Genomic DNA, 57671 nt, shown 5'->3' with positions numbered 1-57671 from the left:
TTGTCCGTGACATCACACGCTTGTTGAGCGAGCAGGGGGTAAACCTCGAGCAATTGGTCACCGACGTGCGCCCGGCGCCCATGAGCAGCGAGCCGCTGTTCCATGCCGAAGCAATTCTGGCGGTGCCGCTGACCTTGTCTCTGGACGTATTGCAGGCGCGTCTGGAAACCCTGGCGGACGATTTGATGGTCGAGTTGGTGTTGCGCAGCGAGGTGTAAACCTGAAGTAACAGTTATCCAAGTAAAACCTGCACCTGCCTGTGGATAACCTGTAGAGATGCACCGCCAGCCCAAGCTGGCCGGGGCTCCCCCAGAGTTGAGCAAAAAACGAACAGTTTCAAGGGGTTGTGCACAAACGGTGGGGATCACGTTGTGGATAACCTTGGGGCTGATGCTTGCAGGCCACGTGGATAATGGCCTGCAGAGCTTTGTGCGTTTTTTGATCAGGCGCGCCGGCGCATGCTGATCCAGGCATCCACGCTGTAAATCGCCAAACCTGCCCAGATAAACATGAATGCAACCAGGGTGCTTGAGGATAAGCGCTCGCCAAATAGCAGCACTGCCTGCAACAGCACCAGAGTCGGCGCCAGGTACTGGAGGAAACCCAGGGTGGTGTAGGGCAAGTGCCGCGCGGCGGCGTTGAAACACACCAGCGGTACCAGAGTGATCGGTCCTGCAGCTACCAGCCACCAGGCTTCGGAGGTGGTCCAGAACTCGGCCTGCGCACTGCTTGCGCTGGGGTTGAGCAACAGCCAGCCGAGGGCAATCGGCACCAGCATCCAGGTTTCCACCACCAGCCCGGGCAACGCTTTGACCGGTGCCTGCTTGCGGATCAAGCCGTAGAAACCAAAGGTCAGTGCCAGCACCAGCGAGACCCAGGGCAGACTGCCCACTTGCCAGACTTGCTGAGCCACGCCGACCGCGGCCAGCCCCACCGCCAGCCACTGCATGCGCCGCAGCCGCTCTCCGAGCAACAGCATGCCCAGCAGTACGTTCACCAAGGGGTTGATGTAATAGCCGAGGCTGGCTTCGAGCATCCGACCCGTGTTCACCGACCAGACATAGGTCAGCCAGTTGGCTGCGATCAGCGTGCCGCTCAAGGCCAGGATCGCCAGTCGCCGCGGGTTCTCCCGCAGCTCGCGCCACCAGCCCGGATGTTTCCAGACTAACAACAGCAAACCGCCGAACAGCGCGGACCAGAGCACCCGATGGATGATGATCTCTACCGCGGGCACGTTGGCGATGGCTTTGAAGTAGAGCGGGAACAGGCCCCAGATGATGTAGGCGGTCAGGCCCAGAATGTACCCGCGACGCGGGTTGGCGGCTTGCATGCAGAGTCCTTGCTTAGGCAGCTAACGATCAGGACAGCCATTGTAAGGAGGTTGTATAGATGTGTCGTGCCTGAAAGCAAAGATCGTCCGAACGCGGCCCGAACCTGTGGCAGCTCCTACGCCGACCGGGTACAACCGCGAAATAACGGATGTACGAAATTGTGTAGGAGCTGCCGCAGGCTGCGATCTTTTGATCTTGAATCAGAACAATTTCAAAGGTTCTTCGTTCAACGCGGAAAGCTGCTCACGCAACGCCAGCACCTGATCGCCCCAATACCGCTCGGTACCAAACCACGGGAAGCTGCGCGGGAACGCCGGATCATCCCAGCGGCGGGCCAGCCAGGCGCTGTAGTGCATCAGGCGCAGAGCGCGCAACGGTTCGATAAGTGCCAGTTCACGCGGGTCGAAGTCATGGAACTCGCGGTAGCCATCCATCAGTTCCGACAACTGGCCCAGGCATTCGTGACGGTCACCGGCGAGCATCATCCACAGATCCTGCACCGCCGGGCCCATGCGGCAGTCATCGAGGTCGACGATGTGGAACATCTCGTCGCGGCACATCATGTTGCCGGGGTGGCAGTCACCGTGCATCCGAATGTTCTGATGGGGCGTGGCCTGGTAGACCTCTTCCACTCGCTTGAGCAGATCCCGGGCGACTGATTCGTAGGCCGGGAGCAAGCTGCGAGGCACGAAATTGCCTTCGAGCAAGGTGTTCAGGGAATCATGGCCGAAGTTCTTCACACCGAGGGCTTCGCGGTGTTCGAACGGGCGGGTGGCGCCGACCGCGTGCAGGCGGCCGAGCAATTGCCCGAGGCGATACAACTGATCCAGATTGCCGGGCTCTGGCGCGCGACCGCCACGGCGAGGGAACAGGGTGAAACGAAAACCGGCGTGTTCGAACAGGCTTTCGCCGTTGTGGATCATCGGCGCGACGACCGGAACATCGCACTCGGCGAGTTCGAAGGTGAAGCGGTGTTCTTCGAGGATCGCCTCGTTGGTCCAGCGTTGTGGACGGTAGAACTTGGCGATCAGCGGCTCGGAGTCTTCGATGCCGACCTGGTAGACGCGGTTCTCGTAGCTATTGAGCGCCAGGATGCGGGCGTCGCTGAGGAACCCAATGCTTTCAACAGCATCGAGCACCAGATCGGGGGTAAGGGTTTCAAACGGATGGGCCATGCTGACTCCTGCGCGCAGCAGGCTGCCGCGTCCGGCCAGACATGGTAGCGCAGACGGACGCAGATAGGTGGTGACTGTTCTGACGCCATCGCGAGCTTGCTCGCGATGAGGGCCTGTCAGGCGCCGACGATCCCGCCATCTTCACGGGTGATCACCATCACCGACGACCTCGGCTTGCCGTTCGGCAAATGCTCGGGGAAGGTCGAGCCGCCGTTTTCGCCCGGGTGCTGAATGCCGACGAACAAGGTTTTCTGATCCGGCGAGAAACTGATGCCGGTCACCTCGCACCCCACCGGGCCGACCATGAACCGACGAATTTCACCGCTGAGCGGATCGGCGCAGAGCATCTGGTTGTTGCCCATCTCGGCGAAATCGCCGCTGTTGCTGGCGTCGCCATCGGTGAGGATCCACAGCCGACCAGCGTCGTCGAAACTCAGGCCGTCGGGGCTGTTGAACATGTTCTGCGCGGTGATGTTCGACGAGCCGCCTTTCGGTGTGCCGGCATGCACCGCCGGATTACCCGCGACCATGAACAGATCCCAGGAAAAGTTCATGGCTGCGTGGTCGTCACGGTTTTCCTGCCAGCGCAGAATCTGCCCGTAGACATTCTTCCCCCGTGGGTTGGGGCCGCCGACCGGTTGACCCTCTTCGCCGCGCTTGGCGTTGTTGGTCAGGGTGCAGTAGACCTGACCGTCTTTCGGGTTGACGACTATCCATTCCGGGCGGTCCATGCGCGTGGCGTTAACCACGCTGGCAGCGAGCCGGGCGTGGATCAATACCTCGGCCTGATCGGCAAAGCCACTGCTGGCATCGATGCCGTTTTTACCATGGGTCAATTCGATCCACTGGCCCTGGCCTTTTGGATGGTCGGGGTGACTGTCACCGGCGTCGAAACGTGCGACGTAGAGGGTGCCGTGATCCAGCAGCTCGCGGTTGGCTTGCGGATCCTGATGATTGATCTTGTCGCGGCTGATGAATTTGTAAATGAACTCACCGCGTTCATCGTCGCCCATGTAGACCACCGCGCGTCCGTCACCGGTCTCGGCCAGTGCGGCGTTTTCATGTTTGAAGCGGCCCAGGGCGGTGCGCTTGACCGGGGTCGATTGCGGGTCGAACGGATCGATCTCGACGATCCAGCCGTGACGGTTGAGTTCGTTGGGGTTCTTCGCCAGGTCGAAGCGCGGGTCGTGTTGGTGCCAGTTGATCTCCTTGCTGGTTGCCACCACACCGTAGCGTTTTTGCGCAGCGCCGAATTTCTGCTCGGGATTGTTGCTGCCGAAGCAGTCGGTAAAGTTCTCTTCACAGGTCAGGTAAGTGCCCCACGGGGTCTTGCCGTTGGCACAGTTCTGGAAAGTGCCGAGCACTGTATTGCCCTGCGGGTCGGCGCTGGTTTTCAGCAAATCATGCCCGGCGGCCGGACCGCTCACGCGCAGCGGCGAGTTGCCGTGGATCCGACGGTTGTAGTTCGAACCCTGAACAAATTGCCATTGGCCGTTCTTGCGTTGCACCTCGATGACCGACACGCCTTCACAAGCCAGCGCCTTGTGCACATCCGCCGCCGACTGCGGCATGCCGCCGTGGGGGTAGAGGTAGCGGTAGTTGGTGTATTCGTTATTGATCGCCATCAGCGCACGGTCGTGTTCGCCGGGGAAAGCGAACAGGCTCATGCCGTCGTTGTTGTCGCCGAACTGGACTTCCTGGGCCTGGGCTGTGCCATTGCCGCTGGGATCGAAGGCCGGACCGTCCTCTTGCAGAGGTTGCCCCCAACTGATCAGCACCGACGATTTATAGCCGGGTGGCAAGCTGATGGTGTCGCTGGTGGCGGCGGCAATGCTATTGAAACCCAGCATTTTGCTGGAACCGGCACTGACGCTCGCGGCCAGTACGCTGCGGCTCAGCAGGTTCCCACCGAGAAACATCGCCGCGCCACACAAGGCGCCGGCACTGATGAAGCCGCGGCGGCTGAGGCCGGTGATTTTTTCGAGGTCGGTGGGCTGGTTTTCTTCTAGTAATGTCACATCAGGCTCCCTGCAGGTTTTTGCAGACACCTTAAAGCGCATCGATGAAGGTAATGTTTCAGGGAGTTTTCAAGCTGCGCCGCAAACCCCGTAGCAGCTGCCGAAGGCTGCGTTCGGCTGCGCAGCAGTCGCAAAACCTGCCACCGCAATTCTCGCTTTTTATTGAGTTAACCGGATTGCGAGTGCTTCGCCCTCGAACGCAGGCTTCGCCAGCTGCTACGAAAAGAGTGTCTGCGCTCGAGCTAAAGCGGTGTGCCGAGCAATACGTTAGATGGCGCGAACTGCACCAGGACCGGGCTTGCAGTTGCCAGGTTCTGGGTTTTCAGATGCAACGGCTCGGCCAATGCACACAAGGTTTGCCCATTGGGCAATCCGATGCGTACCTCGCTGGGCCCATCTTCGGCGTCGAGAATCTCTTCGATGCTCCCGCTCAGGCAGTTGTGTCCGGCGGTGGCGGCTTGATCGATGGCCAGCACCTCCAGCCAACCGGCCTTGATCAACGCGACCACCTCAATGCCGGGTTCCAGTTCCAGCCGCAGCGTACTGTCATGGGTGATCTGCGCCTGGATCCTCAGCCCTTCGGCCAGTTCCAGGCTGATCAGGTCATTGCGCCCCTGGCTGTCGATGGCCACGACCTTGCCGTGCAACTGGTTGCGGGCACTGGTTCTGAGCATCAAGCGGCCAAGCAGGTCCAGGTCGCTGGCGTCTTCGGCGGCTTCCAGCACTTGTGCCTGCAATGCTTGCAAGCGTTGATAGAGCCGCAATACCCGTTCACCTTCGCTGGACAACTTCGCGCCACCGCCGCCCTTGCCGCCGACGCTGCGCTCGACCAAGGGTTTCTGCGCCAGGTTGTTCAACTCATCGATGGCGTCCCAGGCGGCTTTGTAGCTCAAGCCCGCGCTTTTCGCGGCACGGGTGATCGAGCCCTGCTCGGCGATGTGTTGCAGCAGGGCAATGCGCTGCGGGCGACGAACGATGTGTTGGGTCAAAAGCGTGGGCAAGGACATAGTGGCGCGCTGTGAGCTGTGATGATGAGACTGGACGTTGGCGGCTTGACGCTTGAGAGTCAAGTCAGGCCTGATCGCCAGGTTTTGGGGTTCTGGCCAGGCAATAGACGTCAACCTGTCGGGCTCCGCCGTTCATCAACAAGCGGGCCAGGTAGTGGGCAGTAGTACCGGTGGTCAGCACGTCGTCGACCAGCGCCAGATGCCGGCCTTCAATCCGCGCATCTGGCACCAGGGCAAAGGCCGTTCGCAGGTTGCGTCGGCGCGCCTCGGCATTCAGTTCCTGTTGTGCGGTGGTGTCTTGAGTGCGCAGCAATAGATGTTCCTCGCAGGGGATCGTCAAACTGTCGCTGAGCCACTGGGCGAGCATCGCCGCCTGGTTGTAACCGCGCTCGCGCAGGCGCTGGTTCGATAGGGGAACAGGTACCAGCGCATCGGGTCGTGTGAGGCCTTCATCGAAGCGATGGTGCAGCGATTGACCGAGAAGTTCGGCCAGCAAACGACCAAACGGCCACTGTGCGCGGTGCTTGAAGCGGGTGATCAAACTGTCGATCGGAAAGCCGTAAGCCCAGGGTGCTACGACCTGGGCAAAGGCAGGCGATTTTTTCAGGCATTGGCCGCAGGTCAATCCCGGCATGGGCAGGGGCAGGGCGCACACCTGGCACTGATCACCGAGCCAGGGCAGCTCGCTTTCACAAGGGGTGCAGATCGGATGAGAGGTATCGGTGGATTCGTCGCAGAGCAAACAGTGCTGGTTGTTTTTTAACCAGATGTAAACCGGTCCGATGTATCGTGGTTGACAGCGCATGACTCTTCCTTAAATATGCCGAACATCCGTGTCGCGCCTGTGGGTATTACTGACCACAGCCGCAAGCCAAGCATAAAACAAGGAAATCAGCCGATGAGCGCCAGTACCACCGCCAAATTGCGTCACGATTGGTCGTTAGCCGAAGTCAAGGCGCTGTTCGTTCAGCCCTTCAATGACCTGTTGTTCCAGGCGCAGACGGTGCACCGCGCGCATTTTGACGCCAACCGGGTTCAAGTCTCGACACTGCTGTCGATCAAGACCGGTGCCTGCCCGGAAGATTGTAAATATTGTCCGCAGTCCGGTCACTACAACACCGGGCTGGAAAAAGAAAAACTGATGGAAGTGCAGAAGGTCCTCGAAGAGGCTGCTCGGGCCAAGGCCATCGGTACGACCCGTTTCTGCATGGGCGCGGCCTGGAAGCATCCATCGGCCAAAGACATGCCCTACGTGCTGGAAATGGTCAAAGGCGTGAAAGCCATGGGCCTGGAAACCTGCATGACCCTGGGCCGCCTCGATCAGGATCAGACCGAAGCCCTGGCCCAAGCCGGCCTTGACTATTACAACCACAACCTCGACACCTCGCCTGAGTTCTACGGCAGCATCATCACCACCCGTACTTACTCCGAGCGCCTGCAAACCCTGTCTTATGTGCGTGATGCCGGGATGAAGATCTGCTCCGGTGGCATTCTCGGGATGGGCGAGTCTCTCGATGACCGCGCCAATCTGCTGATCCAGCTGGCCAACCTGCCGGAGCATCCGGAGTCGGTGCCGATCAATCTGCTGGTCAAGGTCGTCGGCACGCCGCTGGAAAATGCCGAAGACATCGACCCGTTCGACTTCATTCGCATGCTCGCGGTCGCTCGGATCCTGATGCCGCAATCCCACGTGCGTCTGTCTGCAGGTCGCGAAGCGATGAACGATCAGATGCAGGCTCTGGCTTTCTTTGCCGGTGCCAACTCGATTTTCTACGGCGACAAACTGCTGACCACCGCCAACCCGCAGGCTGACAAGGACATGCAACTGTTCTCGCGCCTGGGCATCCTGCCGGAAGCTCGTGAAGAGCACGCAGATGAAGTGCATCAGGCGGCCATCGAGCAAGCGCTGGTTGAACAGAAGAGCAGCGAGCAATTCTATAACGCAGCTGTTTGAAGCCTCCCCGATCCTTCTGGAGGAATGCAAAACACTGTGGGAGCGAGCCTGCTCGCGATGAGGCAATAACATTCAACAGCTATGTTGAATACCCAATCGCTATCGCGAGCAGGCTTGCTCCCACAAGGTACTGCGGCATCACTTCTGAATTCTGACCCCCGAGGCCTGCATGTCTTTCGATCTCGCCGCACGCCTTGCTGCCCGTCGTGCCGAAAACCTTTATCGCCATCGCCCTCTGCTCGAAAGCCCCCAGGGGCCGGAAGTGGTGGTCGACGGCCAGCCGTTGCTGGCGTTCTGCAACAACGATTACCTCGGCCTGGCTAATCACCCGCAAGTGATCGAAGCCTGGCGTGCCGGGGCGACTCGTTGGGGCGTGGGCGGTGGCGCTTCGCATCTGGTGATCGGCCATAGCGGTTCGCACCATGCGCTGGAAGAAGCCTTGGCCGATCTGACCGGCCGCCCGCGAGCGCTGTTGTTCACCACCGGTTACATGGCCAACCTCGGCGCGGTCACCGCGCTGGTCGGGCAGGGCGATACGGTGCTGGAAGACCGCCTCAATCATGCCTCGTTGCTGGATGCCGGGCTGTTGTCCGGTGCGCGATTCAATCGCTATCTGCATAACGATGCGGTCAGCCTGGCCAAGCGTCTGGAAAAAGCCACGGGCAATACCCTGGTGGTTACCGATGGCGTATTCAGCATGGACGGAGATCTTGCCGACCTGCCCGCGCTGGCTCGCGAGACCAAGGCCAAAGGTGCCTGGTTGATGGTCGATGACGCCCATGGCTTTGGTCCGTTGGGCGCCAACGGTGGCGGCATCGTCGAACACTTTGGTTTGAGCCAGGAGGAGGTGCCGGTACTGGTCGGCACGCTGGGTAAAGCCTTCGGCACCGCCGGGGCGTTTGTCGCCGGCAGTGAAGAGCTGATCGAGAGCCTGATCCAGTTTGCCCGTCCGTATATCTACACCACCAGCCAACCGCCAGCCCTGGCCTGTGCCACGCTCAAGAGCCTGGAGTTACTGCGCAGCGAGCATTGGCGACGCGATCATCTGAATCTGTTGATCCGCCAGTTCCGCCAGGGCGCCGAGCAAATTGGCCTGCAATTGATGGACAGCTTCACACCGATCCAGCCGATCATGATCGGCGATGCCGGCCGTGCCGTTCGCCTGTCGCAGATGCTGCGCGAGCGCGGTTTGATGGTGACTGCGATCCGCCCGCCGACCGTGCCGGCCGGCAGCGCGCGGTTGCGCGTGACCTTGTCCGCGGCCCACAGCGAGGCGCAGGTCCAACTATTGTTAAATGCACTGGCCGACTGTTTTAGCCAATTGGGACCGGAGGCAAGCCATGCGTGATCGACTGATTCTGCTGCCCGGTTGGGGGCTCGGCATTTCGCCGCTGGAGCCTTTGGCGGCGGCCTTGCAGGGCCTGGACGAACATCTGCGGGTCGAGATCGAACCGTTGCCGGAACTGCAGTCGAGTGACCTCGATGAGTGGCTCGACGAACTCGATGCGAGCGTGCCGGACAACGCCTGGCTGGGTGGCTGGTCGCTGGGCGGCATGCTTGCCGCCGAGCTCGCCGCCCGCCGTGGCGACCGTTGCTGCGGTTTGCTGACCCTGGCCAGTAACCCGTGTTTTGTCGCCCATGCCGAGTGGCCGAGCGCGATGCCGGCGGAGACCTTCGATGCGTTCCTTGCCGGCTGCAACGCTGACCCGCGAGGGACCCTCAAGCGCTTTGCACTGCTCTGCGCCCAAGGTGCGGCGGACTCGCGTGGCATGACCCGATTGTTATTGGGCGGTGCACCGCATACCGCGCCTGCCGTCTTGATGAGCGGATTGGAGTTACTGGCGCAGTTGGATACCCGCCAAGCCTTGCAGTCCTTCCGCGGCCCGCAATTGCATCTGTTTGCCGGGCTCGATGGCCTGGTCCCGGCAGAGGCTGCAGGCGACTTGCTGGTGTTGTTGCCGGATGTCGAAATTGGTCTGATTGAACAGGCCAGCCACGCGTTTCTTCTGGAAGACCCCCACGGAGTGGCGGGCGCGATCCAGGCCTTCTTGCATGAGTCCGGTGATGACTGATTTATCCTTCCCCAAACTGCCGGGTGGCTTGCCGGACAAGCGTCAGGTCGCGGCGTCCTTTTCCCGCGCGGCGGCCAGTTACGACAGCGTGGCTGAGTTGCAGCGGGCAGTCGGTAGCGAATTACTGAGTCGTTTACCCGGCGAATTTTCCCCTGGCCGTTGGCTGGACCTGGGCTGCGGCACGGGTTACTTCAGTCGCGTGCTGGGTCGGACCTTCCCTGAGAGTGAAGGGCTGGCACTGGATATCGCCGAAGGGATGCTCAACCACGCCCGGCCATTGGGCGGTGCAACCCACTTCATCGCCGGCGATGCCGAGCGTTTGCCGCTGCAGGCCAACAGCTGCGAGCTGATCTTCTCCAGCCTGGCGGTGCAGTGGTGCGCGGACTTCGCCTCGGTGTTGAGCGAGGCGCATCGCGTGCTCAAGCCTGGCGGCGCGATGGCGTTTGCCAGCCTGTGCGTGGGTACTTTGTATGAATTGCGCGACAGCTGGAGTCAGGTCGACGGTATGGTTCACGTCAATCGCTTTCGCCCGTTCAGCACTTATCAACAGCTGTGCGCCGCCAGTGGCTTGCAGGTGGTCAGCCTGGAAACCCGTCCACATGTTCTACATTATCCGGATGTGCGTAGCCTGACCCATGAGCTCAAAGCCTTGGGCGCGCACAATCTGAACCCCGGTCGGCCCGGAGGTTTGACGGGCCGTGCGCGGATACTGGGGTTGATCCAGGCCTATGAACAGTTTCGTCAGGGACAAGGGTTGCCTGCGACTTATCAGGTGGTCTACGGCGTATTGGAGAAACCGCTATGAGCTCAGCCTATTTCATCACGGGCACCGATACCGATGTCGGCAAGACCACCATTGCCGCGGGTTTGCTGCATGCCGCGCGGACAGCGGGGATGAGCACGGCGGCGGGCAAGCCGGTGGCCTCCGGCTGCGAAGTGACGCCCAAGGGCTTGCGCAACGCCGATGCACTGGCGTTGCTGGCTGAATGTTCTCTTGCGCTAAGCTATGCCGAAGTCAATCCGGTGGCGTTCGAACCGGCCATCGCCCCACATCTGGCCGCTCGTGAGGCCGGGGTGGTGCTGAGTGTTCAGTCGTTGTTATTGCCGATGGAGCAGCTTCTGAACAAGCAAGCGGACTTCACCCTGATCGAAGGCGCGGGCGGTTGGCGAGTGCCATTGGCCGATCAGAACAATCTGTCGGACCTGGCGATGGCGTTGCAGTTGCCGGTGATACTGGTGGTGGGCGTGCGGCTGGGTTGCATCAATCATGCGTTGTTGACGGCCGAGGCGATTGCCCAGGACGGTCTGCAATTGGCGGGGTGGGTAGCCAATATCATCGATCCGAAGACCTCACGTCTGGAAGAGAACCTCGCGACCCTGGCCGAGCGATTGCCCGCACCCTGTCTCGGTCGAGTACCGAAGCTCAAGGCCCCCACGGCAGAAGCAGTGGCTGAACATCTGCAACTTGACCTGTTGGACTAGGGTTTGCCTATGACAAAGCACTTTGCCATTAGTGTTTTTGTCGGGCCTTTTACGGGCAGGTCTGCTTCAATGGAGACCGTTTATCCTATTCAGGATCGAGTTCTCCCATGGAAATCTCAGGGAATACCGCTTTCTATGCCGGTTTGAGCACTATTCAGACAGGGCAGAACCGTGTCGATCAAGCGGCCAGCCAGATCGCCAACACAACCATCGAGCGATCCGTTACCAGTCAGTCATCCGAGGCTCAGGTCGACCGTCTGCGCGCGGTAGATCGTAGCCAGCAATCGGATCTGGCCAGCAGCATGGTCGAGATGTCTCAGGGCAAGATCCAGGCGGAACTGGGCGTCAGAATCGCCAAGGCTTCCGATGAAATGCTCGGTACGTTGATCGATACCTACGCTTGAAGTCCTGCCATTTCTGCTGATTTTTGTGCTGGACGCCACGCCCTCTTGTGGCGAGGGGGCTTGTCGGAACGCCGCACCGCCCCGTTCGGCTGCGAAGCAGTCGTCATGTCGGTGAACGCGGTGAGCCTGACACAACGCGTTGGCAGGTTCTAGGACCGCTTCGCGCTCCAGCGGGGGCAAGCCCCCTCGCCACAGGTTTGCGTTCGGCGCTTTTTTTCTTAACTGACTGGCATTTGGGCTTGCCCGCGAAAACGTCCCCCCTGTCAAAATAGATTTCGCTTCATCCCTCAGAACCTCTACCTCAACTACTCTCTTCATCATCAGCCACTGTTGCCGTGATCGCAGCAGGCCCGCGCCTGCGCGGATTCAGCCCGCCGATGACGAACGGCAGTTTATCGATGCTTGACAAGGTTTGATGGTAAACGTATGTTTCAAACAACTGTTTGACCGCCATAACAAATCAACGCGGTTGTTCATTCCAGGATTCATCAGCAGAGGTTTATCGCTATGCCTGACTACAAGGCCCCCTTGCGTGATATTCGCTTCGTTCGTGACGAACTGCTCGGCTACGAAGCGCACTATCAGAGCCTTCCGGCTTGCCAGGACGCTACCCCGGACATGGTTGACGCCATCCTTGAGGAAGGCGCCAAGTTTTGTGAGCAGGTGCTGGCTCCGCTGAATCGCGTAGGTGACACCGAAGGCTGCACCTGGAGCGAATCCGGTGTTAAGACGCCAACCGGCTTCAAGGAAGCCTACAAGCAATTCGTCGAAGGCGGCTGGCCAAGCCTGGCCCACGACGTCGAGCACGGCGGCCAGGGCCTGCCGGAGTCGCTGGGTCTGGCAGTCAGCGAAATGGTCGGTGAAGCCAACTGGTCGTGGGGCATGTACCCAGGCCTGTCCCATGGCGCGATGAACACTATTTCCGAGCACGGTACGCCTGAGCAACAAGACGCCTACCTGACCAAACTGGTTTCCGGCGAATGGACCGGCACCATGTGCCTGACCGAACCGCACTGCGGCACCGACCTGGGCATGCTGCGCACCAAGGCCGAACCTCAGGCTGACGGTTCCTACAAAGTCACTGGCACCAAGATCTTCATCTCGGCCGGTGAGCACGACATGGCCGACAACATCGTCCACATCGTACTGGCGCGCCTGCCGGATGCACCGGCTGGCACCAAAGGCATTTCGCTGTTCATCGTTCCAAAGTTCATGCCGAACGCCGATGGTTCGATCGGTTCGCGCAACGCTGTGACCTGCGGTTCCCTGGAACACAAGATGGGCATCCACGGTAACGCGACCTGCGTGATGAACTTCGACGCGGCCACCGGTTTCCTGATCGGCCCGGCGAACAAAGGCCTGAACTGCATGTTCACCTTCATGAACACCGCACGTCTGGGTACTGCGCTGCAAGGTCTGGCACACGCCGAGATCGGTTTCCAGGGCGGCCTGAAATACGCTCGCGATCGTTTGCAAATGCGCTCCCTGACTGGCCCGAAAGCGCCGGACAAGGCCGCTGACCCGATCATCGTGCACCCTGACGTACGCCGCATGCTGTTGACCATGAAAGCGTTCGCCGAAGGCAACCGTGCAATGGTTTACTTCACCGCCAAACAGGTCGACGTCGTCAAATACGGCGTGGACGAAGAAGAGAAGAAAAAAGCCGACGCACTGCTGGCCTTCATGACGCCGATCGCCAAGGCGTTCATGACTGAAGTGGGCTTTGAATCCGCCAACCACGGCGTGCAGATCTACGGCGGCCACGGCTTCATCGCTGAGTGGGGCATGGAGCAGAACGTTCGCGACAGCCGCATTTCCATGCTGTACGAAGGCACCACCGGGATCCAGGCACTCGATCTGCTGGGCCGCAAAGTGCTGATGACTCAAGGCGAGGCGCTGAAAAGCTTCACCAGGATCGTTCACAAGTTCTGCCAGACCAACGAAGGCAACGAAGCCGTCAAAGAGTTCGTCGAGCCTCTCGCTGCGCTGAACAAAGAATGGGGCGAGCTGACCATGAAGGTCGGTATGGCGGCCATGAAAGACCGTGAAGAAGTCGGTGCCGCTTCGGTGGACTACCTGATGTACTCCGGTTATGCCTGCCTGGCTTACTTCTGGGCCGACATGGCGCGTCTGGCTGCCGAAAAACTGGCTGCCGGCACCAGCGAAGAGGCGTTCTACACCGCCAAGCTGCAGACGGCGCGCTTCTACTTCCAACGCATCCTGCCGCGTACCCGCACTCACGTTGTCACCATGCTGTCGGGTGCCAGCAACCTGATGGACATGAAAGAAGAAGACTTCGCCCTGGGTTACTAAGCCCTGACGCAGTCCTTCAAAAGCCGCTGCCCCTTTGGGAGCAGCGGCTTTTTTGTGTGCGGTGAATGCCTCTGGAAACGCAGCGCCCCCCAAAAGATCGCAGCCTACGGCAGCTCCTACGCTGACCGGGTACATCCGCGAATGTGGATGTACCCGAAATGTGTAGGAGCTGCCGCAGGCTGCGATCTTTTGGAGGTCACCCAACGTTTAAGCCAGTTACGACAAGAACCGCCAAAATTAGCTCTTCTACCGTTGAAGAGAGAGCTACATGACCTGCATCACAATGTGCGTGCCTAATTGCGAGCAATACAGGCACAATGCCATCCTTCGATATTTCGGGTCGGAGCTTTACCCTTGCCGCGTTCCTCCACTGCACGTTTCAGTCATTTTTTTCCGTCATTGCTGTTGTTGCTTGCGGGGCTTGCGGCTGCCTACGTCAAGGATCTCAACGTTTTTTTCACCTCACTGTTCAACGTGCTGCCGACCCTGGTACTGGTGCTCGGTGGTGCCTACTGCGCGGTTTATCGCCGTCAGCGTGAACTGTTCCTGATGGTCACGGTGTATCTCGCCTACTTCATGCTCGATACCCAGACCGACTACTACCGCGACAATGGCAAAGTCCGTGAAGACGCTGCGCTGGTGTTCCATCTCTGCTGTCTGTTGCTGCCCTTGCTCTATGGATTGTTCGCCGCCTGGCAGGAGCGCACTCATCTGTTCCAGGACATGCTGGCGCGCTTTGCCGTGTTACTGGCGTTTGGCAGCGTCGCGCTGGGTCTTGAGCAAAGTTATCCGCATGTGCTGCTGAGCTGGCTGGCCCAGATCCGTTGGCCTGCCTGGCACGGCTCGTGGATGAGTTTGATCCAGTTGGCCTACCCGGTTTTTTTCGCCGCGTTCGGGCTGCTGGTCGTGCAGTACTGGCGCCACCCACGACCGTTGCACGCCGCGCAACTGGTGGGGTTGCTCGGGCTGTTCTGGATGTTGCCCAAGACCTTCATCCTGCCATTCACCCTGAACATCATGGCCAGCCAGGTGATGCTGATGATCGCCGCGGCGGTGGCCCACGAGGCCTATCAAATGGCCTTTCGCGACGAACTGACCGGCCTGCCCGGACGCCGCGCATTAAACGAGCGCCTGCAACGCCTGGGGCGCAATTACGTGCTGGCCATGGGCGATGTCGATCACTTCAAGAAATTCAATGACACCCATGGCCACGACGTCGGCGACCAGGTGCTGCGCCTGGTGGCCAGCAAACTGTCGAAAATCAGCGGCGGAGGTCGGGCCTATCGCTACGGGGGGGAGGAGTTCGCCCTGGTGTTCGCCGGCAAGACCCTGGAGGAGTGCATGCCGCACCTTGAAGTCATCCGCGAATCCATTGCGACCTACAACATCCATTTGCGCAATCAGGACAACCGCCCGCAGGATGATCAGCAGGGCCGGCAACGACGAGCCGGTGCCGTCGCCTCCAGCGTTTCGGTGACAGTCAGCATCGGGGTGGCCGAACGCCTGGAGCAGCGAACCCCGGAAGACGTGCTCAAATCGGCGGACCAGGCGCTTTATAGCGCCAAGGGCGCGGGGCGAAACTGTGTCGTAGCCTTCGGTCAAAACGCCCGCGGCGCGGGGCGCATGGAAACCGCTGCGGGTTGAGTGATGATGGCGCATTCAGCGTCTGGACTGTGATTGTTCAGGGTAGGCTGGCGCAGTAGTTTGGGTTATCTGCTGCTGGAGAAAATCACCATGCCCGAGTACAAAGCACCCCTGCGCGACATGCGCTTTCTGATCGACCATGTCTTTGACTTTCACAGCCACTACGCCGCGCTGGGGGTCACCGATGCCAGCCCGGACATGGTCAATGCGATTCTCGAAGAAGGCTCGAAATTCTGCGAAAACGTGTTGGCGCCGCTGAACCGCTCCGGTGATGAAGAAGGCTGCCATTTCGACAATGGCGTGGTCACTACACCGAAAGGTTTCAAACAGGCCTTCGCTCAGTACGTCGAAGGTGGCTGGCACGGCCTGGCGGCGGATCCGACCTATGGTGGACAAGGTTTGCCGCACTCGCTGGGATTGGTAATCAGTGAGATGGTCGGCTCCAGCAACACCTCCTGGGGCATGTACCCAGGCTTGACCCACGGCGCCATGTCGGCGATCCACGCCCACGGCACCGAAGAGCAGAAGCACACCTACCTGAGCAAGCTGACTGCTGGCCAGTGGACCGGCACCATGTGCCTGACCGAAGCCCATTGCGGTACCGATCTTGGCATTATCAAGACCCGCGCGGTGCCGCAGGCCGACGGTAGTTATGCGATTTGCGGCAGCAAGATATTCATCTCGGCCGGCGAGCACGACATGAGTGACAACATCATTCACCTAGTGCTGGCCAAACTGCCAGACGCGCCAGCCGGGACCAAGGGCATTTCGCTGTTTATCGTGCCCAAATTCCTGCCCGATGCCGAAGGCGAAGCCGGCGCGCGCAATGGCGTGAGCTGCGGCTCCATCGAACACAAGATGGGCATTAAGGCATCGGCCACCTGTGTACTGAACTTCGATGAGGCCAAAGGCTTTCTGATCGGTGAGGCCAACAAGGGCCTGAACTGCATGTTCACCATGATGAACCATGCGCGGCTTGGTACTGGGATGCAGGGCTTGTGTCTGGGCGAGGCGAGCTTCCAGGGCGCGATCAAATACGCCAACGAGCGTTTGCAAATGCGCTCTTTGACCGGCCCGAAAGCCCCCGGGAAAGTGGCTGACCCGATCATCGTCCACCCCGATGTGCGGCGTATGTTGCTGACCATGAAAGCATTGAACGAAGGCAACCGGGCGCTGACCTACTTCACCGCGCAATTGCTCGATGCCGCCCATTTGGGCGCTGACCCGATTCAACGTCAGGACGCCGAAGACCTGCTGGCCTTCCTGACGCCGATCTGCAAAGCCTTCATGACTGAAACCGGCCTGGAAGTGACCAACCACGGCATGCAGGTGTTCGGCGGCCACGGCTTCATCCGCGAGTGGGGCATGGAGCAGTTGGTCCGGGATTGTCGGATTGCGCCAATCTACGAAGGCACCAACGGTATTCAGGCACTGGACCTGCTCGGGCGTAAAGTCCTTGGCAGTCAGGGCAAGCTGCTGCGCGGCTTCACTAAAATCGTCCACACATTCTGCGCGGCGAATGCCGAGCATCCACAGCTCAACAGCTATGTAACGCAGCTCAACGACCTGAACCAGCAGTGGGGCGAGTTGACCACCAAGGTCGGCATGGCGGCGATGAAGAACCCCGATGAAGTCGGCGCCGCGGCCCTGGATTACCTGATGTACAGCGGCTACATCATCCTCGCCTACCTGTGGCTGCGCATGGCGCTGGTCGCTCAGGCGCAACTGGAAACAGGCAGCGGTAATGCAGATTATTGCCAGGGCAAACTGGCGACCTGCGAGTTCTACTTCAAGCGACTGTTGCCACGCACGACCGCTCATCGGGCGGCGGTGGAGGCGGGGAGCGATTGCCTGATGCGACTGCCTGCAGATCTGTTCGCGCTGTAGGTATTAGGTTCACACAGAGTTGATGGTGAACGCGGTCCGAGTAGGAGCTGCCGCAGGCTGCGATCTTGGCGATATCGCACGCGCCGTGACTTTCTGGTCCGCATAATCACCGGAAACTCATGCAAAGCACTTATGACTAAAAATTACATTTCAGTCACTAGCTGACCCTATGTGTCTTAAAAGTTGTTCGGGTACACTCAGGGTCTAGCATTAAACCGATCCTACGAATCACTTGTTAAGTTCTTGCGAGGTTTGCCATGGCTGACTACAAAGCGCCCCTGCGCGATATGCGCTTCGTCCTCAATGAAGTTTTTGAAGTCGCCAAACTTTGGGCCGAGATGCCTGCCCTGGCTGACACAGTCGATGCTGAAACCGTCGAGGCGATTCTCGAGGAAGCCGGCAAAGTCACCAGCAAAAGTATTGCGCCGCTGAGCCGTAGCGCTGACGAAGAAGGCTGCCAGTGGCGCGATGGCGCCGTCACCACACCGCAAGGTTTCCCCCAGGCTTACCAGACCTACGCCGAAGGCGGCTGGGTGGGTGTCGGCGGTGATCCGGCGTATGGCGGCATGGGCATGCCCAAGGCTGTTTCGGCTCAGGTCGAAGAGATGGTCAACTCCTCCAGCCTGTCGTTCGGCCTGTACCCGATGCTGACCGCCGGGGCGTGCCTGTCGATCAACGCTCACGCCAGTGAAGAGCTCAAGGCGGCTTACCTGCCAAACATGTACGCCGGCATCTGGGCCGGCTCCATGTGCCTGACCGAACCGCATGCCGGGACCGACCTGGGGATTATCCGCACCAAGGCCGAGCCGCAAGCCGACGGATCCTACAAGGTCAGCGGGACCAAGATCTTCATCACCGGCGGTGAGCACGACCTGACCGAAAACATCATTCACCTGGTGCTGGCCAAACTGCCGGACGCACCGGCCGGACCCAAAGGCATCTCGCTGTTCCTGGTGCCGAAGTTCATGGTCAATGCCGATGGCAGCCTAGGCGCGCGCAACCCGGTGAACTGTGGTTCGATCGAACACAAGATGGGGATCCAGGCGTCCTCTACGTGCGTGATGAACTTCGACGAAGCCGTGGGTTACCTCGTCGGTGAGCCGAACAAAGGCCTGGCGGCCATGTTTACCATGATGAACTACGAGCGTCTGGGCGTCGGTATTCAAGGCCTGGCGTCTGGTGAGCGGTCTTATCAGAACGCCGTGGAATACGCCCGCGACCGCCTGCAAAGCCGTTCGCCCACCGGCCCGCAAGCCAAGGACAAAGTCGCCGATCCGATCATCGTCCACCCTGACGTGCGCCGCATGTTGCTGACCATGAAAGCCTCGAACGAAGGCGGCCGGGCATTTTCCACCTACGTGGCCATGCAGCTGGACGCCGCCAAGTTCAGTGAAGATCCGCTCACCCGCAAACGCGGCGAAGACCTGGTGGCACTGCTGACGCCGGTGGCCAAGGCCTTTCTCACCGATCTGGGCCTGGAAACCACCATTCACGGCCAGCAGGTGTTTGGCGGCCACGGCTATATCCGCGAGTGGGGCCAGGAGCAATTGGTCCGTGACGTGCGGATTACCCAGATTTACGAAGGCACCAACGGCATTCAGGCGCTGGACCTGGTGGGTCGCAAGATTGTCGGCAACGGCGGGGCTTATTACTCACTGTTCGCCGATGAGATTCGCCATTTTACGGCGACCGCCAGCGCTGATCTGGCCGAGTTCACCAAGCCGCTGAATGATGCCGTCGATACCCTCGACGAGCTGACTTCCTGGTTGCTGGACCGCGCGAAAAACAATCCCAACGAAATCGGTGCGGCGTCGGTCGAGTACCTGCAGGCGTTCGGCTACGTGGCTTATGCCTACATGTGGGCATTGATGGCCAAAGCGGCCTTCGGCAAAGAGGCGCAGGACGATTTCTACGCGAGCAAGTTGGGTACGGCGCGGTTCTATTTCGCCCGTCTGCTGCCGCGGATTCACTCATTGAGCGCGTCGGTCAAGGCCGGCAGTGAATCGCTGTTTCTATTGAACGCGGAGCAGTTCTGAGCCAAGTAACATCATGTAAGCATTCTCTTACATGACGTACTGCTGTTCTCCCATAGCCCAGGATTGGATCCAGAGCTAATCTACTTCACATGGACGTCGCGCAGGAAGCGCAAAGCAACAACACGGACACGTAGGATTCTGCCAGGACGGCGGAGTGAAATGGATGTCAGGGAAACAGTCTGCAAAGCCCCGCTTCGGCGGGGTTTTCTTTTGCCTGCGAAAAAGTTTTTGCAGGTGAATGAGCTTTTTGTGGCGAGGGGGCTTGCCCCCGCTGGACGGCGAAGCCGTCCCAAACCAGTCACGGCGACTTTTCAGAAGAAACGCGTCATCTGGTTTACGGCTGCTTCGCAGCCGAGCGGGGGCAAGCCCCCTCGCCACAGGGATTCTCGTCTTAGTGAGAGTTTCTGTTCAGCCCAGCACGTCCAGTGTTGCCGGGCCCGTCACACGCCCCACCGGGCCATTCATCACGTCTTCCAGCAGATTGCGCAGTAACTCCAGCGTGGCTTGTTGACGCTGCACATCGCGACACACCAGACCGACTTTCAGTGGCACCCGCGGTTCACTCAAGGGTTTCCATAGCAGTGCCTTATTGCCGTGTTCCTGCTGCGAGCGGCCGGGCAATACGGTCGCCAGCTTAGTGTGAGGCAGACTGTCGAGAATCCCGGCCATATTGTTCAACTCCGCCTGTACCTGAGGGCGTCGTCCGAGATTGGCCAGTTGCGCCTGCCAGATCTGTCGCACCTGGAATTCCTCGCCAAGCAACAACATCGGCAACTGCGCGGCCTGGCTCATGGAGACTTTTTTGAATTCGCGCAGCGGATGTTCGGCCGGGATCACCAGGGTCAGTTCATCCTCATACAGCAGCAGCCCATGCAGCCCCGGCTGGCGCGCAGGCAAATAGCTGATGCCAATGTCCAGCGAGCCATTGAGCAGGCGTTTTTCGATTTCCAGCCCAGTCAGCTCATAGATCTGCACCACCAGGTGTGGCTGGGCTTTACGTACCCGTTCCAGCATCTGTGGCACCAGGCTGGTGTGGACGGTCTGCAGCACGCCGATGGCCAAGGTGCGCAGCGCCTGCCCCTTGAAGTTACCCAGCGCCTCGCGAGCCCGCTGCAAACCGTCGAGCAAGGGTAGTGCGTGGTTGTAAAGCGTGTGGGCGGCCAGGGTCGGCAACAGGCGTTTGCTGCTGCGCTCGAACAGGCTGACGTCGAGGTTCTGTTCCAGGTGGCGAATCTGCTGCGAGAGCGCCGGCTGGGAGATCGACAGGCGCTCTGCGGCTCGTCCCACATGGCCTTCTTCATACACCGCGACGAAATAACGCAGTTGTTTGAAATCCATAAGTAATTCTTATCGAAAAAGCTGGAAAATCGAAATGGCCCGTGGCCCCTCAGAAGCCTAGTCTAACCGCATTCACAAGGCTTACAGGGCCAGAGAGTGCGATGAACATTGTTTGCGTGGATGGCGTTTACATAGGCAAGGCAAAACACCTCGGGCAGGGTTTGACCCGCGATATCGATAAGCGCCCGGTTGCAAATCGACTCTGGTTGTGGCTGCCACTTGAGGGGCTGGGAGCATGAGTCTGTTCAAATTGCGTCGAAATCCCCTGAGCCTTGATGACCTGACCGTGGACCTTTGTCCGCCCTCCAGGCGCGATGACCTCTCCAGCGAGTGCCTGATGCCCAGTGTCGAACGGCCCCAACACATTTTTGTTCGCGGCCAGGGTTCCTGGCTGTGGGACAGCGAAGACCGCGCGTATCTGGACTTCAATCAAGGCGGTGCGGCCAATAGCCTCGGCCACAGCCCATCAGTACTGGTCAAAGCCATCGCCGCTCAGGCCCAGGCGCTGATCAATCCAGGCAACCGGCTGCATCATCGCGGTCAGCTCAATTTGGCCGAGCGTTTGTGCCAGAGCACCGGCAGCGATCAGGCGTACTTGCTCAACAGCGGCAGCGAAGCCTGCGAAGCGGCAATCAAGCTGGCCCGCAAGTGGGGCCAGCTGCACCGCGGCGGAGCCTACCGGATCATCACCGCCAGCCACGCTCGCCATGGCCGCAGCTTTGCGGCGATGTCAGCCTCCGACGGGGTGAATCTCGAGAATCGCTTCGATCCACTACTGCCCGGCTTCAGTCACGTTCCGTTCAATGACTTGCCTGCGCTGCATGCCGCCGTGGATGCCCGGACCGTAGCGATCATGCTGGAGCCGATCCAGGGTGAAGCGGGGGTGATTCCCGCCACCGAGCACTATCTCAAGGGTGTCGAGCGTCTGTGCCGTGAACTGGGGATTTTGCTGATTCTCGATGAAGTGCAAACCGGTATCGGCCGCTGCGCCACCCTGCTCGCCGAACAGTTTTACGGCGTGCGCGCCGATATCATCACCCTCGGCAAGGGCCTTGGCGGTGGTGTCCCCTTGGCGGCGCTATTGGCGCGCGGCAAGGCTTGTTGTTTCGAACTCGGCGAGCTGGGCGGTACTCATCACGGTAACGCTTTGATGACGGCAGCCGGAATCGCGGTGCTTGATACCGTGCTGGAAAACGGCTTTCTCGAGCATGTCCGGGACTCTGGCCATTACCTGCGCGAGGGCCTGGCTCGTCTGGCTCACCGCTACGGGCAAGGTGAGTTGCGCGGCCAGGGTCTGCTCTGGGGCTTGACCCTGGCTGATGATTCGGCCGACGCAGTGGTCAAGTCAGCCCTTTACGAAGGCTTGCTGTTGAATGCGCCACAAGCTGATTGCCTGCGCTTTACCCCGGCACTGACCGTCAGCAAAGCCAATATCGACGAAATGCTCCTGCGCCTGGCTCGAGCTTTTTCCCGGGTGCGTACCGCGCAACTGCACTGCCGCAACGGTGTGGCGGTGTAAACGAGCCGCTGCCTCAATTCCCGAACCGTCTCGCGGTATAACGCGTCGCCCCATGCCTGATTCTTTTGGCATGGGGCGTTTTTTTGTTTGCGGGTTTTGCGACACGCCAGCTCGTGCTTGAGCGATTGTCAGAACAATGGCTTTTTAACGGGGGACGGCATGGATTGCCGGTGATGTTGGATATATATATACCACTAGGTGGTATGTTAATGGGAAGGGATGTCCATGACGCTCAGATTGTTCAAGACCAAGCGCTGCAAGCCACCAAAGCGTTGATTTGCGATGCCGCCTTGGTTGCTGCATTCAGTGAAATGCTCGCGGGGCAGATCTCGGCGGTGGAGTGTGGAAGAAACGCTTGAACGCAAATCGCCATCGTTCGATTGTCTTGGCCAGGGGTGGCCGTTACTGGATTTATCAGTTTTTGTTTGCCAAACAGGATCAAAGCAATATCAGTCAGGCAGAGCTGGCTGCTTTTCGGGAGTTGGCCAAGGCCTACGAGGGCCTGAATGACAGGCAAGTCCAACAGTTGTTGGATATGAAGGAGTTTGTGGAGATAAAACCATGAGTAAGAAATTCAAGAGTGAGGCGCTGGAGTCGATCCATGATTCGGCCAGTGCTCTGCTTTCGGTGGGAGCCATCAGCAAGACCACCCTGCGCAAGTTTGATGAGTCGTGTCTGGCGCCGGTGCCCGTCGATATTCCGGCAGAGCAAATCAAGCAATTGCGCGAGCGCAGTAATGTCAGCCAACCAGTATTCGCGCGTTATCTGAATACCAGCGCCTCGACCGTCAAGCAGTGGGAGTCGGGTGACAAACATCCCAGCGGCATGGCGCTCAAGTTGTTGAGCATCGTGCAGAAGCACGGTATCGAAATACTGGCTTGAAACTGCAGCAACTCGCCGGGTTCTGACCGGGGCGGTTTTTCTACGGGGCAAACCCGCTAGCCGCCGAATGAACCCTGCTGTTGGTTGCGGGTCGATTAGCTGTGTGGCTCATATGAGCCGATTTTCATCAGGAGCTGACCCATGGACTTTATCCGCATCATCATCGCCATCCTGTTGCCGCCGCTGGGGGTGTTCCTGCAGGTGGGGTTCGCCGGCGCGTTCTGGCTGAATATCCTGCTGACCTTATGCGGCTACATTCCGGGAATCGTGCATGCGGTGTACATCATCGCCAAGCGTTGAGGTACGTCGCTTACTCGGTGCTGCCCAGCCCTTGCCAGTGTTTGAGCCCGATAAAGATAAACCGCAGTTGCTGGGTGATTTTTGCCTGGGGCGTGAGGTGTTCGGGTAGCGCCGCGGCGGGTGGGTCAATGATGTCCGGCAGAGTGGCGAACACGCTTTTGACGATCAAGTCGGCCATGACGGTCAAGCCGGCGACATCCAGGTGTTGCAGCTTCGGCATCAAGGCCAGGTCCGCTGCCAGGTCCGAGCTGATGTCTTCCCGCAGGGCGCCGATCGCCTGACGCACCGGCAGCGAGCCGCCATATTGTTCTCGGGCGAGGAACAGAAACTGCGAACGATTGGCCGCCACCACGTCGAGAAAAATCCGCACCGAGGCATCGATGATCCCGCCCATGACGAACTCGTTGTGCCGCACCAGGCGGATGGTGGCGCGGAAGGTCTGACCCACTTCGCTCACCAGCACCAGGCCAAGCTGGTCCATATCGGCAAAGTGTCGATAAAAGCCGGTGGGAACGATGCCGGCGGTTTTCGCCACTTCACGCAGGCTCAGGCTGCCGAATCCACGGCCACTTTCCATCAAATGGCGGGCAGCATCCATCAAGGCGTTGCGGGTCTGTTGTTTCTGTTCGGCGCGGGGCAGCATCGGGGGCTGAATTCTGGTCAAGGACAGCGACGCACTCTAGCAAATCAACTTTGCCGGCGTCGAACTTGAGTAGAGGAGATAACAGGCGGGTGGAGCAATTGCGGGGTTACTTACACAAAAGCAAAGCCCGATCCAGGGATCGGGCTTTTTTCCAAGGCCACCATGGGCTCAGCTCACAGTCTGATGACGTTCGGCCAGGCGATCAGCACCGCCTTCGGCAACAGTCTGACCTTGAGGAGTGCTGTCGTAGCCATCTTCGGCAACGGTCTGACCTTGAGGAGTACTGTCATAGCCATCTTCGGCGACAGTCTGACCTTGAGGAGTACTGTCATAGCCATCTTCGGCGACAGTCTGACCTTGAGGAGTGCTGTCGTAGCCATCTTCAGCAACGGTTTGACCTTGAGGAGTACTGTCATAGCCATCTTCAGCAACGGTTTGACCTTGTGGAGTACGCTCATAGCCATCGGCTGCGATCGTTTGGCTGAATACCGAGTGATTTTCTTTTACTTGAGGAGTGGCTTGCTCGGCAGCAGGCAAGGCGAAAGCATTGGCGGCCAGTATCGAGAGTGTCAGGCTAAGCAGTAATTGGCGTTTCATGATTGGGTGCTCCGTGGTGGAAGGGTGACAAAGTGAGTACGGAGCCAATGTTACTCGCGCTAAGTCGATAGAGAAGTTCATAAGGGCAATGGTAATAATCAACGGAATTGATTGTTCGGCGAGAAGGCTCTGAACCGGGCCTTTGCGGGGAGTACTGTTGAATTTAGATGGGTATTTTTGACCCACTGTCGCCTCGCAATAGTGGCTGGCGCGGTAACACCGTCTGATGGGGTCGGTCAGAAAATCGTCGAAGGTTGCGTTTAAATCAACCTTGGTATTAAACCTGCGGGCCATTTGCCAGTCGTAATTTCCATAGCGGGTCGCTTCCAGGCCTGGCGCTTCACACGTGCGTCGCAGTTCGCACGCTCAGTCGTAATCAGGAGTTCCGTGCAATGACGCGCGCTCGTAAATTTTTTGCCTGGACAGTCGCCACGTTGGTTGTACTGTTTGCCGTGCTGGTTCTGGTCATCGCGTTCTTCGATTGGAACCGGATCAAGCCGGCACTTAACGCCAAAGTCTCTGGAGAACTGCACCGGCCGTTTGCTATTAATGGCGACCTGGCGGTGCTCTGGCAGCGCGAACCCGACGAGGGCGGGTGGTGGGCCTGGGTTCCGTGGCCGCATGTGGTGGCGCAAGACCTGACCCTGGGCAATCCGGACTGGTCGAAGAGCCCGCAAATGGTCAGCCTCAAGCGCGTCGAGTTGCGTGTTTCACCGCTGGCATTGCTGGCGCAACGACTGGTGATCCCGCGCATTGATCTCACCGAGCCCAATGCCACCCTTGAACGCCTGGCCGATGGTCGCGCCAACTGGACGTTCAAGTTCGACCCGAAAGACCCGAATGCCGAGCCCTCCAGTTGGGTGTTGGACATCGGGGCCATCGGTTTCGACAAAGGCCGGGTCACGCTCAATGATCAAAGCCTGAAAACCCAACTCGAGCTGCTGATCGATCCGTTGGGCAAACCCATTCCGTTCAGCGATATCGTCGGCGATAAAGCGGCGAAAAAAGCCATCGAGAAGGGATCGGCGCCACTGGATTACGCGTTTGCATTGCAGGCTAAAGGCCATTATCGCCAGCAAGAACTGGCAGGCAGCGGCAAGATCGGCGGCCTGCTGGCGCTGCAGGACGCCGCCCGTCCTTTTCCCCTGCAAGCTCAGGTCAAGATCGGTGATACCAGCGTCGAACTGGCCGGGACACTCACCGATCCGCTCAATCTCGGCGCGCTGGATTTGCGCCTTAAACTGGCCGGTACCAGCCTGGGTAACCTCTATCCCCTGACGGGCGTGACACTGCCGGATTCGCCGGCCTATGCCACCGACGGTCATCTGGTGGCCAAATTGCAGGAGCCCGAAGGCGCTTCGTTTCGTTATGAGCAATTCAACGGCAAGATCGGTAGCAGTGATATTCACGGGGATCTGGCCTATGTCGCCAGCAAGCCTCGCCCCCGACTCAGCGGTGCGCTGGTTTCGAACCAGCTGCTGTTCGCAGACCTCGCGCCGTTGATCGGTGCCGATTCCAATGCCAAACAAAATGCCCGTGGCGGCGACAGCAAGCAGCCGGCGGACAAGGTGTTGCCAGTCGAGGAGTTTCGTACCGAACGCTGGCGCGATATGGATGCGGACGTTGAATTCACCGGAAAACGTATCGTCCACAGCGCCGAATTACCGTTCACTGATCTCTACACTCACCTGATTCTCAATGATGGCCAGCTGAACCTTGAACCACTGCGTTTTGGCGTAGCCGGCGGTAAGCTGGACGCGCAGATTCGTCTCAATGGCCGCACTACGCCGCTGGAAGGTCGGGCCAAGCTGACGGCGCGCAACTTCAAGCTCAAGCAACTGTTTCCGACCTTCGAACCGATGAAAACCAGTTTTGGCGAACTCAACGGCGATGCCGATATCACCGGTCGCGGCAACTCGGTGGCGGCGCTGCTGGGGACTGCCAACGGCGATCTGAAAATGCTCATCAACGATGGCGCCATCAGCCGGGAGCTGATGGAACTCGCTGGGCTCAATGTCGGTAATTACGTGGTCAGCAGGATATTTGGCGACAAAGAAGTGAAGATCAACTGCGCCGCCGCCGATTTTGATATCAAGACCGGCCTGGCCACGATTCGCTTGTTTGTATTCGATACCGAGAACGCGATTGTCTACATCGATGGCACGGTGAACATGGCCAGCGAGCAGCTGGACCTGACCATTACCCCCGAATCCAAGGGCCTGCGGCTGTTCTCTCTGCGTTCACCGCTGTATGTCCGTGGCCCCTTTATCAAGCCGGCTGCCGGAGTGAAAGGCGTGCCTTTGATGTTGCGGGGCGCGGGGATGGTGGCGCTGGGTGTGCTCGCCGGGCCTGCGGCGGGGCTGCTGGCCTTGGTCGCGCCCAGTGGCGGAGAACCGAACCAGTGCGCGCCGTTGTTGGCGCAGATGAAGGAGGGCAAGGCGCCGGTGACGGTGAAACCGACCCAGTGATTCAACTTGTAATAAACGGGTATGCGCAAAACATGTAGGAGCTGCCGCAGGCTGCGATCTTTTTTGGGGGCATCCAGTGCTTAACTGATTGGCATTAGGGGTAAGCCCCCACCCCAGCCTGGTTTTCCTCAATTGACGGGCAGGGCGTGACCCGAGAGCAGTGCCTCTTCGCGCAACCACTGGAAGAACGCCCGCACCGGCGGATGTCGCTCGCGCCCCGGCACGCAGAGCGCGCTGTAGCCAGCGCCATCGATGTGGATCTGCGGACGATAGGGCTGCAGCAAACCGCCAGCGACGCTTTCCGAGACGAGAATGTTGCTTGCCATCACCAGGCCTTGCCCGGCAATCGCCGCTTGCAGGGCGTAATGCTCTTCGTCGTATTCGCGGATCACCGGCTGGCCTTCGAGCCAGCTCTCCCCGGCCTGCGCGCACCAGGCTTCCCAGCCTCGGGCGTAAAGCTTGGAATTGTGCCAGCGCACGCTGATCAGCGTCGGTTGGCGGGTGGCGGCCAGGGCGACTTGTTCGGGTGAGCCATAGACCGCAAAACACTCGTCGAACAGGCACAGCCCATAGAGGTTGGGGTAGTCGTCGAGGCTGTAGCGAATCACCAGGTCAATGCTCGCATCCTGCTGCAGGTCGATGACGTCACAATGGGTGTCCATGCGCAGGTTGATGTTGGGGTGGCGGGCATAGAAGCGCCCCAGTCGCGGCACCAGCCACAGTGCGGCAAAGGCTGGCGTGGTGGAAATCATCAGGCTGGCGCCGCTGCGTTGCGGGCGCAGGGTGTCGACGCTTTGCGCGACCTCCAGCAATGCGCCATGCAGGCTGTGGAACAGTCGTTCGCCGCATTCGGTCAGGCGCACCTGACGTGGCAGGCGTTCGAACAACGACACGCCGAGCCAGCTTTCCAGCGAGCGAATCTGATGAGAGACCGCGGTCGGAGTGACCGACAGTTCTTCAGCAGCGGCCTTGAAACTCAGCAGGCGCGAAGCGGATTCGAAGGCGCGCAGGGCGGTCAGCGGTAGCGAGGCAAACATCTGAGGGCTCCATGGATGAAACAAACTCACCCTAAATGACTTCTGCTCATTTGAAGAGCAATAGCGGCGAGCTTCAAGCTGCAAGCCACAAGCGTTGAAGCAGTTTGGTCTTGTGAGTTTAGCCATTTCAAGGAGATTCAGATGAACAGAATTCTTGCCGTGCATGCCAGTCCCCGTGGGGAACGCTCTCACTCCCGGCGCTTGGCCGAGGTGTTTCTTGGGGCCTGGCAGGCCACTCACCCGGAGTCACAGCTGACCCGTCGTGAAGTCGGCCGGGCGTTGATTCCACCGGTTAACGAGGGATTCATCGCCGCTGCGTTCTACCCCGAACCCGCAGCCCGGCCACTGTCGATGCAGGCCGATCTGGCATTCAGCGATGAACTGGTGGCGGAGTTGCTGGGGCATGACCTGCTGGTGATCTCGACGCCGATGCACAACTTCAGCGTTCCCAGCGGTCTCAAGGCCTGGATCGACCAGATCGTGCGCCTGGGCCTGACGTTCAACCACAGTCTGGACAATGGTGTCGCGCAGTATGAGCCGCTGGTGCGGGGCAAAAAGGCCCTGGTCATCACCAGTCGTGGCGGACATGGCTTCGGCCCCGGTGGTGAGAACGAGGCGCTGAATCATGCCGATCCGTTGCTGCGCACCACCCTGGGCTTCATTGGCATCGATGACATCACAGTGGTCGCGGCCGAGGGTGAAGAGTCGGCGGAACGCACCTTCCTGGTCTCGTCTGCCGAGGCTGAACAGCGCTTGCTGGCGCTGGCCAAGGTGTTTTGAGGAGGCATCATGGCCTGGGTGTTTTTGCTGATCGCCGCCGGTTTCGAAGTCACCTTCGCCATGGGCATGAAGTACGCCGAAGGTTTCACCCGACTCTGGCCGTCGCTGCTCACAGTGGTGGCGGCGGTGGGCGGGATCTGGTTTCTGACCCTGGCCATGCGTGAACTGCCGGTGAGCATCGCCTATCCGATCTGGACTGCCATCGGTTCACTGGGGACGGTGTTTCTCGGTTTTGCGTTGTTGGGGGAGAGTCTGACGGCGATCAAGCTGGTGTCAGTCGGGCTGATCGTGGCGGGAGTGGTCGGGCTGAAATAACGTCACGGGCTTGTCATGCCGACAGCCGATGCTGGCACATTCCCCAGTCATTGCGTCTAGGATGGCATTATCAGCTCAGTTCAGGGACGTACGCCCATGTCGCAAGAATCCGCTACCCGTTTTCCATTGGTGTTGGTCCCGGGGATGTTGGGGTTTATTCGACTGGTGCTATACCCGTACTGGTACGGGATTATTTCGGCCCTGCGCCGAGGCGGGGCAACAGTGATCGCCGTGCAGGTCTCGCCGCTCAATTCTTGTGAGGTGCGCGGTGAGCAGTTGTTGACACGCATCGAAGAGATTTTGCGCGAGACCGGCGCCGCCAAAGTCAATTTGCTCGGCCACAGCCAGGGGGCGCTCACCGCGCGTTATGCCGCGGCCAAGCGCCCGGATTGGGTGGCCTCGGTGACCTCGGTCGCAGGGCCTAATCATGGATCGGAGCTGGCGGACTATCTGCACACCCATTACCCGGGCGACAGCCCGCTCGGGCGGGTACTGAAGGTAGTGATTCGACTGATCGCAGCCTTGATGAGTCTGCTGGAAACCGGCTATCGCGGTCCGAAGTTGCCCGTGGATATCCATGCTTCACACCAATCGCTGACGAGCGAAGGTGTCGCGCTGTTTAACCAGAAGTACCCACAGGGCTTGCCCGACACCTGGGGTGGGCAGGGTGCCGAGGTGGTCAATGGAGTGCGTTATTACTCCTGGTCCGGGACCTTGCAGCCGGGCAAGACCGATCGCGGGCGCAACCTGTTCGATGGCACCAACCGCAGTTGCCGCTTGTTCGCCAGAACCTTCGTCCGCGAAGCCGGGCATTGCGACGGGATGGTCGGGCGTTACAGTTCTCATTTGGGCACGGTGATCGGCGATGAGTATCCGCTGGATCACTTTGACATCGTCAACCAGTCCCTGGGGCTGGTAGGCAAGGGTGCCGAGCCGATTCGGTTGTTTGTCGAGCATGCGCAACGGTTGAAGGTGGCGGGTTTGTAATTGCAGTTCGCGGTCCTCTATGTGGCGAGGGGGCAGGCCCCCTCGCCACAGGTCAGACAACAACGCCCCGGCGCCCTAGCACTGTCCGCCAGCGCTCCGACAAAATCACCCCGCCCAAGGTCAAGGCGCCACCGACCAGGTGATACAGCGCCAGTTGCTCCTGCAGCACCACGGCGGCAATCAATGCGGTGATCAGCGGCACCAGGTTGAAGAACAACGTTGTGCGGCTCGGCCCCAGGCGGACCACCGCTTGCATCCAGGCCAGCGGAGCGATCATTGAGGCCAGCAGGCAGGCGTAGAGCACCAGAGGAATGTTCTGCAGGGTCAGGCCGGCTTTTGGTGAGGCGAGGAACAGCGGAAACAGCACCACGATTGCCACCAATACCTGCAAGTAGAGCAACACCAGCGGCGGCAAACACAGCTGCCATTTTTTCAGCAGCGTGCTGTAGATCGCATAAGCCAAGGTAGCGATCAGCATCATCCCATCGCCCAGATTCACGCCGTGTTCCAGCAGCGCGCCGAGGCTGCCGGAGGACACCACCACCAGCACCCCGGCGAACGACAGCACGGCACCGGCCAGCGCGCCGGCGGTCAGCCGTTGACCCAGGCTGGCAATCGCCATGGCCAGCGACATCAAAGGCATCAGCGACAGGATGATCCCCATGTTGGTGGCCGAGGTCAGGGTCGCGGCGAAGTAGGCCAGGCTTTGATACACCGCCATGCCAAGCACGCCGAGAATAAAGATCTTGCCCAGGTTCGGGCGGATCAATGGCCAATGGGTGATCACTGCCTTGAGCATGAACGGCGTGAACAACATCCCTGCCAGCAGCCAGCGATAGAAACCGATTTCGGCCGGGAAAATTGCCCCGACTGCCAGTTTGTTGATCACGGTATTGCCGGCCCAGATGAAAATGGCCAGCAGTGGATAAGCGTATTGCATGGGTGGAGAAAACCGGTACGTTAATGAAGGGTGATTATCCATTGTCCGGATAAATGCCTATACTTCGATCCAGACAATCCGCCTCTGTATTCGGACAGCATGAACAAAAAGCCCATCGACCTTCTGGATTTCAGCGGTTTGCCGACGCCGGTTTATTTCCGCTATGCCGATTTCCACGCCCATAGCCATGCATCGGCTCACCGCCACCCTTGGGGCACCCTTGAGTATTCAGCATTCGGTGTAATGCATATGGAAATTGCCGGACGCCGCTTTACATCGCCTCCGCAATACGCGGTGTGGGTGCCGCCGGATACCGAGCATAGTTTCTACAGCGCCCAACCGATCAACTATCGTGCAGTCTGTCTGGCGCCCGAACTGTGCCGCGACTTGCCACAGCAAGCCTGCACGCTGGCCATCAGCGACATACTCAAGGCGATCCTCAAGGACTTCGCGGCTCGCGACGTGAAGATCCCTGAACACGAAACCGATGCTCGCCTGGCCCAGGTACTGGTCGACCAATTGCAGCAAGCACCGGTGCATACCTGCTATTTGCCTTATGCCAGCAGCCCCGTCTTGCTCAGTGTGCTCGAAGCGCTGCAGGCCGAGCCGGGGGATACCCATCCGCTGGCTTACTGGGCCGACCAGGTGCATGTCAGCGAGCGCACCCTGGCCCGGCAGTTTGTCCGTGAGTTGGGTATGAGCTTTGGCGAGTGGCGTCAGCGGCTGCGCTTTCTGGCGTCGATCGAAGCACTGGACAGTCAGCGCAGCATTCAGGAGATTGCATTCGACATGGGCTACAGCACCGGGTCGGCGTTTATCGCGATGTTCCAGCGCCAGGCCGGCTGTACCCCCGAGCAGTATCGGCGGACCAGTCTGCAGAACAGGTAAGTGTGTAACAGGCTTTGTCTGTTGTAGGAGCGAGCTTGCTCGCGATGGATTCAAGAGCGGCGCGTTTATTCAGAAACCCCGCATTATCGTTAACGCCCATCGCGAGCAAGCTCGCTCCCACAGGTTGTCCCCCAATCCCTAGTGTTGACTCCCGAACGCTGGCAGACTGCCGATCCTCTATCGCCGTTCGTTTCGAGGCTTTATGCCAACGTTTTCGCAGCGTCATCTGTTGTACTTCAGTTGGGTGATCATTTTTGGTGGGTTGTTGCTGGTCTTGCCGTTACGGCTGTTGCCGAGCCTGCTCGCCGGGTTGTTGGTGTTCGAGCTGGTCAACATGCTTACCCCGCAACTGCAACGGTTGATCGAAGGGCGCCGGGCACGCTGGTTGGCGGTGGCGTTGCTGGGTACCCTGGTGGTCAGCGTACTGACGCTGATCTTTGCCGGTGCTATCAGTTTCCTGCTGCATGAAGCGGAGAATCCCGGCGCTTCCCTGGACAAGTTCATGCTCGTCGTGGACAAGGCCCGCGGGCAGTTGCCACCGTTTATCGACGCTTATCTACCGGCCAGTGCGGCGGAGTTCCGGGTAGCCATCGGCGACTGGATGAGCAAGCACCTGAGCGATCTGCAACTGGTGGGCAAGGACGCGGCGCACATGTTCGTGACGCTGCTGATTGGTATGGTGCTCGGCGCGATCATTGCCTTGCAGCGGATACCGGATCTCACCCAGCGTAAACCGCTGGCCGCTGCGTTGTTTGATCGCTTGACCCTTCTGGTCAGGGCGTTTCGCAATATCGTTTTCGCGCAGATCAAGATTTCCCTGCTCAACACCATCTTCACCGGGATATTCCTGGCAGTGATTCTGCCGATGTTCGGCATCAAGCTGCCACTGACCAAAACCCTGATCGTGCTGACCTTCCTGCTCGGCCTGCTACCGGTTATCGGTAACCTGATATCGAATACGCTGATCACCATCGTCGGCCTGTCGCTGTCGATCTGGGTAGCGATGGCGGCGTTGGGTTATCTGATCTTTATCCACAAGCTGGAATACTTCCTCAACGCGCGGATCGTCGGTGGGCAGATCAGTGCCAAGTCCTGGGAGTTGCTACTGGCGATGCTGGTGTTCGAGGCCGCGTTCGGTTTGCCTGGAGTGGTGGCAGGGCCGATTTATTACGCGTATCTGAAGAGTGAGTTGAAGCTGGCGGGGTTGGTTTAGCGCGGGGAGTCTGTTGAATATTGTGTTGCCTGAGCTGGCCTCATCGCGAGCAAGCTCGCTCCCACATTGAATCTGTGTTGGACCACTATGTAGTGATCGACTCAGGTCAACTGTGGGAGCGAGCTTGCTCGCGATAGCGTCGCCCCGGTCTTTCAGGCAGTACTCAGCAGCCGTACCGCTTCATGGCCTCGATCGCCAGGCCACTGCCGATGCTGCCAAAGATATTCCCTTCCACATGCCGCGCGTTCGGCAGCATGGCCGAGACGCTCTGGCGCAGGGCCGGGATGCCGCTCGAGCCGCCGGTGAAGAACACCGTATCGACCTGATCGACGCGTACATTGGCATCGCCGAGCAATTGCGTGACACTGTTGCGGATGCGTTCCAGCTGATTGTCGATGGCCGACTCGAACATCGTCCGACTCAATTCCACACTCAAACCCGGCTCGATACGATCGAGCGGCACGTGACGGCTTTCGGCCTGGGTCAGCTGGATCTTGGTTTCTTCCACTTCCATCGCCAGCCAGTGCCCGGCGCGCTGTTCGATCAACTTGAACAGGCGGTCGATGCCACCGGTGTCTTCGATGTCATAGCGCATGCTGCCCAGCGCCAACTGGGATTTCTGCGAGTACACCGAGTTGATGGTGTGCCAGGTCGCCAGGCTCATGTGCTGACTGGTGGGCATATAGGCGCCGCTTTTCATCCGGCTGCCGTAACCAAACAGCGGCATTACGCCCTGCAGGCTCAGTTGCTTGTCGAAGTCGGTACCACCCACATGCACACCGCCGGTGGCGAGGATGTCGTCGTGGCGGTGGTCGATGGCGCGGCGCTCGGGGGACAGGCGCACCAGCGAGAAGTCGGAAGTACCGCCGCCGATGTCGACGATCAGCACCAGCTCTTCGCGTTCGATGGTCGACTCATAGTCGAAAGCGGCGGCAATCGGTTCATACTGGAAGGACACATCCTTGAAACCAATGGCGCGTGCCACGTCCACCAGGGTGTTTTCAGCTTCCTGGTCGGCCAGCGGATCATCGTCGACGAAAAACACCGGGCGGCCGAGCACCACTTCTTCGAAGTCGTGACCGGCGGTCGCCTCGGCGCGCTTTTTCAGCTGGCCGATGAACAGCCCGAGCAGGTCCTTGAACGGCATGGCCGTGCCGAGCACACTGGTATCGTGTTTAATCAGCTTGGAGCCCAGCAGACTCTTGAGCGAGCGCATCAGCCGGCCTTCGTACCCTTCCAGGTACTCGTGCAGCGCCAGCCGACCGTAGACCGGGCGGCGCTCTTCAATGTTGAAGAAGACCACCGAGGGCAGGGTGATCTTGTCGTCCTCCAGCGCGATAAGCGTTTCCATGCCGGGGCGCAGCCAGCCGACAGTGGAGTTGGACGTGCCGAAGTCGATGCCGCAGGCACGGGCTGGAGATGCGTTTTTCATGTCTATCGAGTTCCGGTTAAAAAACGGCCGCGCAGTGTATGCCAGTGAGGCGAAGATGCGTAGGCCGACTATCCACTAAATCGCAGCGACAAGCGTCTTGAAAGGCTATCCTTCGCCCCAAACTTGCAGGCATGGCCCTGACAACCTGCGCGCATTCAAGCGTTGGGCGCCGGTTGTCGATAAACTTCTGAAGCGCTACCCGGTCACAAGATTGAGATCGGTCAATCCAAATGCTGCCAAAGCGAGCATGCTGTGTCTGGCTGCGCGATATCGATAACGGACGGTGATTCCCTCGATGGACTTCAAAGACTATTACAAGATTCTCGGTGTGGAGCCAACTGCGGACGACAAGGCGATCAAGGCCGCGTACCGCAAGCTGGCGCGCAAATATCACCCCGATGTCAGCAAGGAAAAGGACGCCGAGAGCAAGTTCAAGGACGCGTCGGAAGCCTATGAAGCGCTGAAAAGTGCCGACAAGCGCGCCGAATACGACGACCTGCGCAAATACGGTCAGCATGGCCAGCCGTTCCAGGGGCCGCCGGGCTGGCAGGGACGTGGCGGCTTCAGTGGCGGTCAGGACACGGGCGATTTCTCGGACTTCTTCAGTTCGATCTTTGGCTCGCGTGGTGGTGGTGGTGGTGGTGGTGGTTTCAGTGGTGGACAATCAGGTCGTAGCACCGCTCGTCGAGGACAAGATGTGGAAATGGAGTTACCGGTTTTTCTAGAGGAAACCCTGTCGACCGAGTCGAAGAAGGTCAGCTTCCAGGTGCCGCAGTACAACGCCGCCGGCCAGCACGTCAGCAATACCAGCAAAAGCCTGAACGTGAAGATCCCGGCCGGCGTCGCCGACGGCGAGCGCATCCGCCTCAAAGGCCAGGGCGCCCCTGGCGTGGGTGGCGGGCCCAATGGTGACCTGTATCTGATCATCCGCTTCGCGCCGCATCCGAAGTTCGATGTCGAGGGTGAGAATCTGATCATCACCCTGCCTCTGGCCCCTTGGGAGCTGGCGTTGGGCACTGAAGTCGCGGTGCCGACCCTGACCGGCAAGATTCATTTGAAGGTTCCGGCCGGCAGCCAGAACGGCCAGCGCATGCGCGCCAAAGGTCATGGCCTGCTGAACAAGGCGGGGCACCGTGGTTATCTGTTTGTGCAATTGAAAGCGGTCATGCCCAAGCACAGCGACGACGCTGTCAAGGCGTTGTGGCAGGAGTTGGCGGAAAAAGCCGCTTTTAACCCGAGAGAGCACTGGAGTAGCTGATCATGAGCAGTCCCCTGATCGTTCAACTGGGCATGGAAGAATTCTGTGAGGTGACCGATTTGTCGGCTGCCTACGTGATCGAAATCGTCGAACACGGCATCCTCGAACCTCAGGGCAAGGTGCCCAAGGATTGGTTGTTTACCGACTACGAACTGGTCCTGGCCAAACGCGCGGCCAAGCTGCGACGCGATCTTGAGCTGGAATGGGAAGGGGTCGCCCTGGCCCTGGACCTGCTCGAAGAGGTCCAGCAACTGCGAGCCGAGAACCGAATGCTCAAGCAGCGGTTGGGGCGGTTGGTGGTGGAGTGAGCCGGGATCATTGTTGATCTCGAGGCCGCTATCGCGAGCAGGCTCGCTCCCACAGGTTATGTGTCGATCACATAAGGTGGCCTGACATAAATCCGCTGTGGGAGCGAGCCTGCTCGCGATGGTCTTCAATTCAACGAATGTTTACCCGACAAACCACGCTTTACCCCTTGCCGGAACACCCCCGCCGATCCATCTGCTCCAGCGCCTGATCCACCAGCAACTTGCACAACTCAATCATTTGATAAATCCCCAGCGCCACGCTGCGCCGCGAACCTTCGAGGTCAAAGGCCAGGTCGCCAGCGATGGCATTGATCGACGCCAGCGTCTCGGAAGCGTTGGCCAGCAGGCTTTCGGTGTCGATGTGGGTGGCAACGGTGAAGAGATTTGTGGTGGGGGTATCGGAACTGCGGAGGCTGTCGAGTGACGGCTTGAAGTGATGATCGAGGGCTCGTTCGGCAGCCTCGTGGAGTTTTTTGGGATCGAAGGCATCGCAGGGGGCAACGCTAGGGATTTCAGGGGGATCGGGGGTTATCTTTTTCACAGTGACGCTCCTTGATTAATGGAGTCGCCAGACATCGCTGCTAAACGAAAAGGGTGGCGACTGTACGCGGGTTAGCAGACCGGGAATCAAGGAAACCGGCGCACCCGAAGGTGCCCCACGCACAGCCGCCATAATACGGAACAGCGGACACAAAAAATGCCGACTGATCTAATAGCGGCACGTGCATGCCTTGATTTGATTGGGCTGCTAAACCCGGTCGCTGATTTTGCAGCGACCCGCGAAGATTATCCGCGCACCTCGACCAAAGCAACCCTCAAACCACGTCGGAAAATTCTTGAGCGAAGTGCCCGCTCTTGATGGTTACTGGCAGCGCGGGCCTCATAGCTGGCGAGTCTCGCTCATGCATTGGGGAATGGGAAGGGGTCGCCCTGGCCCTGGACCTGCTCGAGGAGGTCCAGCAACTGCGAGCCGAGAACCGAATGCTCAAGCAGCGGTTGGGGCGGTTGTTGGTGGAGTGAACCAAGACAATTGTTGACCTTGAGGCCGCTATCGCGAGCAAGCTCGCTCCCACAGGTTTTGTGTCGAACACACAATCGTGAACCAATGCAAATCCACTGTGGGAGCGAGCTTGCTCGCGATGGTCTTCAATTCAACGAATGTTTACCCGACAAACCACGCTCTACCCCTTGCCCGAACACCCCCGCCGATCCACCTGCTCCAGCGCCTGATCCACCAGCAACTTGCACAACTCAATCATTTGATAAATCCCCAGCGCCACGCTGCGCCGCGAACCTTCGAGGTCAAAGGCCAGGTCGCCAGCGATGGCATTGATCGACGCCAGCGTCTCGGAAGCGTTGGCCAGCAGGCTTTCGGTGTCGATGTGGGTGGCAACGGTGAAGAGATTCGTGGTGGGGGTATCGGAACTGCGGAGGCTGTCGAGTGACGGCTTGAAGTGATGATCGAGGGCTCGTTCAGCGGCCTCGTGGAGTTTTTTGGAATCGAAGGCAACGCTAGGGGTTTCTGGGGGATCGGGGGTGATCTTTTTCATAGTGAAGCTCCTTGATCAAATGGAGCTGCCACTACCTGCTGTCAAACAAGAATGGGTGGCAGCTGTACGCGGGTTGACAGACCGAGGATCAAGGAACCCGGCGCACACGAATGTGCCCCACGCACAGCCGCCATAATACGGAACGGCGGGCACAAAAAAAGTGCCAACTGTTCGCTTAGCGGCACTTGCATGCCTTGATGCTGTTCGGTCTGTCAAAACCGGTCACTGATTTTGCAGCGACCCGCGAAGATTATCCGCGCCCTTCAACCAAAGCAACCCTCAAACCTTGTCGGAAAATTCTTGCTCGATTGCTCGCAACGACATCCTCTCAGACGCGGATTCTTGTCACTATCCCAATACCGATTGCACAGGCCCCGAACGCTTGGGAAGCACCACGGTAAAGGTCGTGCCGTCTGCCTCGCTCGAACTGACCTTGATCGTGCCCTGATGGGCGATGACCACTTCCCTGACGATAAAAAGGCCCAGACCAAGGCTGGTGGAACGGCCGGCGACTTCTTCGCCGGCGCTACGTACCAGCGGGTCGAAGATTGTACCCAGGGCGTCCTCGGGAATCGGCTCGCCATAGTTGTGTATGGTCAGGATCACCTGCTCTTCGCTACCCGTGATACTCAAGGTCACCGGGTGTCGATTGGCGCCATGCTGTAACGCGTTGCCAATCAGGTTTTGCAGTAACTGATCAATCCGCCCACGGTCCCATTCGCCTTGGGTGTCTCCCTGGGCATTCAAGGTTGCAATGCAGTCTGGCTGTCCGGCGCAGGCTTCATCGATGGCGGCCTGGGCGGCACTGGCCAGGTCCATGGGAGCCGACTCGATGGGCAGGCTGTTGCCCAGACGGCCGCGCACGAACTCCAGCAAATCGTTGACCATCACCGCCATATGGCGGGCACCATTCTTGATGAGTGACACGTAGGGCAGTACATCAGTATCCAGTTTGGCTTTGCGCAGCAGCATTTCGGTAGACATGCTCACCGCCTGCAGGGGCGCACGAAGGTCATGGCCAAGGATGGCCAGAAAGATGTCCCGCGAACGATTGACCTGCTCGGCATAAGCCGCGGTGGACTCGGCCAGGGCTTCGTCGATGGCCTCATTGAAGCGAATCATGTCCTGGAAGTAGGCCAGCTCGGGCGACTCCAGGCTGTTGACCCACAAGCGGATCACACAGGCGCGCAGATGGCGAAATTCGGAGGTCATCTGCACCAGATCAAACCCGGCGGTGTGCCTGAGCTCGCCGTGGCTGGCCGCGGCTTGATCCAGGCTCGGGGTTTTCTCCGGCCCTTGACCCTTGGCTTTCGCCGCCTGTTCGCTGGTGCTCTGTGCGGTCTTCATGTCCCGTGACGCGGCCAGCAGGATCGACTTGGCATGGTCACGCAGCACAGCCCGGCTCATTGAGTCGACGTCAGGGGCGATGGCTTTGGCGAATTGCTCCCACTCATCGACGATGCGATCCACGTGTTGCACGATGAATTCGGAGAGGCGCATGGGCGGTAACCTTGTTGGGGCAGTGATAGTCAGGAAGTGTGGCGCATCCTGGCGTCTTTGTCGTTGCCCTGCTGCAAGCACGGGCGAAGGTGGCTGCTTCGATGTGTTAATTGGGTGGTACATAGTTGTTTTTCGTTGCGATTAATTGAATCGTTATAAACGTTATCGGGCCATTAGCAGGCATATTTTGATTTTTTGTTTTTGATCGTAATCAGTAGATTGGTTGTTCAATGAACTGCATACGGATTGTGCGACATGTCTGAGCCTATCAAAGTAAATTCGCCCGAAAGTAACGAAAAGGGCATTCACTTCGACTTTATAAAAAATACTATTCCCGAGTACCTCATTCAGGCCTCGCCGCTACGACGTAAGGTACTCAAAGCCACTAAGCCCACCCTGTCACAGTGGTATGAAAATAGCTCGACAGATCAGCAGCGCGTGTTGAAGAGGTTAATAGAGGCTGATGGTCATGCGCAAAATAAGTGGGACAAGACCATCGAGGCGGTGCAAAACATCACCGCCTATGCCAAACCCTTATTAACGGCAGCCTTGGCCGAAGCGGGCGTCGACCTGGACGTCGAGAAAATCTGGCTACGGCTCTATTACCCGGTGGAATTCAAGTTTTTCGGCATTCCGGTGGGCGTCAACACCGGCGACGTGCGTGCCAGAACCTTCTCGTTGCTGCAGGCCGCCTTGCATAACTTCGAAAGCTTCGAGGCCGAGGAGGGCTACTTTGACAAAGACTCTTCCTTTATTACTGAACCCGATGCGCGGGGGCACTTCGATGTTGTTCAGCTCACGCTGAAAATCCAGCAATTTGTCACGATTTGCCGAAAGCTGGATGTTGGTGGTCAGTATAATAAATATGTAAAAAACTTTCTTTATGAGGGCGAAACTGCGCACCAGCAGGCGCTGAGTCTGGCATTCATCAACAGCAAAAAAACAGCGATGAAGTCCGCCGCCTATGCAGCCCTGCTTAAAGACGATATTGAACTCAAGCATTACGAACTGTTAGTCGAACTGATCAATGAACAGGATATCGTCAAGGATAAAGACAGCCAGCGGCGCATCAGCTATAGCCCGCTCCAGCTGATGGGTTACGAGATCGCCGAATGTGCGCTGTTCTTTCCAACGCACACCAATCGTTTCGATGGCAGTTATGTCATTGCCTACATTCCGGACGATCCCGAGCATCCGATAAAAAAATACGCCTCGTTCGCTGACTTCGAAGAAGAACTCACCCATCAACTGATGGACCGACCCCAGGGCAGCAGAATCGATAGCGGCAGGGATGTGCTCACCGACTATCAGCGGTTTTTCAGCCGCTTCGTTTCCGAAAAAGACCGGGCCCGTTTTTTTCTTCGTTTCACCCAGAAAGTCCTGGATTCGCCGTCCGGCACCTATTGGAAAGACCAGGTGCGCGGTTATCTCAAGTACTTGAGCCCTGTTTCTAGGCTGGTCGGTCCCCTGGACGACCGGCACTGGCGGAGAGATCCGCTGGAGAATATCGATTTGCATGCCGAGCTCTCGCTGAATTTTCAATGGATCGGCATGGCCGGCATCTGGACTGAAATGTTCCGCCAGAAGCGTCGGCATATGCTCGAGGATGCGCAGGTCCTGGCCGTTTCCACCGCCGCCGAGGATGACATCACCCGCGAACGCCGACTCTCCAATTACCTGAACATCGGCATGTCCCTCGTCGGTATCGCCGCGTTCCTGGTGCCACCGGTAGGCGCCGCCATGCTGCTGGTCACCGCGGACCAGTTGTTGTTCGAGACGATTGAGGGTGTCCGCGAGCTGAGCCAGGGCGACAAGGAAGCGGGCTGGGCACACATTACCGATGTGCTGGAGAACCTGGCGACGATGGTGGCGCTGGCGCCAGTATTCCACTACACGGTTTCGCCTTTTATCGAGGGCTTGAAGCCGGTCACGCTGCCCAGTGGCAAGACGCGTTTGTGGAAGCCCGATCTGAAACCTTACGAGCACAAGGCAACCTTGTTGCCAGGTTTAAAGCCAAATGAACAGGGCCTCTATCAACAGGGCGGTAAAACCATTCTGCCGCTGGAGGGTAAAAACTATGCAGTAAAGAGCGATCCGGTGACCGGCACCTATCAAGTTCAGCACCCGAGCCGGGTGGATGCCTATACCCCGAAGCTGAAAACTAATGGTGCCGGTGCCTGGAGTCATGAAACCGAACAACCACGGACTTGGGAGGGACTCACCTTGATGAGGCGCCTGGGTCACGTGGTGGAGGGTTTCAGTGATGCTGAACTGGAGCAAATCCGCAGGGTCAGCGGCACCGATGAAGGCATGTTGCGCAGAATGCATGTCGACAACGAACTTCCCGCGCCATTGCTGGCCGATACGATCAGCAGATTTGATGCTTACAAGCAGGTCGAAAAATTCATTTCCGACCTTGAAAGCAACGATGCAGCGATATACACACAGGTTGATCCGATCACCCAACTGCACGTAATGACAGGCTACTCCAGGTGGCCCGACGCAGTGTCGATAAGGGTAATCGATGCACAAGCGAACACGGTTTGGGAATACTCCCAGCCAAATACCGCGCAGAGCGACCCCCGGGTGGTGCAGGTACATAATGCACAAATACAGGGTGGGAAGTTGCTGGGTACGGTCATGGAAAGCCTCACTGATAGTGAGACCAATACCTTACTCGATTGGAAACCTGGAACCCCACGCCAACCTCTGGAGAAACGCGTAACCGCCCTGCGCGAGAATATTGCCAAAACCGCCGAGACCCATAAAGCGCAGCTGTTCAATGATCACTATGCCAGTAAGACCGCGAGCAACGATCCCCGGGTAAACCTGATCAAAGGGCGGTTTTCCAATGTGCCCACGCGCGTTATCGAAAACCTGCTGGAGGAGGCTTCCAGCACGGACCGACAACACATGAGCAAATGGGACTTCGCTGACAAGAAACAGACCAAACCCATCCCGCTACGCCTGGCGGAAGCATTGCGCTGGGTCCAGCGCGAGGTGCGTCTGTCACGAGCGTACGAGGGGCTTTATCTGGACGCGCTGATGAGCGCGGATACCGAGAACCTGGTCCTCAACACGCTTGAAAAACTGCCAGGTTGGTCGAATGGTTTACGGATTGAGGTTCGCGACGGCTCATTCAACGGAAAAGTACGCGCCAGTGTTGGCCACGCGGACGCCGCAAGCCGTAAAGTCCTGGTGCGAAATAAAGACGGGCTATATGAGCCGCGTGACCAACAGGATGGTCACCTGCACGGGGCTGACGATCTCTATGCAGCTCTACAGCATGCCTTGCCGGATGCTCACCGCAATGCATTGGGGCTGCCCCATGTGAGCCAGGGGCCAGAGTTGAAAACGTTGATTGGAACGCACGCAGTCTCACGCCCAGCATTGCGCTCGCTTCTGAACATGCAGCCGATCAAGCCCTTTTTCAAAGCGCCGAGTCGCGTCTCAGGTGGTCGTCCGGGATATCCATTGAGTGGACGCGGGCAAGGCGCGAGTCGATTTTCAGCAAAGGATCAGAACAGGGCACTGCAACTGTATCCTGATCTCACAGCGGAACAAGTCGACGCATTTTTAGGGGCGCTAGAGCCTCGGCGTGAGTTCTACTTGAGCACTCTTGAAGCCGAGCTTGTCACCTTGGAAAGCGAGCTGGAGACATGGAAGTCGATACCTTCCGAGCGGCTATTGGAGGATGGCAGCACCGTACCCGTTGATGAGTATGACAAAAAGGCTGTTGCTGCGTTGATCCGCAACTGCTGGCAAAGACGAGGGGGGCCGGAAATCGGCGCACGGGGCAATGAAGTAGGGTATCGGCTTCGCCTGAACTCAAGGCCCGTCGGGGAGCTTCCGCGACTCAGCGCCTCTTTCAACCATGTACGCTTTCTGGAGATGCGCGGCATGGAGCTTGAGGCCCCGAATGATTTCCTGGGGGCCTTCAAAAAACTGAGTCACCTAAAGCTGGAAGATAATCGGTTGACTGACTTTCCGATGAAGATAGGGGAGATGACAGAGCTCCAGATTCTGGATCTTTCCAGAAATCTCATTGAGTTGACCCCGCAAGCGGCTCAGAGCCTGGCGGGAATGAGGCGCCTCCAGAAACTGTCGCTGAACCACAACCCTGTGTCGCGCCTTCCCGACTTCAGTCAGATGATTAACTTGCGTGAGGTCCGTTTACAAGGCACTGGCATCGATCAATGGCCGATAGGACTTCGCGACCAGGCGGCACTGAAGCTGGTTGATTTGCGTGATAACCGGTTAACAACGGTTCCCGAGGTCATAGTGACCCCACCCTCAGAGCATGTGAGCGCGACGAACAAGGTCATGCGGATCACTGAGCTCAATGGGAATCCACTCTCGGCCGAAGGGATGCAGAATTATGCTGACGTTCTGGTCAGAGTCTTTCTTGATCAACCGATGACTGAAGGCCCGATTCCTGATGCGCCGCAAGGGCCAGGGGTTGCCAGGGGCGAAGCTCGTCTGGCGCCTTCTGCGCAAAGAATGGAGCGATGGCTAAAAGACCTGCCCGCCGATGAACGCGGTGCGAGGATAGAGCAATGGCAGCTTCTGGACAGTGAAGCTCTGGGGCGAGAGGCCCTTGGCGGAGAGACTGGTCAGAGAGTCAGTGTGAGTGAGGCTTTCTTCAGGTTATTAGAGAAGATGAGCAGCACCGCCGAGTATAAAAAGGCTTACTCCGATCTTAAGGCGCGGGTATGGACGGTTTTGGATGCGGCCGCGAGATCCGAGGAGTTGCGCGCCAGGTTGTTCGAGTTGGCGGGTGACGAGACGTGCAGCGATCGTGCGGCTCTGGTGTTCAGTGAGCTGGAAGTTCAGGTGCTGATTGATAACGCCGAAACACTGGCCAGCAACCACAGCTCCGGGGTCGAGCTGATCAGGCTTGCAAAAGGCCTGTTTCGTCTGGATGAAGTTGAGAAGCTGGCGCTGCAAGACATCAAGACGCGCATTGCCAGCATCATTCAGTCCGGGTTAAGCGTGAGACAAAAGGGTAGCCAGCTGTTGATGATGGACCAAATCGAGGTGCGCCTTTCTTATCGGGTGGGATTGAGGGAAAAACTTGAGCTTCCGGGGCAGCCCAAACAAGCGGATTACACAGGGACTAACTATGTGAGTCAGGGGCAGCTTGATGCAGCCGAAGCCCATGTAAAAAGCCTGGAAAACTCGCCTGCGGAGTTTGAGTCGATCATCCAGCGTGGCTTCTGGGGTGAGTATTTGAGAGCCAAATACCCTGCAAAATTCGAGGCGGCCTATGAGGTTATTTATACGGAACAGGAGCAACTGGACGCGATCGCGGACACGGTTTCGACCGCCGAATATGAGCGCAGGAGTAATGAGTTGCTGGCGAAGTACAACACGCTCACGCAAAGTGGCATTCGATTGTTGACCCCCCAGGAAATACTCGACCTGGAGGGTGCTGGAGGCGCATGACGGCTGGCTCTTTTGATTGAAACTTCGAGCTTGCAAGGATAAAACCCCGAATGCAGTTGACTGCTTCGGGGTTTTTTTATCTGCGTCCATTCCTTTAAAACAAGAAATACCGCTGCGCCATCGGCAGTACTTCAGCCGGCTCACACCACAGCAATACGCCGTCAGCCTTGACCTGATAAGTTTGCGGATCGACCTCGATATTCGGCAAGTAGTCGTTGTGGATCAGATCGGTTTTCTGCACCTTGCGGCAACCTTTGACCACGGCGATTTTCTTCTTCAAGCCCAATGACTCGGGAATCCCGGCGTCCTGTGCTGCCTGGCTGATAAAGGTCATGCTAGTGGCATGCAGCGAGCCACCATAACTGGCAAACATCGGTCGGTAGTGCACCGGCTGCGGGGTCGGGATCGAGGCGTTGGCGTCGCCCATCAGGCTGGCGGCAATCGCCCCGCCCTTGAGGATCAGGGTCGGTTTGACGCCAAAGAACGCCGGGCGCCAGAGCACCAGGTCGGCCCATTTACCGACTTCGATCGAGCCCACTTCATGGCTGATGCCGTGGGTGATTGCCGGGTTGATGGTGTACTTGGCGATGTAGCGTTTGGCGCGAAAGTTGTCGTTGCCTTCACCATCACCCGGCAACGGGCCGCGCTGCTTTTTCATCTTGTCGGCGGTCTGCCAGGTGCGGGTGATGACTTCACCGACGCGGCCCATGGCCTGGCTGTCGGAGCTGATCATCGAAAATGCACCGAGGTCGTGGAGGATGTCTTCGGCGGCAATCGTCTCACGGCGGATACGGCTTTCGGCGAAAGCCACGTCCTCGGCGATGCTCGGATCAAGGTGATGACAGACCATCAGCATGTCGAGGTGTTCGTCGATGGTGTTGCGGGTGAACGGCCGGGTCGGGTTGGTCGAGCTCGGCAGCACATAAGGGAAACCGCAGGCCTTGATAATGTCCGGGGCGTGCCCGCCACCCGCGCCTTCGGTGTGGTAGGTGTGGATGGTGCGGCCCTTGAACGCGGCGAGGGTGGTTTCGACGAAGCCGGATTCATTCAGGGTGTCGGTATGAATCGCCACCTGTACATCGTACTGGTCGGCAACGCTCAGGCAGTTGTCGATGGCTGCCGGGGTGGTGCCCCAGTCTTCGTGCAGCTTGAGACCGATGGCACCGGCCTTGACCTGTTCGATCAGCGGCTCCGGCAGACTGGCGTTGCCCTTGCCGGTAAAACCGATATTCATCGGAAATGCATCGGCGGCCTGCAGCATGCGCGCCAGATGCCAGGGGCCGGAGGTGCAGGTGGTGGCATTGGTGCCGGTGGCCGGTCCGGTGCCGCCACCGATCATGGTGGTGACGCCGCTCATCAGCGCTTCTTCGATCTGCTGCGGGCAGATGAAGTGGATATGGGTGTCGATGCCGCCAGCGGTGAGGATCATGCCTTCACCGGCGATGACTTCGGTACTGGCGCCGACGGCGATGGTCACGTCGGGCTGGATGTCCGGATTGCCGGCCTTGCCGATGCCGGCGATGCGGCCGTCCTTGAGGCCGACGTCGGCCTTGACGATACCCCAGTGGTCGATAATCAGTGCGTTGGTGATCAGGGTGTCGACCACCTCGGCGGCGAGCAACTGGCTTTGACCCATGCCGTCGCGGATCACTTTTCCACCGCCGAATTTCACTTCTTCGCCGTAGGTGGTGAAGTCTTTTTCCACTTCGATCCACAGTTCGGTGTCGGCCAGGCGGACCTTGTCACCGACGGTGGGGCCGAACATGTCGGCGTAGGCTTGTCTTGAAATTTTCATGCGCTTGCCTTGGGATTCAATTGGGTTTGAGACTGTGGCGAGGGGGCTTGCCCCCGTTCGAATGCGCAGCACTCGCAATTCGGCTAGTGCGTTCTATCTGGCAAATCGCGGTCACAGGTTCTACGACCGCTTCGCGGCCGAACGGGGGCAAGCCCCCTCGCCACAGGGACCGATTTCAATCCAGATCACCCATGACCCGCCCGGCAAACCCGAACACCCGGCGCAATCCGGCCAGGTCCACCAGCTCGATGTCGCGGGTCTGCCCTGGCTCGAAGCGCGTGGCGGTGCCGGCCGGGATGTTCAGGCGCATTCCGCGGCTGGCGGCGCGGTCGAAGGTCAGGGCGTCATTGGCTTCGAAAAAGTGATAGTGCGAGCCGACCTGGATCGGCCGGTCGCCGCTGTTGGCAACGCTCAGGCTCAATGTGCGGCGTCCGGCGTTGAGTTCGATGTCGCCGGGCTGGATCTGATATTCACCAGGGATCATTCAATACCTCCGAGGATCTTGTAGTAGAAGGCAGTCGGGCGGTACCTGCCGCTCGGGTTGCAGGCGTAGTCGGGGATTTCGCCGACACGGGTGTAGCCCAGGGTGCGATAGAAGTCTTCGGCTGCGGAGCCGGCTTCGGTGTCAAGGTAGAGCATGCCGCGTTTGTGCTGGCGTGCGGCAATCTCGAGGGCACTCATCAACTGCTGGCCCAGACCACGCCGCCGTGCGTGTTCTCGCACCAGCAGTTTTTGCACTTCGGCGCGATTGCGCCCGTTGGCCTTCTGGCAGAGTGCAAGCTGCACGCTGGCCAGTACCTGTTCGTCCTTGACCACAACCCAAAGCAGCAGGTTGCCTTGTTCAAGGTTCGCCTGCACCTCATCGAAATAAGCCCGGGCCTGAGTGGCATTCAGATCTGCCATGAAGCCGACGCTGGCGCCATACCCCACGGCCTCGAGCAGCAGTTCAATCAAACCCTGGCGATAGTGCGCAAAGCTTTCAGCATGGACTCGACGCAGTTGAGCGGCGTTCATCGGGAATTACTCCTGGTTGGCGCCTGGGGGCTCCGCGCCTGGGTTGAGGGTCAGCTGCATAAAGGTCAGGTCGAGCCAGCGGCCGAACTTGGTGCCCACTTGGGGCATCTGACCGGTGATGGTGAAACCGGCTCGTTGGTGCAGGCGAATCGAGGCGGTGTTGCCGCTCTCGATGGCTGCGACCATCACGTGTTTGCCGCAGCCTTTGGCGCGCTCGATCAGCGCTTCCATCAGCCGTGGGCCGAGACCGTTACCCCGTTGGTCGCTGCGCACGTAAACCGAATGCTCGACGGTGTGGCGGAAGCCATCAAAAGGCCGCCAGTCACCAAACGAAGCGTAGCCCAGTACGCTGTTGTCGCCGTCGACAATTACCAGAATCGGATAACCCTGGGATTGCCGGGCGCTGAACCAGGCCTGACGGTTGCCGAGGTCGACGGCTTGTTCGTTCCAGATCGCCGTGGTGCTCCGCACGGCATCGTTGTAGATGTCGCGGATCGCCGGCAGGTCGGCATCCTCGGCGTCACGAATGGTGTAAGTCATGCGCGGCCCTCAAGCGATGGGTTGGTGGACGGTGACCAGTTTGGTGCCGTCGGGGAAGGTCGCCTCGACCTGGATTTCCGGGATCATTTGCGCGATGCCCTCCATCACCTGTTCGCGGCTGAGCAGGGTGGTGCCGTAATGCATCAGCTCGGCCACGGTCCGGCCGTCACGGGCACCTTCGAGCAGCGCCGCAGAGATATAGGCCATGGCTTCCGGGTAGTTGAGCTTTACGCCGCGGGCCAGCCGCCGCTCGGCCACCAGGCCTGCGGTGAAGATCAGCAGCTTGTCTTTTTCGCGTGGGGTCAGATCCATTTTGGGTCCATTTCAAATTGTGTTGAATACGCTATCCGTAGGAGCTGCCGAAGGCTGGGATCTTTTGATCTTTGGATGTCGCGCCTCAGGAAGATCAAAAGATCCCAGCCTGCGGCAGCTCCTACAGGGGATGGCGATGTTCAGGTGCTCCATATTCTGGGCAGCACGGCTTCGCGCTCGAGTAGAACCGGCCGCAGCAACCGCCACAAATCGATCAGCCAGCCCCGTGCCTGCAAGGCTTCACTCGCCAGACAACGAGCCACCAACAACCCCGGCAGTTGCGTCAAATCACCGCGCACCGGATTGGGCAACGAGCGGCAGACTTCCAGCAATTCGCTATCAATTTCACCGGTTACCAGCAAAGTCGCAAACACCGGTTGCCCGTCGAGGCCGATCGGCGAGTCGAGTAAACCATCGTTACCGACAATGCGCTGGCGTTCATGCCAGAGCAACTGCCCGTCGCGGCGGATATCCAGTTGCGCCTGGAAATGTCCCAGCTCAAAGCGCTCGCCGCTGGCCGGGCGACCCAGCGCCACCACATCCCAGTAGAACAACCGGGCGTCGCCTTCAAGTTCGATTGTCGTGCTGAGTTCGGCCTGGGCGGCGCTGAAGATGATGGTTTCCTGCGGCAGCCATTCGAGCGTCGCACCAGCTGCAACGTGCAAGTCCAACTTCTGATAGGCCGGGCCGGCAGCGCGATACCACTTGGCCGCTCCTGGGCTGGTCAATTGCGCCCAGGCATCGGTACCGACATGGGCGCTGATGTCCAGTCGGTCGCCGCCGGCAATCCCGCCCGGCGGGTGAACGATGATGTGTTGGCAGACTTCAGGCCCTTCGGCATACAAGTGCTTCTGCACGCGCAGCGGACCTTTGTGCCGGCGCTGGACCGGGCGCGTACTGTCGCCGAAGCGGGCGTAGCCGAGTTCCAGCTCGGCGTGCCAGCTGGGGGTGAACAGTGCGGTATGGGCAGGAAGATTCATGATTTCCAGTTATCGTCAGGACATTACAGATTAAATCGTAACCAGTGCGCGTACACCTTCAACCTCCATGTTTTCACCTCGACCTTGCTGGACGATCTCGCCCCGGGACATTACCAGGTACTGATTGGCCAATTCCGCGGCGAAATCGTAAAACTGCTCCACCAGCAAAATCGCCATGTCACCGCGTGCTGCAAGCTTCTTGATCACCGCCCCGATCTCCTTGATCACCGACGGCTGAATGCCTTCGGTGGGCTCATCGAGAATCAGCAGGCGAGGGCGGCTGGCCAGCGCACGGCCGATGGCCAATTGCTGCTGCTGGCCGCCGGACAAATCGCCGCCGCGACGTTGCTTCATTTCCAGCAGCACCGGGAACAACTCGTAGATAAAGGCCGGAACCTCTTTGGCTTCGGCACCCGGGAAACGCGAGAGGCCCATCAGCAAATTCTCTTCCACTGTCAGCCGGCCGAAGATCTCCCGGCCTTGTGGCACGTAAGCGATCCCGGCATGCACCCGTTGGTGCGGCTTGAACGTGGTGATCGGTTTGCCTTCCCAGTTCACCGCGCCTTCTTTGGCCGGCAGCAAACCCATCAGGCACTTGAGCAAAGTGGTTTTACCGACGCCGTTACGCCCGAGCAGGCAAGTGACTTCACCGACCTTCACGTTAAACGTCAGGCCCCGCAGGATGTGGCTACCGCCGTAGTACTGGTGCAATTTTTCGACTTGAAGCATGTTCGAATCCCTTATGGTTCACGCGGACCCGCTCTCGTAGGAGCTGCCGCAGGCTGCGATCTTTTGATCTTTTGATCTTTTGATCTTGCTGAGGAGTGATATGGGGAGATCAAAAGATCGCAGCCTCGCTGCGCTCGACAGCTCCTACAGGAGAGGTTGGTTATCGGCCTAGATACACCTCGATCACCCGCTCATTGTCCTGCACCTGCTCCAGCGATCCCTCGGCCAACACACTGCCCTGGTGCAACACCGTGACGTGATCGGCGATCGAGCCGACGAAGCCCATGTCGTGTTCCACCACCATCAGCGAGTGCTTGCCGGCCAGGCTCTTGAAGAGCTCGGCGGTAAATTCGGTTTCGGCGTCAGTCATGCCCGCAACGGGTTCATCGAGCAGCAGCAGTTGCGGGTCTTGCATCAACAACATGCCGATCTCCAGGAACTGCTTCTGACCGTGGGACAGCAAACCCGCCGGGCGATTGACCGAGGTAGTCAGGCGAATGGTTTCCAGGACGTCGGCAATTCGGTCTTTTTGCTCGCCATTGAGTTTGGCCCGCAGGCTGGCCCATACCGATTTGTCGGTTTTCTGCGCCAGTTCAAGGTTCTCGAACACGCTCAAGGCTTCGAACACCGTTGGCTTCTGGAACTTGCGACCGATCCCGGACTGGGCAATCTGCACTTCGCTCATGTGCGTCAAATCCAGGGTCTCGCCGAACCAGGCCTTGCCGTGGCTGGGCCGGGTCTTGCCGGTGATCACATCCATCAGCGTGGTTTTTCCGGCACCGTTGGGGCCGATGATGCAGCGCAATTCGCCAACGCCGATGTACAGGTTCAAATCGTTCAAGGCCTTGAAACCATCGAAGCTGACGCTGATATCTTCCAGGGTCAGGATGGTGCCGTGGCGGGTGTTCAGGCCCTTGCCAACAGACTGGCCAAGGCCAATGGCATCACGGCTGCTGCCAGCGTCTTTGTTCGGTTCAAGGATCGGCTCGAGCATGAATTCGGCGGTAGGTGTAATTCTCATTGTTCACCCCTCTTCTTCAGCAGGCCGATCACACCTTTAGGCAGGTACAGGGTCACGACGATAAACAGCGCGCCGAGGAAGAACAGCCAGTACTCCGGGAAGGCCACGGTGAACCAGCTCTTCATGCCATTGACCACGCCAGCGCCGAGCAGTGGCCCGATCAGCGTGCCGCGACCGCCGAGAGCGACCCACACTGCCGCTTCGATGGAGTTGGTCGGCGACATTTCGCTGGGGTTGATGATCCCCACTTGCGGCACATACAGCGCACCTGCCAGGCCACACAACACGGCACTCAGCACCCAGACAAACAACTTGAAACCGCGCGGATCATAGCCGCAGAACATCAGGCGGTTTTCCGCGTCACGCAGGGCCGTCAGCACCCGGCCGAACTTGCTTTGCGCCAGGCGCCAGCCGATGAACAGACTGGCCACCAACAACAGCACCGTGGCCACAAACAGCACCGCCCGGGTGCCCGGTTCGGTGATACCGAAACCGAGAATGCTGCGGAAATTGGTGAAGCCGTTGTTGCCGCCAAACCCGGTTTCGTTGCGAAAGAACAGCAGCATCCCGGCGAAGGTCAGGGCCTGGGTCATGATCGAGAAGTACACGCCCTTGATCCGCGAACGGAAGGCGAAGAAGCCGAACACCAGCGCGAGCAAACCCGGCGCCAGCACCACCAGGCACATGGCCCACAGGAAGCTGCTGGTGCCAGTCCAATACCAGGGCAATTCAGTCCACGACAAAAAAGTCATGAATGCCGGTAACCCATCGCCCGCGGCCTGGCGCATCAAATACATGCCCATCGCATAACCGCCGAGGGCGAAGAACAGGCCGTGGCCGAGGGACAGCAAACCGGCATAACCCCAGACCAGATCCAGCGCCAGCGCGACAATTGCGTAGCAGAGAATCTTGCCCACCAGGGTCAGGGTATAGGCCGAGACATGCAGCGGATGGTCCGCCGCCAACAGCGATAGCAGCGGCAAGGCCAGCAGCAGTGCGAGCACCAGACTGCCGACGATCAGGGTGACTTTGGTTCCGGCTTTTTGCGTAGCCGTGAGCATCAGGGGCTGGTTCATCAGTCGATCACCCGTCCTTTCAGTGCGAAGAGTCCTTGCGGGCGTTTCTGGATAAACAGAATGATCAGCGCGAGGATCAGGATCTTGCCGAGCACGGCGCCGATCTGGGGTTCGAGGATCTTGTTGGCGATGCCCAGGCCGAAGGCTGCCAGCACGCTACCGGCCAACTGGCCGACACCGCCGAGCACCACCACCAGGAACGAGTCGATGATGTAGCTCTGGCCCAGGTCAGGACCGACGTTGCCGACCTGACTCAAGGCAACGCCACCGAGCCCGGCGATGCCCGAGCCGAGGCCGAAGGCGAGCATGTCCACCCGTCCCGTGGGCACGCCACAGCAGGCGGCCATGTTGCGGTTCTGGGTCACGGCGCGCACGTTCAGGCCGAGGCGGGTCTTGTTCAGCAACAACCAGGTCAGCACCACGACAAACAAGGCGAACGCGATGATCACGATGCGGTTGTACGGTAGCACCAGGTTGGGCAGCACTTGAATGCCGCCCGACAACCAGGCCGGGTTGGCGACTTCGACATTCTGCGCACCAAACACCAGACGCACCAACTGGATCAGCATCAGGCTGATGCCCCAGGTCGCCAGCAGCGTTTCCAAAGGACGGCCGTAGAGGTGACGAATCACCGTGCGCTCCAGCGCCATGCCGATCCCGGCGGTGACAAAAAACGCCACTGGCAGCGCCACCAGCGGATAGAGCTCGATGGCTTGCGGCGCGAAGCGCTGGAGTAGCAACTGCACCACATAGGTGGCGTAGGCACCGAGCATCAGCATCTCGCCGTGGGCCATGTTGATCACGCCGAGCAAGCCGAAGGTGATCGCCAGACCCAGGGCCGCCAGCAGTAGAATCGAACCCAGGGACATACCGCTGAAGGCCTGGCCGAGCATCTCGCCGACCATCAGTTTGCGTTTGACCTGAGCCAGGCTGGTTTCGGCGGCGGTGCGAACAGTGGCGTCGGCTTCAACGCCGGGTTCGAGCAAGCCTTCCAGGCGGGTGCGAGCCAGCGGATCTCCGGTTTCTCCGAGCAGCCGTACCGCCGCCAGACGCACCGCCGGATCGCTGTCCACCAGTTGCAGGTTGGCCAGGGCCAGGCTCAGGGCGGCATGAACGCCTTGATCCTGTTCACCGGCGAGTTGCTGGTCGAGGAGTTTCAGCTGCGCCGGTTTGGCGCTTTTTTGCAGTTGCTGCGCCGCGACCAGACGCACCTTGGCGTCAGCGGCAAGCAGTTGATGGCTGGCCAGGGCGGTGTCGATCAGGCCCCGCAGGCGGTTGTTCAGGCGCAGGGTTTTGGCTTGGCCATCGACGGTCAATTGGCCTTGTTGCAAGGCATTGATCAGCTCGACTCGGGCCGGATCGGGCTGCGCGGCCCAGGCCTCCAGTAGTTTGGCTTGCTGCACGGGATTCGCCGCGATGAAGTCTTCGGCGTCGCCGGCATGGGCAGCTATCGGCAATAGCAGTGCGAATACGAGGATTAAGCGGTAAAGGGCAGTGGGCATAGAGAGTCGCCTTGCGCGGACTGTGTGGGAGCGAGCTTGCTCGCGATAGCGGACTGACATTCACCATCAATGTTGACTGTCATGGCCCCATCGCGAGCAAGCTCGCTCCCACAGGGAATTATGTCGGGCCCGAGCTTTGTGCCCGGCCCCGACATCCAGTGACTCAGTTGCTCTTCACCGCATAATCCGGCTTCTTGTCGTTACCTGGAATGAACGGGCTCCATGGCTCGGCGCGGATCGGGCCGTCGGTCTGCCAGACCACCGAGAACTGACCGTCGGCCTGAATCTCGCCGATCATCACCGGCTTGTGCAGGTGGTGGTTGGTCTTGTCCATGGTCAGGGTGTAACCCGACGGCGCGGGGAAGGTCTGGCCGGCCAGGGCTTCACGGACTTTGTTGACGTCAGTGGATTTGGCTTTTTCCACCGCCTGCGCCCACATGTGGATGCCGACGTAAGTGGCTTCCATCGGGTCGTTGGTCACGGCTTTATCGGCGCCCGGCAGGTTTTTCTTCTTGGCGTAGGCTTTCCAGTCGGCGACGAATTTCTGGTTGACCGGGTTCTCGACGGATTCGAAGTAGTTCCACGCCGCGAGGTTGCCCACCAGCGGCTTGGTGTCGATGCCGCGCAGTTCTTCTTCCCCGACCGAGAATGCCACGACCGGAACGTCGGTGGCTTTCAGGCCCTGGTTAGCCAGCTCTTTATAGAACGGCACGTTGGAGTCGCCATTGACCGTGGAGATCACCGCCGTCTTGCCGCCGGCCGAGAATTTTTTGATGTTGGCCACGATGGTCTGGTAATCGCTGTGGCCGAACGGGGTGTAGACCTCTTCGATGTCCTTGTCCGCGACACCTTTGGCATGCAGGAACGAGCGCAGGATTTTGTTGGTGGTCCGCGGGTAGACGTAGTCGGTACCGAGCAGGAAGTAGCGCTTGGCGCTGCCGCCTTCTTCGCTCATCAGGTATTCCACCGCCGGAATCGCCTGCTGGTTCGGCGCCGCGCCGGTGTAGAAGACGTTCGGCGACATCTCTTCACCTTCGTATTGCACCGGGTAGAACAGCAGGCCGTTGAGTTCTTCGAACACCGGCAACACCGATTTACGCGACACTGAAGTCCAGCAACCGAACACCACCGCGACCTTGTCCTGGGTCAGCAACTGCCGACCCTTTTCGGCGAACAGCGGCCAGTTCGACGCCGGGTCGACGACCACCGGTTCGAGCATCTTGCCGTTCACGCCGCCTTTGGCGTTGATCTCGTCGATAGTCATCAACGCCATGTCTTTGAGTGAGGTTTCAGAGATCGCCATGGTTCCCGACAACGAGTGCAGAATCCCGACCTTGATGGTCTCCGCGGCCTGGATGCTCCAGGTCATGCCCATCGCGGCAATCGATGCCGAGAGTGTGAAAGCCTTGATCAAGCTACGACGCTTCATTGTGCGATCTCCATGAACTCAATTTTTTTTGGTGGGCAGATACGGACGCTGAGGGAGCTTGTGCAAGGGCTGTGCCCAGATGGGGCAGGTCGACGTTTGCGGAGGTAGAAGGCGTTTTTTTGCACGTCTGCGCACCAAGTCAGGGCTCAATGGCGGTGCGGGTGCAAGCGGTGCGCTTATGTGGTGCCTGAGGCCGAGCCGGGACGTTCAGACGCGGCATTCGCGCCACACGATAACTATTTACAGCCTGGCGCTATTCAAGATCTTGAAGATGGCAGGTGTCCTTGCGCCGCCTTCGAAGAAGCGGGTGATGGGGATACTCGGCGTATTCAATTTTAAAGAGGAAATCATGGAACGATATCTTTCTCGACAGGAACGGGCCGCAGGACCCGAGTCGGATGCAGTGCTGCCGCCACTCAGCCCGGCGTTCATCAGTGAAGATGACGCCGCGCGTTATGCTCACGAGCGCATCGGTAGTAAACGTGATGTGGAATATGGGAGCGTCATTCTGCGACGCCTGTCGGATAACAGGTTTTTTGCAACTGAACCGATTACCGGTAAAAGCAAAACCTTCAATTGGCTGTCCATTTTGAAAAGGGAGTCAACGGGTGATTTTGCACATCCCGATGGCTATCGTATCGTGGGTAGTTTGCACTCGCATCCAGAGGCCTTTGACTATACAAAACAATTGAATCCAACGTGGTCGGACCAGCAGATCAAGGCGTTCATGAGTTTTTACTCGGTGCCGGACATCAGCTTCAACTATGCCGAACGCAGCACTTTTGCGTCAGCGTATCTATCAGGACCTGATGGGGCCTTGTTGAAGTACAAACCCAGCGGTACGGAAGCGGAGCGTCAGTATGTTCATTGGCTGGACACAAGTGGCCCATGGGAGTCGCCTCACGCACATGATGGAACGGTTGAAGGGGTGTTCAAGAAAACGGCTTCTGTCGGAGAGCTTTCCTTTCTTGTTTCGAGTGAGACCTGGGGCGGGTCCGTCGGGACGGTGCCCACCGACTGGGTTCCTTTTGAAACATTCGAGTCCCCCAGGAATCAGCCTGCCTGCAGTCCCGTGTTCGATGATGCAAACGCCGCACTGGATCACGCACAGACCCGTATGCGTCGCATGCCAGACAGCAGGCAAGTGGTGTTTATCCTCAAAGGTGTAGCCAAGGATGAGTACGTTTCAACCGAACCGGTTATCACAACGCAACCGCTGTATGCTCCTGAGGTGTTATTCGCGAAGCGTCCCGACGGGAGACCAAAACTGCCTTCCAACTTCCGGATTGAAGGCATCTACTACTCCTCCCAACCGGATCCGGCCCAGCTGCCCGCCAAGGAAGCCTGGCTTTACAAGAACTTCTTTTCCCCGGCTGAGCTCGCTACGGCTATCACCCAGTCGCGCACAGACACTTATCTGCAGGACAGCCAGCGGGGCCTGACGCTTTATATGCGGGCTACAGGAAACGCACTGTTGAGTTACAAGTGCTCCGGCTCCGATGCCGAAACTCAGCTTCTGGCGGAACAAGGTAGTGCTGCTCAGAGAGAGTTGAAGGCGGGAACCTTGACGCCCTATAACTTCGTTCTGAGGGTAGCCAATGCCGGCGAGTTGACGGTGCTGGAAACCGGTGACGTGTGGGACAAGCCGGGTGTCGTGGGGCAGAAATGGCGGCCTTTTGAGCGGATCCATCAATCGTTGAGTCCTGTTTTTCTTTCTGCCGATGATGCAGCTCGTTACGCTCACTACCAGGTTGGCGGCAAGCGTGATGTTGCCCATTTTGGTTATGTCCTTCAGCGTGCGGACGGCAAGTTTTTTGCCACAGCTCCAATAGCCAGAGAACAATGGAAAAAAGACTGGGGGCTGCCTTTTGCCGGAGGGGTATCCAACAAGTTGATTGAACTTCCGGGTTATCGTTACAAGGCTTTCTATGTCGCCCGTGCGAATACCCAGGCGAAGATAAAAACGGCACAGCCAACCTGGTCGGATGACCGGATAAAACTGTTCACGAGTATGCCCGGTTTTCAATACATCGCGGCGATAACGTCAGGCAGAGAATCGATCCCGACGCTTTATAACTCGGGTCCTGATGGCTCATTGGTTAAATACGTGTGCAGTCATTCTCAGGAAGAACGAAACTTTAGCGCATTGTTGGACAGTGCTTTGAAGGACGGTGGAGAGATTGGCACACAGCTCGACGGGTTTGACGGATCAGCGGAGCAGTTGGTCAAAAAACTCGTGAAGCTCGGTGAGCTGAACGTCGTCATTTCGAATCCGACTTGGAGAGGCTCGCGCGGCAAGGTACCAACCACCTGGATTGCGTATGAGCCGTTTCTCTCTGCGTCACCTGTAGATCCACCGTTCAGTTGGGTTTTTCAGGATCCGGGAACGACCGCGCAATATGCCCATGATCAGATGCGGTTAACGTCCACAGTCAAACAAGTCGCTTTTATTCTCAAGAGCATGCAGGCCGAGGAGTATGTGGTCACCGATCCGGTCGTCATCGATTCCGTCCAGACATCGCTGCCGTTGTTTTCGCCGCTGCACGCCTT

General features: G+C 58.9%; 50 protein-coding genes and 2 pseudogenes (2 of these 52 cut by a window edge). 26 read left to right on the top strand and 26 right to left on the bottom strand.

Features of this window, described 5'->3' with window-relative positions; genetic code table 11:
* Window positions 1-218: the 3' end of a glycine cleavage system protein R gene (locus tag F8N85_RS14005; RefSeq protein ID WP_150804191.1), read on the top strand. It extends 301 nt beyond the left edge of the window; 218 of the gene's 519 nt are visible here — the last part of the coding sequence; its start codon lies off the left edge, out of view; the stop codon is at window positions 216-218.
* A gap of 224 nt (window positions 219-442) precedes the next feature.
* Here the strand turns inward: F8N85_RS14005 and rarD are convergent, their stop codons facing one another.
* From rarD to F8N85_RS13980, 5 genes are all read right to left on the bottom strand, one after another.
* Window positions 443-1330, bottom strand: coding sequence for an EamA family transporter RarD (gene rarD / locus F8N85_RS14000; RefSeq protein ID WP_150804190.1), 888 nt, complete (start codon window positions 1328-1330; stop codon window positions 443-445).
* 201 nt (window positions 1331-1531) lie between these two features.
* Window positions 1532-2506 carry a serine/threonine protein kinase gene (locus F8N85_RS13995; protein ID WP_150804189.1) on the bottom strand — a complete coding sequence of 325 codons (975 nt, stop codon included), beginning with the start codon at window positions 2504-2506 and terminating at the stop codon, window positions 1532-1534.
* 116 nt (window positions 2507-2622) lie between these two features.
* Complete coding sequence (locus tag F8N85_RS13990; protein ID WP_150804188.1) at window positions 2623-4524, bottom strand: PhoX family protein; 1902 nt, start codon at window positions 4522-4524, stop codon at window positions 2623-2625.
* A 242-nt stretch (window positions 4525-4766) separates the two neighbouring features.
* Window positions 4767-5531 carry a TOBE domain-containing protein gene (locus tag F8N85_RS13985; RefSeq protein ID WP_150804187.1) on the bottom strand — a complete coding sequence of 255 codons (765 nt, stop codon included), beginning with the start codon at window positions 5529-5531 and terminating at the stop codon, window positions 4767-4769.
* A 64-nt stretch (window positions 5532-5595) separates the two neighbouring features.
* Window positions 5596-6336 carry a ComF family protein gene (locus F8N85_RS13980; RefSeq protein WP_150804186.1) on the bottom strand — a complete coding sequence of 247 codons (741 nt, stop codon included), beginning with the start codon at window positions 6334-6336 and terminating at the stop codon, window positions 5596-5598.
* Between the two features lie 93 nt (window positions 6337-6429).
* On the opposite strand from F8N85_RS13980, the gene bioB reads away from it, so the two are divergent.
* The 6 genes from bioB to F8N85_RS13945 all read left to right on the top strand — a co-directional run bounded on the left by bioB (window position 6430) and on the right by F8N85_RS13945 (window position 11443).
* Window positions 6430-7485, top strand: a complete 1056-nt coding sequence (bioB, locus tag F8N85_RS13975) for a biotin synthase BioB (protein ID WP_150804185.1) — start codon at window positions 6430-6432, stop codon at window positions 7483-7485.
* A gap of 169 nt (window positions 7486-7654) precedes the next feature.
* Entirely contained in the window at window positions 7655-8833 is a 1179-nt protein-coding gene (gene bioF, locus F8N85_RS13965) for an 8-amino-7-oxononanoate synthase (RefSeq protein WP_150804183.1), read from the top strand.
* Complete coding sequence (locus tag F8N85_RS13960) at window positions 8826-9557, top strand: alpha/beta fold hydrolase (protein WP_150804182.1); 732 nt, start codon at window positions 8826-8828, stop codon at window positions 9555-9557. The genes bioF and F8N85_RS13960 overlap by 8 nt, the downstream gene beginning before the upstream one ends.
* Window positions 9550-10362, top strand: coding sequence for a malonyl-ACP O-methyltransferase BioC (gene bioC / locus F8N85_RS13955; protein ID WP_150804181.1), 813 nt, complete (start codon window positions 9550-9552; stop codon window positions 10360-10362). Before F8N85_RS13960 ends, bioC begins: the two co-directional genes overlap by 8 nt.
* Window positions 10359-11039, top strand: a complete 681-nt coding sequence (gene bioD / locus F8N85_RS13950; protein ID WP_150804180.1) for a dethiobiotin synthase — start codon at window positions 10359-10361, stop codon at window positions 11037-11039. Before bioC ends, bioD begins: the two co-directional genes overlap by 4 nt.
* Before the next feature lie 107 nt (window positions 11040-11146).
* Complete coding sequence (locus F8N85_RS13945) at window positions 11147-11443, top strand: pyrroloquinoline quinone biosynthesis protein PqqE (RefSeq protein WP_150804179.1); 297 nt, start codon at window positions 11147-11149, stop codon at window positions 11441-11443.
* Window positions 11444-11744: 301 nt separating this feature from the next.
* Here F8N85_RS13945 and F8N85_RS34550 read toward each other — a convergent pair whose 3' ends face one another.
* Complete coding sequence (locus tag F8N85_RS34550; protein ID WP_191636181.1) at window positions 11745-11897, bottom strand: hypothetical protein; 153 nt, start codon at window positions 11895-11897, stop codon at window positions 11745-11747.
* Window positions 11898-11950: 53 nt separating this feature from the next.
* Between F8N85_RS34550 and F8N85_RS13940 the strand changes: the two genes are divergently transcribed.
* The 4 genes from F8N85_RS13940 to F8N85_RS13925 all read left to right on the top strand — a co-directional run bounded on the left by F8N85_RS13940 (window position 11951) and on the right by F8N85_RS13925 (window position 19323).
* Window positions 11951-13756 (top strand): phenylacyl-CoA dehydrogenase, encoded by a 1806-nt coding sequence (locus tag F8N85_RS13940; protein WP_150804178.1) that lies wholly within the window; start codon window positions 11951-11953, stop codon window positions 13754-13756.
* A 354-nt stretch (window positions 13757-14110) separates the two neighbouring features.
* Window positions 14111-15400 (top strand): GGDEF domain-containing protein, encoded by a 1290-nt coding sequence (locus tag F8N85_RS13935; protein ID WP_150804177.1) that lies wholly within the window; start codon window positions 14111-14113, stop codon window positions 15398-15400.
* 90 nt (window positions 15401-15490) lie between these two features.
* Entirely contained in the window at window positions 15491-17287 is a 1797-nt protein-coding gene (locus tag F8N85_RS13930) for an acyl-CoA dehydrogenase C-terminal domain-containing protein (RefSeq protein ID WP_150804176.1), read from the top strand.
* A gap of 257 nt (window positions 17288-17544) precedes the next feature.
* Window positions 17545-19323, top strand: coding sequence for an acyl-CoA dehydrogenase C-terminal domain-containing protein (locus F8N85_RS13925; protein ID WP_150804175.1), 1779 nt, complete (start codon window positions 17545-17547; stop codon window positions 19321-19323).
* A gap of 408 nt (window positions 19324-19731) precedes the next feature.
* On the opposite strand, the gene F8N85_RS13915 is transcribed toward F8N85_RS13925, so the two are convergent.
* A complete protein-coding gene (locus F8N85_RS13915) occupies window positions 19732-20661 on the bottom strand; it encodes a LysR family transcriptional regulator (protein ID WP_150804173.1) in 930 nt (309 codons plus the stop codon).
* Between the two features lie 235 nt (window positions 20662-20896).
* Between F8N85_RS13915 and F8N85_RS13905 the strand changes: the two genes are divergently transcribed.
* From F8N85_RS13905 to F8N85_RS13890, 4 genes and pseudogenes are all read left to right on the top strand, one after another.
* Window positions 20897-22180, top strand: coding sequence for an aspartate aminotransferase family protein (locus F8N85_RS13905; RefSeq protein WP_150804172.1), 1284 nt, complete (start codon window positions 20897-20899; stop codon window positions 22178-22180).
* 225 nt (window positions 22181-22405) lie between these two features.
* Window positions 22406-22745 (top strand): annotated as a pseudogene (locus F8N85_RS13900) (type II toxin-antitoxin system RelE/ParE family toxin).
* Entirely contained in the window at window positions 22742-23062 is a 321-nt protein-coding gene (locus tag F8N85_RS13895; protein ID WP_150804171.1) for a helix-turn-helix domain-containing protein, read from the top strand. The pseudogene F8N85_RS13900 and the gene F8N85_RS13895 overlap by 4 nt, the downstream one beginning before the upstream one ends.
* Before the next feature lie 141 nt (window positions 23063-23203).
* Window positions 23204-23362, top strand: coding sequence for a YqaE/Pmp3 family membrane protein (locus F8N85_RS13890; RefSeq protein ID WP_007904205.1), 159 nt, complete (start codon window positions 23204-23206; stop codon window positions 23360-23362).
* Window positions 23363-23372: 10 nt separating this feature from the next.
* Here the strand turns inward: F8N85_RS13890 and F8N85_RS13885 are convergent, their stop codons facing one another.
* Window positions 23373-24005 (bottom strand): TetR family transcriptional regulator, encoded by a 633-nt coding sequence (locus tag F8N85_RS13885; protein ID WP_150804170.1) that lies wholly within the window; start codon window positions 24003-24005, stop codon window positions 23373-23375.
* Between the two features lie 168 nt (window positions 24006-24173).
* The gene (locus F8N85_RS13880; protein ID WP_150804257.1) at window positions 24174-24602 is read right to left on the bottom strand and encodes a hypothetical protein; all 429 of its coding nucleotides are present in this window, start codon (window positions 24600-24602) and stop codon (window positions 24174-24176) included.
* Between the two features lie 392 nt (window positions 24603-24994).
* Between F8N85_RS13880 and F8N85_RS13875 the strand changes: the two genes are divergently transcribed.
* The gene (locus tag F8N85_RS13875; RefSeq protein ID WP_150804169.1) at window positions 24995-27070 is read left to right on the top strand and encodes an AsmA family protein; all 2076 of its coding nucleotides are present in this window, start codon (window positions 24995-24997) and stop codon (window positions 27068-27070) included.
* 128 nt (window positions 27071-27198) lie between these two features.
* Here F8N85_RS13875 and F8N85_RS13870 read toward each other — a convergent pair whose 3' ends face one another.
* Window positions 27199-28107, bottom strand: a complete 909-nt coding sequence (locus F8N85_RS13870) for a LysR substrate-binding domain-containing protein (protein WP_150804168.1) — start codon at window positions 28105-28107, stop codon at window positions 27199-27201.
* 141 nt (window positions 28108-28248) lie between these two features.
* On the opposite strand from F8N85_RS13870, the gene F8N85_RS13865 reads away from it, so the two are divergent.
* The 3 genes from F8N85_RS13865 (at window position 28249) to F8N85_RS13855 (ending at window position 30189) form a co-directional block, all read left to right on the top strand.
* Entirely contained in the window at window positions 28249-28887 is a 639-nt protein-coding gene (locus F8N85_RS13865) for an FMN-dependent NADH-azoreductase (RefSeq protein ID WP_150804167.1), read from the top strand.
* 9 nt (window positions 28888-28896) lie between these two features.
* Complete coding sequence (locus F8N85_RS13860; protein ID WP_150643709.1) at window positions 28897-29202, top strand: DMT family transporter; 306 nt, start codon at window positions 28897-28899, stop codon at window positions 29200-29202.
* 96 nt (window positions 29203-29298) lie between these two features.
* Window positions 29299-30189 carry an esterase/lipase family protein gene (locus F8N85_RS13855; protein ID WP_150804166.1) on the top strand — a complete coding sequence of 297 codons (891 nt, stop codon included), beginning with the start codon at window positions 29299-29301 and terminating at the stop codon, window positions 30187-30189.
* Window positions 30190-30241: 52 nt separating this feature from the next.
* Here the strand turns inward: F8N85_RS13855 and F8N85_RS13850 are convergent, their stop codons facing one another.
* Window positions 30242-31129: a DMT family transporter gene (locus tag F8N85_RS13850; protein ID WP_150804165.1), complete on the bottom strand. Its 888-nt coding sequence runs from the start codon at window positions 31127-31129 to the stop codon at window positions 30242-30244.
* A gap of 99 nt (window positions 31130-31228) precedes the next feature.
* Between F8N85_RS13850 and F8N85_RS13845 the strand changes: the two genes are divergently transcribed.
* Window positions 31229-32017 carry an AraC family transcriptional regulator gene (locus tag F8N85_RS13845; protein ID WP_150804164.1) on the top strand — a complete coding sequence of 263 codons (789 nt, stop codon included), beginning with the start codon at window positions 31229-31231 and terminating at the stop codon, window positions 32015-32017.
* A gap of 202 nt (window positions 32018-32219) precedes the next feature.
* Entirely contained in the window at window positions 32220-33230 is a 1011-nt protein-coding gene (locus tag F8N85_RS13840) for an AI-2E family transporter (protein WP_150804163.1), read from the top strand.
* A gap of 163 nt (window positions 33231-33393) precedes the next feature.
* Here the strand turns inward: F8N85_RS13840 and F8N85_RS13835 are convergent, their stop codons facing one another.
* Window positions 33394-34662 carry an Hsp70 family protein gene (locus F8N85_RS13835; protein ID WP_150804162.1) on the bottom strand — a complete coding sequence of 423 codons (1269 nt, stop codon included), beginning with the start codon at window positions 34660-34662 and terminating at the stop codon, window positions 33394-33396.
* Window positions 34663-34957: 295 nt separating this feature from the next.
* Here F8N85_RS13835 and F8N85_RS13830 point away from each other — a divergent pair, with 295 nt between their 5' ends.
* Both F8N85_RS13830 and F8N85_RS13825 read left to right on the top strand, forming a co-directional pair.
* Entirely contained in the window at window positions 34958-35920 is a 963-nt protein-coding gene (locus F8N85_RS13830; RefSeq protein ID WP_150804161.1) for a DnaJ C-terminal domain-containing protein, read from the top strand.
* Between the two features lie 2 nt (window positions 35921-35922).
* A complete protein-coding gene (locus F8N85_RS13825; RefSeq protein ID WP_150804160.1) occupies window positions 35923-36228 on the top strand; it encodes a chaperone modulator CbpM in 306 nt (101 codons plus the stop codon).
* A gap of 160 nt (window positions 36229-36388) precedes the next feature.
* Here the strand turns inward: F8N85_RS13825 and F8N85_RS13820 are convergent, their stop codons facing one another.
* Window positions 36389-36769 carry a DUF6124 family protein gene (locus F8N85_RS13820; protein ID WP_150804159.1) on the bottom strand — a complete coding sequence of 127 codons (381 nt, stop codon included), beginning with the start codon at window positions 36767-36769 and terminating at the stop codon, window positions 36389-36391.
* A 371-nt stretch (window positions 36770-37140) separates the two neighbouring features.
* Between F8N85_RS13820 and F8N85_RS13815 the strand changes: the two are divergent.
* Window positions 37141-37248: pseudogene (locus tag F8N85_RS13815) on the top strand (chaperone modulatory protein CbpM); the annotation flags it as partial.
* Window positions 37249-37409: 161 nt separating this feature from the next.
* Here F8N85_RS13815 and F8N85_RS13810 read toward each other — a convergent pair.
* Window positions 37410-37778 carry a DUF6124 family protein gene (locus F8N85_RS13810; protein ID WP_150804158.1) on the bottom strand — a complete coding sequence of 123 codons (369 nt, stop codon included), beginning with the start codon at window positions 37776-37778 and terminating at the stop codon, window positions 37410-37412.
* A 348-nt stretch (window positions 37779-38126) separates the two neighbouring features.
* The gene (locus F8N85_RS13805) at window positions 38127-39278 is read right to left on the bottom strand and encodes a sensor histidine kinase (RefSeq protein ID WP_150804157.1); all 1152 of its coding nucleotides are present in this window, start codon (window positions 39276-39278) and stop codon (window positions 38127-38129) included.
* Window positions 39279-39533: 255 nt separating this feature from the next.
* Between F8N85_RS13805 and F8N85_RS13800 the strand changes: the two genes are divergently transcribed.
* Window positions 39534-44723, top strand: coding sequence for an NEL-type E3 ubiquitin ligase domain-containing protein (locus F8N85_RS13800; protein ID WP_150804156.1), 5190 nt, complete (start codon window positions 39534-39536; stop codon window positions 44721-44723).
* 94 nt (window positions 44724-44817) lie between these two features.
* On the opposite strand, the gene ureC is transcribed toward F8N85_RS13800, so the two are convergent.
* The 11 genes from ureC to urtA all read right to left on the bottom strand — a co-directional run bounded on the left by ureC (window position 44818) and on the right by urtA (window position 55121).
* Window positions 44818-46518, bottom strand: a complete 1701-nt coding sequence (gene ureC / locus F8N85_RS13795) for an urease subunit alpha (protein WP_150804155.1) — start codon at window positions 46516-46518, stop codon at window positions 44818-44820.
* 175 nt (window positions 46519-46693) lie between these two features.
* The gene (locus F8N85_RS13790; protein WP_150804154.1) at window positions 46694-47002 is read right to left on the bottom strand and encodes an urease subunit beta; all 309 of its coding nucleotides are present in this window, start codon (window positions 47000-47002) and stop codon (window positions 46694-46696) included.
* A complete protein-coding gene (locus F8N85_RS13785; protein ID WP_150804153.1) occupies window positions 46999-47532 on the bottom strand; it encodes a GNAT family N-acetyltransferase in 534 nt (177 codons plus the stop codon). Before F8N85_RS13785 ends, F8N85_RS13790 begins: the two co-directional genes overlap by 4 nt.
* Before the next feature lie 6 nt (window positions 47533-47538).
* Window positions 47539-48072 (bottom strand): GNAT family N-acetyltransferase, encoded by a 534-nt coding sequence (locus F8N85_RS13780; protein WP_150804152.1) that lies wholly within the window; start codon window positions 48070-48072, stop codon window positions 47539-47541.
* Window positions 48073-48081: 9 nt separating this feature from the next.
* Window positions 48082-48384 (bottom strand): urease subunit gamma, encoded by a 303-nt coding sequence (ureA, locus tag F8N85_RS13775; protein WP_150804151.1) that lies wholly within the window; start codon window positions 48382-48384, stop codon window positions 48082-48084.
* Between the two features lie 140 nt (window positions 48385-48524).
* Window positions 48525-49364 carry an urease accessory protein UreD gene (locus F8N85_RS13770; protein ID WP_150804150.1) on the bottom strand — a complete coding sequence of 280 codons (840 nt, stop codon included), beginning with the start codon at window positions 49362-49364 and terminating at the stop codon, window positions 48525-48527.
* A gap of 30 nt (window positions 49365-49394) precedes the next feature.
* Entirely contained in the window at window positions 49395-50093 is a 699-nt protein-coding gene (gene urtE, locus F8N85_RS13765; protein ID WP_150804149.1) for an urea ABC transporter ATP-binding subunit UrtE, read from the bottom strand.
* 160 nt (window positions 50094-50253) lie between these two features.
* Window positions 50254-51114 carry an urea ABC transporter ATP-binding protein UrtD gene (gene urtD / locus F8N85_RS13760; RefSeq protein ID WP_150804148.1) on the bottom strand — a complete coding sequence of 287 codons (861 nt, stop codon included), beginning with the start codon at window positions 51112-51114 and terminating at the stop codon, window positions 50254-50256.
* Window positions 51111-52190, bottom strand: a complete 1080-nt coding sequence (gene urtC, locus F8N85_RS13755; RefSeq protein WP_150804147.1) for an urea ABC transporter permease subunit UrtC — start codon at window positions 52188-52190, stop codon at window positions 51111-51113. The genes urtD and urtC overlap by 4 nt, the downstream gene beginning before the upstream one ends.
* Window positions 52190-53692 carry an urea ABC transporter permease subunit UrtB gene (urtB, locus tag F8N85_RS13750; RefSeq protein WP_150804146.1) on the bottom strand — a complete coding sequence of 501 codons (1503 nt, stop codon included), beginning with the start codon at window positions 53690-53692 and terminating at the stop codon, window positions 52190-52192. The genes urtC and urtB overlap by 1 nt, the downstream gene beginning before the upstream one ends.
* Before the next feature lie 163 nt (window positions 53693-53855).
* Entirely contained in the window at window positions 53856-55121 is a 1266-nt protein-coding gene (urtA, locus tag F8N85_RS13745) for an urea ABC transporter substrate-binding protein (protein WP_150804145.1), read from the bottom strand.
* A gap of 271 nt (window positions 55122-55392) precedes the next feature.
* On the opposite strand from urtA, the gene F8N85_RS13740 reads away from it, so the two are divergent.
* Window positions 55393-57671 carry the 5' portion of a DUF4329 domain-containing protein gene (locus F8N85_RS13740; protein WP_191636180.1) on the top strand. Its footprint extends 3796 nt past the window's final position, so the window shows 2279 of its 6075 coding nt (coding positions 1-2279); it begins with the start codon at window positions 55393-55395; its stop codon lies off the right edge, out of view.

This window comes from Pseudomonas fluorescens, from assembly GCF_902497875.1.
Classification (GTDB): Bacteria; Pseudomonadota; Gammaproteobacteria; order Pseudomonadales; family Pseudomonadaceae; genus Aquipseudomonas; species Aquipseudomonas fluorescens_BR.
Note: the sequence above shows the minus strand (reverse complement) of the source record. Positions and strands in the feature narration are given on the sequence as shown.

Excerpts from the sequence above, each read along its gene's own strand:
- rarD (WP_150804190.1), bottom strand. The coding sequence starts at position 1,330 with ATGCAAGCCGCCAACCCGCGTCGCGGGTACATTCTGGGCCTGACCGCC.
- F8N85_RS13995 (WP_150804189.1), bottom strand. The coding sequence starts at position 2,506 with ATGGCCCATCCGTTTGAAACCCTTACCCCCGATCTGGTGCTCGATGCT.
- F8N85_RS13985 (WP_150804187.1), bottom strand. The coding sequence starts at position 5,531 with ATGTCCTTGCCCACGCTTTTGACCCAACACATCGTTCGTCGCCCGCAG.
- F8N85_RS13980 (WP_150804186.1), bottom strand. The coding sequence starts at position 6,336 with ATGCGCTGTCAACCACGATACATCGGACCGGTTTACATCTGGTTAAAA.
- bioB (WP_150804185.1), top strand. The coding sequence starts at position 6,430 with ATGAGCGCCAGTACCACCGCCAAATTGCGTCACGATTGGTCGTTAGCC.
- bioF (WP_150804183.1), top strand. The coding sequence starts at position 7,655 with ATGTCTTTCGATCTCGCCGCACGCCTTGCTGCCCGTCGTGCCGAAAAC.
- F8N85_RS13960 (WP_150804182.1), top strand. The coding sequence starts at position 8,826 with ATGCGTGATCGACTGATTCTGCTGCCCGGTTGGGGGCTCGGCATTTCG.
- bioC (WP_150804181.1), top strand. The coding sequence starts at position 9,550 with ATGACTGATTTATCCTTCCCCAAACTGCCGGGTGGCTTGCCGGACAAG.
- bioD (WP_150804180.1), top strand. The coding sequence starts at position 10,359 with ATGAGCTCAGCCTATTTCATCACGGGCACCGATACCGATGTCGGCAAG.
- F8N85_RS13945 (WP_150804179.1), top strand. The coding sequence starts at position 11,147 with ATGGAAATCTCAGGGAATACCGCTTTCTATGCCGGTTTGAGCACTATT.
- F8N85_RS34550 (WP_191636181.1), bottom strand. The coding sequence starts at position 11,897 with ATGGCGGTCAAACAGTTGTTTGAAACATACGTTTACCATCAAACCTTG.
- F8N85_RS13940 (WP_150804178.1), top strand. The coding sequence starts at position 11,951 with ATGCCTGACTACAAGGCCCCCTTGCGTGATATTCGCTTCGTTCGTGAC.
- F8N85_RS13930 (WP_150804176.1), top strand. The coding sequence starts at position 15,491 with ATGCCCGAGTACAAAGCACCCCTGCGCGACATGCGCTTTCTGATCGAC.
- F8N85_RS13925 (WP_150804175.1), top strand. The coding sequence starts at position 17,545 with ATGGCTGACTACAAAGCGCCCCTGCGCGATATGCGCTTCGTCCTCAAT.
- F8N85_RS13915 (WP_150804173.1), bottom strand. The coding sequence starts at position 20,661 with ATGGATTTCAAACAACTGCGTTATTTCGTCGCGGTGTATGAAGAAGGC.
- F8N85_RS13905 (WP_150804172.1), top strand. The coding sequence starts at position 20,897 with ATGAGTCTGTTCAAATTGCGTCGAAATCCCCTGAGCCTTGATGACCTG.
- F8N85_RS13895 (WP_150804171.1), top strand. The coding sequence starts at position 22,742 with ATGAGTAAGAAATTCAAGAGTGAGGCGCTGGAGTCGATCCATGATTCG.
- F8N85_RS13890 (WP_007904205.1), top strand. The coding sequence starts at position 23,204 with ATGGACTTTATCCGCATCATCATCGCCATCCTGTTGCCGCCGCTGGGG.
- F8N85_RS13885 (WP_150804170.1), bottom strand. The coding sequence starts at position 24,005 with ATGCTGCCCCGCGCCGAACAGAAACAACAGACCCGCAACGCCTTGATG.
- F8N85_RS13880 (WP_150804257.1), bottom strand. The coding sequence starts at position 24,602 with ATGAAACGCCAATTACTGCTTAGCCTGACACTCTCGATACTGGCCGCC.
- F8N85_RS13875 (WP_150804169.1), top strand. The coding sequence starts at position 24,995 with ATGACGCGCGCTCGTAAATTTTTTGCCTGGACAGTCGCCACGTTGGTT.
- F8N85_RS13870 (WP_150804168.1), bottom strand. The coding sequence starts at position 28,107 with ATGTTTGCCTCGCTACCGCTGACCGCCCTGCGCGCCTTCGAATCCGCT.
- F8N85_RS13865 (WP_150804167.1), top strand. The coding sequence starts at position 28,249 with ATGAACAGAATTCTTGCCGTGCATGCCAGTCCCCGTGGGGAACGCTCT.
- F8N85_RS13860 (WP_150643709.1), top strand. The coding sequence starts at position 28,897 with ATGGCCTGGGTGTTTTTGCTGATCGCCGCCGGTTTCGAAGTCACCTTC.
- F8N85_RS13855 (WP_150804166.1), top strand. The coding sequence starts at position 29,299 with ATGTCGCAAGAATCCGCTACCCGTTTTCCATTGGTGTTGGTCCCGGGG.
- F8N85_RS13850 (WP_150804165.1), bottom strand. The coding sequence starts at position 31,129 with ATGCAATACGCTTATCCACTGCTGGCCATTTTCATCTGGGCCGGCAAT.
- F8N85_RS13845 (WP_150804164.1), top strand. The coding sequence starts at position 31,229 with ATGAACAAAAAGCCCATCGACCTTCTGGATTTCAGCGGTTTGCCGACG.
- F8N85_RS13840 (WP_150804163.1), top strand. The coding sequence starts at position 32,220 with ATGCCAACGTTTTCGCAGCGTCATCTGTTGTACTTCAGTTGGGTGATC.
- F8N85_RS13835 (WP_150804162.1), bottom strand. The coding sequence starts at position 34,662 with ATGAAAAACGCATCTCCAGCCCGTGCCTGCGGCATCGACTTCGGCACG.
- F8N85_RS13830 (WP_150804161.1), top strand. The coding sequence starts at position 34,958 with ATGGACTTCAAAGACTATTACAAGATTCTCGGTGTGGAGCCAACTGCG.
- F8N85_RS13825 (WP_150804160.1), top strand. The coding sequence starts at position 35,923 with ATGAGCAGTCCCCTGATCGTTCAACTGGGCATGGAAGAATTCTGTGAG.
- F8N85_RS13810 (WP_150804158.1), bottom strand. The coding sequence starts at position 37,778 with ATGAAAAAGATCACCCCCGATCCCCCAGAAACCCCTAGCGTTGCCTTC.
- F8N85_RS13805 (WP_150804157.1), bottom strand. The coding sequence starts at position 39,278 with ATGCGCCTCTCCGAATTCATCGTGCAACACGTGGATCGCATCGTCGAT.
- F8N85_RS13800 (WP_150804156.1), top strand. The coding sequence starts at position 39,534 with ATGTCTGAGCCTATCAAAGTAAATTCGCCCGAAAGTAACGAAAAGGGC.
- ureC (WP_150804155.1), bottom strand. The coding sequence starts at position 46,518 with ATGAAAATTTCAAGACAAGCCTACGCCGACATGTTCGGCCCCACCGTC.
- F8N85_RS13790 (WP_150804154.1), bottom strand. The coding sequence starts at position 47,002 with ATGATCCCTGGTGAATATCAGATCCAGCCCGGCGACATCGAACTCAAC.
- F8N85_RS13785 (WP_150804153.1), bottom strand. The coding sequence starts at position 47,532 with ATGAACGCCGCTCAACTGCGTCGAGTCCATGCTGAAAGCTTTGCGCAC.
- F8N85_RS13780 (WP_150804152.1), bottom strand. The coding sequence starts at position 48,072 with ATGACTTACACCATTCGTGACGCCGAGGATGCCGACCTGCCGGCGATC.
- ureA (WP_150804151.1), bottom strand. The coding sequence starts at position 48,384 with ATGGATCTGACCCCACGCGAAAAAGACAAGCTGCTGATCTTCACCGCA.
- F8N85_RS13770 (WP_150804150.1), bottom strand. The coding sequence starts at position 49,364 with ATGAATCTTCCTGCCCATACCGCACTGTTCACCCCCAGCTGGCACGCC.
- urtE (WP_150804149.1), bottom strand. The coding sequence starts at position 50,093 with ATGCTTCAAGTCGAAAAATTGCACCAGTACTACGGCGGTAGCCACATC.
- urtD (WP_150804148.1), bottom strand. The coding sequence starts at position 51,114 with ATGAGAATTACACCTACCGCCGAATTCATGCTCGAGCCGATCCTTGAA.
- urtC (WP_150804147.1), bottom strand. The coding sequence starts at position 52,190 with ATGAACCAGCCCCTGATGCTCACGGCTACGCAAAAAGCCGGAACCAAA.
- urtB (WP_150804146.1), bottom strand. The coding sequence starts at position 53,692 with ATGCCCACTGCCCTTTACCGCTTAATCCTCGTATTCGCACTGCTATTG.
- urtA (WP_150804145.1), bottom strand. The coding sequence starts at position 55,121 with ATGAAGCGTCGTAGCTTGATCAAGGCTTTCACACTCTCGGCATCGATT.